This is a genomic window from Allobosea sp. FBZP-16 (assembly GCF_002831785.1).
Classification (GTDB): domain Bacteria; phylum Pseudomonadota; class Alphaproteobacteria; order Rhizobiales; family Beijerinckiaceae; genus Allobosea; species Allobosea lupini.
The window spans coordinates 274,291-330,654 of record NZ_LNCQ01000023.1; the positions used below are offsets into that span (position 1 = coordinate 274,291).

At 66.7% G+C, this 56,364-nt stretch carries 52 protein-coding genes and 1 pseudogene; 24 read left to right on the forward strand and 29 right to left on the reverse strand.

Translation table 11 applies throughout. The features are described from left to right. From CXY91_RS11110 to CXY91_RS11120, 3 genes and pseudogenes are all read left to right on the forward strand, one after another. Positions 1-481: pseudogene (locus CXY91_RS11110) on the forward strand (hypothetical protein); the annotation flags it as partial. Between the two features lie 20 nt (positions 482-501). Beyond that, on the forward strand, positions 502-987 hold the full coding sequence (locus CXY91_RS11115; protein ID WP_100961288.1) for a hypothetical protein: 486 nt from the start codon (positions 502-504) through the stop codon (positions 985-987). A 15-nt stretch (positions 988-1,002) separates the two neighbouring features. Then, the gene (locus tag CXY91_RS11120) at positions 1,003-1,485 is read left to right on the forward strand and encodes a YHS domain-containing (seleno)protein (RefSeq protein ID WP_100961290.1); all 483 of its coding nucleotides are present in this window, start codon (positions 1,003-1,005) and stop codon (positions 1,483-1,485) included. Between the two features lie 33 nt (positions 1,486-1,518). Here CXY91_RS11120 and CXY91_RS11125 read toward each other — a convergent pair whose 3' ends face one another. From CXY91_RS11125 to CXY91_RS11180, 13 genes are all read right to left on the reverse strand, one after another. Further along, on the reverse strand, positions 1,519-2,667 hold the full coding sequence (locus CXY91_RS11125; protein ID WP_100961292.1) for an iron-containing alcohol dehydrogenase: 1,149 nt from the start codon (positions 2,665-2,667) through the stop codon (positions 1,519-1,521). 12 nt (positions 2,668-2,679) lie between these two features. Further along, the gene (locus tag CXY91_RS11130) at positions 2,680-4,071 is read right to left on the reverse strand and encodes an aldehyde dehydrogenase family protein (RefSeq protein ID WP_100961294.1); all 1,392 of its coding nucleotides are present in this window, start codon (positions 4,069-4,071) and stop codon (positions 2,680-2,682) included. Positions 4,072-4,087: 16 nt separating this feature from the next. Further along, positions 4,088-5,461 (reverse strand): glutamine synthetase family protein, encoded by a 1,374-nt coding sequence (locus CXY91_RS11135; RefSeq protein WP_100961901.1) that lies wholly within the window; start codon positions 5,459-5,461, stop codon positions 4,088-4,090. Between the two features lie 587 nt (positions 5,462-6,048). Beyond that, the gene (locus CXY91_RS31115) at positions 6,049-6,180 is read right to left on the reverse strand and encodes a hypothetical protein (RefSeq protein WP_280141472.1); all 132 of its coding nucleotides are present in this window, start codon (positions 6,178-6,180) and stop codon (positions 6,049-6,051) included. 132 nt (positions 6,181-6,312) lie between these two features. Continuing rightward, entirely contained in the window at positions 6,313-6,522 is a 210-nt protein-coding gene (locus tag CXY91_RS11140) for a hypothetical protein (RefSeq protein WP_091832257.1), read from the reverse strand. 119 nt (positions 6,523-6,641) lie between these two features. After that, positions 6,642-7,625, reverse strand: a complete 984-nt coding sequence (locus CXY91_RS11145; protein ID WP_100961296.1) for a TAXI family TRAP transporter solute-binding subunit — start codon at positions 7,623-7,625, stop codon at positions 6,642-6,644. 33 nt (positions 7,626-7,658) lie between these two features. Beyond that, a complete protein-coding gene (locus CXY91_RS11150; protein ID WP_100961298.1) occupies positions 7,659-8,360 on the reverse strand; it encodes an RraA family protein in 702 nt (233 codons plus the stop codon). 8 nt (positions 8,361-8,368) lie between these two features. Beyond that, positions 8,369-8,764 (reverse strand): carboxymuconolactone decarboxylase family protein, encoded by a 396-nt coding sequence (locus CXY91_RS11155; protein ID WP_091832248.1) that lies wholly within the window; start codon positions 8,762-8,764, stop codon positions 8,369-8,371. Next, positions 8,761-10,155 (reverse strand): FAD/NAD(P)-dependent oxidoreductase, encoded by a 1,395-nt coding sequence (locus tag CXY91_RS11160; protein ID WP_100961300.1) that lies wholly within the window; start codon positions 10,153-10,155, stop codon positions 8,761-8,763. The genes CXY91_RS11155 and CXY91_RS11160 overlap by 4 nt, the downstream gene beginning before the upstream one ends. Next, on the reverse strand, positions 10,152-10,463 hold the full coding sequence (locus CXY91_RS11165) for a (2Fe-2S)-binding protein (RefSeq protein ID WP_100961302.1): 312 nt from the start codon (positions 10,461-10,463) through the stop codon (positions 10,152-10,154). The genes CXY91_RS11160 and CXY91_RS11165 overlap by 4 nt, the downstream gene beginning before the upstream one ends. Beyond that, positions 10,438-11,562 carry an NAD(P)/FAD-dependent oxidoreductase gene (locus tag CXY91_RS11170; protein WP_100961304.1) on the reverse strand — a complete coding sequence of 375 codons (1,125 nt, stop codon included), beginning with the start codon at positions 11,560-11,562 and terminating at the stop codon, positions 10,438-10,440. Before CXY91_RS11170 ends, CXY91_RS11165 begins: the two co-directional genes overlap by 26 nt. A gap of 9 nt (positions 11,563-11,571) precedes the next feature. After that, positions 11,572-12,294: an aspartate/glutamate racemase family protein gene (locus CXY91_RS11175; protein ID WP_100961306.1), complete on the reverse strand. Its 723-nt coding sequence runs from the start codon at positions 12,292-12,294 to the stop codon at positions 11,572-11,574. Next, positions 12,291-14,216, reverse strand: a complete 1,926-nt coding sequence (locus tag CXY91_RS11180) for a TRAP transporter permease (RefSeq protein ID WP_100961308.1) — start codon at positions 14,214-14,216, stop codon at positions 12,291-12,293. Before CXY91_RS11180 ends, CXY91_RS11175 begins: the two co-directional genes overlap by 4 nt. A 286-nt stretch (positions 14,217-14,502) precedes the next feature. Here CXY91_RS11180 and CXY91_RS11185 point away from each other — a divergent pair, with 286 nt between their 5' ends. The 3 genes from CXY91_RS11185 to CXY91_RS11195 are packed head-to-tail and all read left to right on the forward strand — an operon-like array spanning position 14,503 to position 17,944. Continuing rightward, complete coding sequence (locus CXY91_RS11185) at positions 14,503-15,228, forward strand: GntR family transcriptional regulator (protein WP_158673372.1); 726 nt, start codon at positions 14,503-14,505, stop codon at positions 15,226-15,228. Between the two features lie 14 nt (positions 15,229-15,242). Further along, a complete protein-coding gene (locus tag CXY91_RS11190; RefSeq protein ID WP_100961312.1) occupies positions 15,243-17,579 on the forward strand; it encodes a molybdopterin-dependent oxidoreductase in 2,337 nt (778 codons plus the stop codon). Between the two features lie 8 nt (positions 17,580-17,587). After that, positions 17,588-17,944 (forward strand): RidA family protein, encoded by a 357-nt coding sequence (locus CXY91_RS11195; RefSeq protein ID WP_248307437.1) that lies wholly within the window; start codon positions 17,588-17,590, stop codon positions 17,942-17,944. A gap of 69 nt (positions 17,945-18,013) precedes the next feature. Here the strand turns inward: CXY91_RS11195 and CXY91_RS11200 are convergent, their stop codons facing one another. The 7 genes from CXY91_RS11200 to CXY91_RS11230 form a co-directional block, all read right to left on the reverse strand. Further along, positions 18,014-18,589, reverse strand: a complete 576-nt coding sequence (locus tag CXY91_RS11200) for a LolA family protein (RefSeq protein ID WP_100961316.1) — start codon at positions 18,587-18,589, stop codon at positions 18,014-18,016. An 8-nt stretch (positions 18,590-18,597) separates the two neighbouring features. Then, positions 18,598-19,296: a C39 family peptidase gene (locus tag CXY91_RS11205; RefSeq protein ID WP_158673373.1), complete on the reverse strand. Its 699-nt coding sequence runs from the start codon at positions 19,294-19,296 to the stop codon at positions 18,598-18,600. An 11-nt stretch (positions 19,297-19,307) separates the two neighbouring features. Continuing rightward, positions 19,308-20,429: a hypothetical protein gene (locus CXY91_RS11210; RefSeq protein ID WP_158673374.1), complete on the reverse strand. Its 1,122-nt coding sequence runs from the start codon at positions 20,427-20,429 to the stop codon at positions 19,308-19,310. An 87-nt stretch (positions 20,430-20,516) separates the two neighbouring features. Continuing rightward, positions 20,517-20,834: a hypothetical protein gene (locus tag CXY91_RS11215; RefSeq protein ID WP_100961322.1), complete on the reverse strand. Its 318-nt coding sequence runs from the start codon at positions 20,832-20,834 to the stop codon at positions 20,517-20,519. Positions 20,835-21,463: 629 nt separating this feature from the next. After that, a complete protein-coding gene (locus tag CXY91_RS11220; RefSeq protein ID WP_100961324.1) occupies positions 21,464-22,321 on the reverse strand; it encodes a PCC domain-containing protein in 858 nt (285 codons plus the stop codon). Then, complete coding sequence (locus tag CXY91_RS11225; RefSeq protein ID WP_100961326.1) at positions 22,318-23,958, reverse strand: acyl-CoA synthetase; 1,641 nt, start codon at positions 23,956-23,958, stop codon at positions 22,318-22,320. Before CXY91_RS11225 ends, CXY91_RS11220 begins: the two co-directional genes overlap by 4 nt. Then, positions 23,955-24,830 (reverse strand): IclR family transcriptional regulator, encoded by an 876-nt coding sequence (locus CXY91_RS11230; RefSeq protein WP_248307438.1) that lies wholly within the window; start codon positions 24,828-24,830, stop codon positions 23,955-23,957. Before CXY91_RS11230 ends, CXY91_RS11225 begins: the two co-directional genes overlap by 4 nt. 152 nt (positions 24,831-24,982) lie before the next feature. On the opposite strand from CXY91_RS11230, the gene CXY91_RS11235 reads away from it, so the two are divergent. Further along, on the forward strand, positions 24,983-26,893 hold the full coding sequence (locus CXY91_RS11235) for a TRAP transporter large permease (RefSeq protein WP_100961328.1): 1,911 nt from the start codon (positions 24,983-24,985) through the stop codon (positions 26,891-26,893). Between the two features lie 145 nt (positions 26,894-27,038). After that, on the forward strand, positions 27,039-28,052 hold the full coding sequence (locus tag CXY91_RS11240) for a TRAP transporter substrate-binding protein (protein ID WP_091832197.1): 1,014 nt from the start codon (positions 27,039-27,041) through the stop codon (positions 28,050-28,052). Positions 28,053-28,196: 144 nt separating this feature from the next. Here the strand turns inward: CXY91_RS11240 and CXY91_RS11245 are convergent, their stop codons facing one another. Further along, positions 28,197-29,372 (reverse strand): hypothetical protein, encoded by a 1,176-nt coding sequence (locus CXY91_RS11245; protein ID WP_158673375.1) that lies wholly within the window; start codon positions 29,370-29,372, stop codon positions 28,197-28,199. Positions 29,373-29,629: 257 nt separating this feature from the next. Between CXY91_RS11245 and CXY91_RS11250 the strand changes: the two genes are divergently transcribed. The 5 genes from CXY91_RS11250 to CXY91_RS11270 all read left to right on the forward strand — a co-directional run bounded on the left by CXY91_RS11250 (position 29,630) and on the right by CXY91_RS11270 (position 35,310). Next, a complete protein-coding gene (locus tag CXY91_RS11250; RefSeq protein WP_100961332.1) occupies positions 29,630-29,902 on the forward strand; it encodes a hypothetical protein in 273 nt (90 codons plus the stop codon). Positions 29,903-30,036: 134 nt separating this feature from the next. Further along, the gene (locus CXY91_RS11255; RefSeq protein WP_248307439.1) at positions 30,037-31,224 is read left to right on the forward strand and encodes an acyl-CoA dehydrogenase family protein; all 1,188 of its coding nucleotides are present in this window, start codon (positions 30,037-30,039) and stop codon (positions 31,222-31,224) included. Further along, entirely contained in the window at positions 31,221-31,820 is a 600-nt protein-coding gene (locus CXY91_RS31120) for a TetR/AcrR family transcriptional regulator (protein ID WP_091832187.1), read from the forward strand. Before CXY91_RS11255 ends, CXY91_RS31120 begins: the two co-directional genes overlap by 4 nt. 59 nt (positions 31,821-31,879) lie before the next feature. After that, entirely contained in the window at positions 31,880-34,198 is a 2,319-nt protein-coding gene (locus CXY91_RS11265; RefSeq protein ID WP_100961334.1) for a putative bifunctional diguanylate cyclase/phosphodiesterase, read from the forward strand. 71 nt (positions 34,199-34,269) lie between these two features. Beyond that, entirely contained in the window at positions 34,270-35,310 is a 1,041-nt protein-coding gene (locus CXY91_RS11270) for a histone deacetylase family protein (protein WP_100961336.1), read from the forward strand. Between the two features lie 212 nt (positions 35,311-35,522). On the opposite strand, the gene msrA is transcribed toward CXY91_RS11270, so the two are convergent. After that, a complete protein-coding gene (msrA, locus tag CXY91_RS11275; protein WP_100961338.1) occupies positions 35,523-36,029 on the reverse strand; it encodes a peptide-methionine (S)-S-oxide reductase MsrA in 507 nt (168 codons plus the stop codon). Between the two features lie 76 nt (positions 36,030-36,105). Next, positions 36,106-37,662: an acetolactate synthase large subunit gene (locus tag CXY91_RS11280; RefSeq protein ID WP_100961340.1), complete on the reverse strand. Its 1,557-nt coding sequence runs from the start codon at positions 37,660-37,662 to the stop codon at positions 36,106-36,108. Positions 37,663-38,016: 354 nt separating this feature from the next. Between CXY91_RS11280 and CXY91_RS11285 the strand changes: the two genes are divergently transcribed. The 10 genes from CXY91_RS11285 to CXY91_RS11330 all read left to right on the forward strand — a co-directional run bounded on the left by CXY91_RS11285 (position 38,017) and on the right by CXY91_RS11330 (position 48,031). Continuing rightward, on the forward strand, positions 38,017-38,955 hold the full coding sequence (locus CXY91_RS11285) for an ABC transporter substrate-binding protein (protein ID WP_100961342.1): 939 nt from the start codon (positions 38,017-38,019) through the stop codon (positions 38,953-38,955). A gap of 26 nt (positions 38,956-38,981) precedes the next feature. Next, positions 38,982-39,473 carry a mismatch-specific DNA-glycosylase gene (locus CXY91_RS11290; RefSeq protein WP_100961904.1) on the forward strand — a complete coding sequence of 164 codons (492 nt, stop codon included), beginning with the start codon at positions 38,982-38,984 and terminating at the stop codon, positions 39,471-39,473. Further along, positions 39,470-40,243 (forward strand): ABC transporter permease, encoded by a 774-nt coding sequence (locus CXY91_RS11295; RefSeq protein WP_100961344.1) that lies wholly within the window; start codon positions 39,470-39,472, stop codon positions 40,241-40,243. Before CXY91_RS11290 ends, CXY91_RS11295 begins: the two co-directional genes overlap by 4 nt. Then, positions 40,240-41,025, forward strand: a complete 786-nt coding sequence (locus CXY91_RS11300; protein ID WP_199777408.1) for an ABC transporter ATP-binding protein — start codon at positions 40,240-40,242, stop codon at positions 41,023-41,025. The genes CXY91_RS11295 and CXY91_RS11300 overlap by 4 nt, the downstream gene beginning before the upstream one ends. Before the next feature lie 72 nt (positions 41,026-41,097). Further along, complete coding sequence (locus tag CXY91_RS11305) at positions 41,098-41,904, forward strand: FadR/GntR family transcriptional regulator (RefSeq protein ID WP_425285419.1); 807 nt, start codon at positions 41,098-41,100, stop codon at positions 41,902-41,904. A gap of 43 nt (positions 41,905-41,947) precedes the next feature. After that, positions 41,948-42,919: a sialic acid TRAP transporter substrate-binding protein SiaP gene (locus CXY91_RS11310; RefSeq protein WP_091832159.1), complete on the forward strand. Its 972-nt coding sequence runs from the start codon at positions 41,948-41,950 to the stop codon at positions 42,917-42,919. A gap of 152 nt (positions 42,920-43,071) precedes the next feature. Then, the gene (locus CXY91_RS11315) at positions 43,072-43,650 is read left to right on the forward strand and encodes a TRAP transporter small permease (RefSeq protein WP_100961348.1); all 579 of its coding nucleotides are present in this window, start codon (positions 43,072-43,074) and stop codon (positions 43,648-43,650) included. A 3-nt stretch (positions 43,651-43,653) separates the two neighbouring features. Continuing rightward, complete coding sequence (locus CXY91_RS11320) at positions 43,654-45,060, forward strand: TRAP transporter large permease (RefSeq protein WP_091832153.1); 1,407 nt, start codon at positions 43,654-43,656, stop codon at positions 45,058-45,060. Positions 45,061-45,254: 194 nt separating this feature from the next. Continuing rightward, positions 45,255-46,457, forward strand: coding sequence for an SAM-dependent methyltransferase (locus CXY91_RS11325; protein WP_100961905.1), 1,203 nt, complete (start codon positions 45,255-45,257; stop codon positions 46,455-46,457). A 110-nt stretch (positions 46,458-46,567) separates the two neighbouring features. Next, entirely contained in the window at positions 46,568-48,031 is a 1,464-nt protein-coding gene (locus tag CXY91_RS11330; protein ID WP_248307441.1) for a lyase family protein, read from the forward strand. An 8-nt stretch (positions 48,032-48,039) separates the two neighbouring features. Here CXY91_RS11330 and CXY91_RS11335 read toward each other — a convergent pair whose 3' ends face one another. Beyond that, positions 48,040-49,179 (reverse strand): citrate synthase family protein, encoded by a 1,140-nt coding sequence (locus tag CXY91_RS11335; RefSeq protein WP_100961352.1) that lies wholly within the window; start codon positions 49,177-49,179, stop codon positions 48,040-48,042. Positions 49,180-49,276: 97 nt separating this feature from the next. On the opposite strand from CXY91_RS11335, the gene CXY91_RS11340 reads away from it, so the two are divergent. Beyond that, positions 49,277-50,353 (forward strand): citrate synthase/methylcitrate synthase, encoded by a 1,077-nt coding sequence (locus tag CXY91_RS11340; RefSeq protein WP_100961354.1) that lies wholly within the window; start codon positions 49,277-49,279, stop codon positions 50,351-50,353. A gap of 163 nt (positions 50,354-50,516) precedes the next feature. Here CXY91_RS11340 and CXY91_RS11345 read toward each other — a convergent pair whose 3' ends face one another. From CXY91_RS11345 to hutI, 5 genes are read right to left on the reverse strand one after another with little or no spacing between them, the layout of a single operon-like run. Then, entirely contained in the window at positions 50,517-51,077 is a 561-nt protein-coding gene (locus tag CXY91_RS11345) for a HutD/Ves family protein (protein ID WP_100961356.1), read from the reverse strand. A gap of 11 nt (positions 51,078-51,088) precedes the next feature. Beyond that, positions 51,089-52,756, reverse strand: a complete 1,668-nt coding sequence (gene hutU / locus CXY91_RS11350) for a urocanate hydratase (RefSeq protein WP_100961358.1) — start codon at positions 52,754-52,756, stop codon at positions 51,089-51,091. After that, complete coding sequence (gene hutG / locus CXY91_RS11355; RefSeq protein WP_100961360.1) at positions 52,753-53,562, reverse strand: N-formylglutamate deformylase; 810 nt, start codon at positions 53,560-53,562, stop codon at positions 52,753-52,755. The genes hutU and hutG overlap by 4 nt, the downstream gene beginning before the upstream one ends. Next, on the reverse strand, positions 53,559-55,085 hold the full coding sequence (gene hutH / locus CXY91_RS11360; protein WP_100961362.1) for a histidine ammonia-lyase: 1,527 nt from the start codon (positions 55,083-55,085) through the stop codon (positions 53,559-53,561). Before hutH ends, hutG begins: the two co-directional genes overlap by 4 nt. Then, a complete protein-coding gene (gene hutI / locus CXY91_RS11365; RefSeq protein WP_100961906.1) occupies positions 55,082-56,248 on the reverse strand; it encodes an imidazolonepropionase in 1,167 nt (388 codons plus the stop codon). The genes hutH and hutI overlap by 4 nt, the downstream gene beginning before the upstream one ends. Positions 56,249-56,364: the final 116 nt, after the last annotated feature.

Genomic DNA, 56,364 nt, shown 5'->3' on the forward strand with positions numbered 1-56,364 from the left:
CGATGGCTGCCTCGTCTTCGCCGACCTGCATTACGCCCTGTCGTTGCTCGGCGCCGGCCATGCCGATGGCGCCGAAGCCATCGCCCGTGGCCTGATCGCGGATGCGCAGGCCCATCCCAGCGATGAGCGGCGGGACGCGGCCCGCAACGGCGCGCTCGCCGCCTTCGGGCTGATCGCCTTCCACGAGCGCGACTACCGCGAGGCGGCTCGCCTGCTCGGCGCCGCCCGTGACGGCTTGCTCGCCGTCGGCGGCAGCCACGCCCAGCGCGACCTGTTCGAGCAGGCCTATGCCGAGAGCCTGATCCGGTCCGGCGAGCACGATCGCGCCGCGATCGTCCTAGTCGAGCGCCTGGCGCGGCGCAAGGGCAACAACCGCTTCGCCAGCCGCCGGCTCGAAAAGCTCGGGCGGCTCGGAAAGACGGCGAGCGGCCTCGTCGCCGCGCTCGCCGTCGCATCCACCCCGCTCGCCATCGCCCACTGATCCCACGGAAAGGATCCGCCATGACCACCGCGACCATGACCCAGGCCTTCGCGCTGCCTTCCACCCGCACCGTGTTCAACCTCACCATCGGTGGCTTCGCTGGCCTCGGTTTCTGGGAGCTGTTCTCGGCCGTGCCGACCGCCTGGTTCGCCGAATATCCGCTGGAGCCGCCGGAGCTGGTGAAGTCGCTGTTCGCGCATCAGTTCGGCCTGACCCTGTCGACGCCGACCGCCAAGCTGCTGCATTTCGTCACCGGCTTCCTGTTCTACCCGCTCGGCTACTGGCTGCTGACCCGCTGGGTGAAGAGCTTCGGCATGCCGGTCGATGGCTGGATCTGGGGCGTGGTCACCTATTTCATCGCGCTCGCCTTCTTCGCCCCGCTCGCCGGGCAGCACTTCCTCCTGAACGACGTGCCGCGCCTGTCTGCCATGAGTCTCGTCGGGCATGCGATCTACGGCTGGCTCGCGGCCTATGTCTTCGAGGCGCTTGAAGCGCGCCGGTCCTGAGCAGGAGACGGTACCATGCTCGACAGACGCACATTCATCCATCTTGCGGCTGCGGCGCTCGCCGCCGCCGGCAGCGCCAAGGCCGAGGCGCAACCGGATACACCCCGCCTGGTCAACACGCTGGGTTCCCCGGAGGGCGTCGCGATCCGCGGCTACGATCCCGTCGCCTATTTTCGTGATGGCGGCCCGCGGCTCGGCAAGCCGGAGTTCTTGGTTCGGCATGGCGGCGCCATCTGGCGCTTCGCCAGTGCCGAGCACAAGGCACTGTTCGAAGCCGATCCGCAGCGCTATCTGCCGGCTTATGGCGGCTTTTGCGCCTATGGCACCTCGCGCGGCTATCTCGTCAAGATCGAGCCCGAGGCCTGGTCGATCGTCGATGGCAGGCTCTATCTCAACTACGATCTCGGCGTACGCGAGACCTGGGCGCGCCGGACCAAGACCTATATCGCCCGGGCCGACGGGAACTGGCCGAGGCTTACGCCAAAGGACATCCGCTGAGGGGCGAGCCCATGCGCGCGCTCCTGCCCGGAATCAGCCGGTCGCCTCTCTGAACAAGGCTTCGGCAGCGGCCTCGGTCAACGGCAGGGGGTTGCCGCCGGCGGTCGGGTCGACGATCGCCATCTTCGCGAGCCTGCCATAATCGAGCCCGGTGACGCCGAAGGATGTGAGCGTCTCGGGAACGCCGAGCTCGCGGCGCAAGGTCACGATCCAATCGTAGAAAGCCTCGAAGCTCGGCTCCAGCCCGATATAGGCGGCGAGCCGCGCGATCTTCTCCTCGATCGCCGCGCGGTTGAAGTTGAGGACATAGGGCATGAATACGGCGTTGGTCATGCCGTGATGGGTGTGGTGGACCGAACCGATCGGGTGCGACAGCGCGTGGATGGCGCCGAGCCCCTTCTGGAAGGCGGTCGCGCCCATGGCCGCTGCGGCCATCATCTGCGCTCGTGCCTCGATATCCGTGCCATCGGCGACCGCGCGCGGCAGGAAGACCTTGCAGAGCCGGATGCCCTCGACCGCGATCCCGTCGGCCAACGGGTGGAAGCCCGGCGCGCAATAGGCTTCGAGGCAATGGGCTAGAGCGTCCATGCCGGCGCCGACCGTGACCTTCGCCGGCAGGCCGACCGTCAGCTCGGGATCGCAGATCACGATCTGCGGCATCATCTTCGGGTGGAAGATCACCTTCTTGGTCTGCGTCGTCTCGTCGGTGATCACGCCGGCGCGGCCGACCTCCGAGCCGGTGCCCGCCGTCGTCGGGACGGCGATGATCGGGGCGATGCCGGCCGGGTCGGCGCGCGTCCACCAGTCGCCGATATCTTCGAAGTCCCACATCGGCCGGCTCTGCCCGGCCATGAAGGCGACGACCTTGCCGCAATCGAGCGCCGAGCCGCCGCCGAAGGCGATGACGCCGTCGCTGCCGCTGTCCCGGAGGACCTTCAGGCCGTCCTCGACGTTGGCTGCCACCGGATTGGCCTGGACGCGGTCGAACAGCGTGACCTTGAGCCCGTCGGCGCCGAGGCTAGCGATAGCATCCTTGATCATCGGCAGGCCGGACAGGCCGGAATCGGTGACCAGCAGCGGGCGTTCGATGCCGGCGGCGCGGCAGGCCTGCGTCAGTTCGCTGATCCGTCCCGGCCCGAAGCGGACGGCGGTCGGGTAATTCCAGTTGGCCTTCAGCGTCACGGGTCGCCTCTTTCAGAACGCAGTGCGGAGATGGAAGGATTTCGGCCGGGTCAGGGTCTCGTAGCCGATAGGGGAGAGCGTCGCCCCACGGCCGGTGTCCTTGACGCCGGTCCAGGCCAGAGCCGGGTCGAGATAGTCGCAGCGGTTCATGAAGACCGTGCCGGTCTCGAGTTCCGCACCGAGGCGCGCGGCGGCCTCTTGATCCTGCGTCCAGAGCGAGGCGGTGAGCCCATAGGGGCTGTCGTTCATCAGCGCGACCGCCTCGTCATCGTCCGCGACCGGCATAATGCCGACGGTCGGCGCGAAGCTCTCTTCGCGCATCAGGCCCATCTGGTGGTTCACGTCGACCACGACCTGCGGTGCCATATAGGGCGTGCCGATGCGGTCGCGCGGGAACAGGCCGGGATCGACGAGTGCTTTCGCCCCGGCACGCACGGCTTCGGTGACCTGCCCACGAGCGAACTCTGCCGCTTCGGCCTTCACCATCGGGCCGAGCGTCGTCGCTTCGTCGAGCGGATCGCCGAGGAGATAGGTCTTCGTCAGCGCGACGAAGCCGTCGACGAACTTCGGATAGAGGTCGCGATGGACATAGATGCGCTCGATACCGCAGCAGGATTGGCCGGAATTGAAGAAGGCGCCGTCGACGAGATTCTCGACCGCCAGGGCAAGGTCGGCATCGGCCCTGACATAGGCCGGGTCCTTGCCGCCGAGCTCGAGCCCGAGGCCGATGAACGTGCCGCTCGCCGCCGCCTCCATCGCCTTGCCGCCCGCGACCGAGCCGGTGAAGTTGACCTGATCGACCTTTCGGCCGGCGATTATCCGGGCGGTCTGGGCATGGTTGAGCGCAAGGTTCTGGAACAGCCCCGCCGGGAGCCCCGCGACCTCCGCGGCCTTCTGGAAGCGCTCGCCGACCAATAGCGTCTGGGCCGCGTGCTTGAGGATGACGGCATTGCCCGCCATCAGAGCAGGCACGACCGTGTTGACCCCGGTGAGATAGGGGTAGTTCCAGGGCGCGACGACCATGACCACGCCGAGCGGCTCACGCGCGATCCAGCGTTCGAACTTGACCTTGGGCTCGGGCCGCAGCGGCGCCAGTGCGCTCTCGGCGATCTCGATCATATGGCGGGCGCGCTCCTCGAAGCCGCGCAATTCGCCGGCGCCGTAACGGATCGGCCGGCCCATCTGCCAGGCGAGCTCGGGAACGATCTCATCCTTCATCGCCAGCATCGCATCGACGAAGGCGGAGGAGAATCGGGCACGGCGGGCGATATCGAGCCGGCGCCAGTCGCGCTGGGCGTCTCTGGCCGCGCTCAGCGCCGCAGTGATTGCGGCATCGCTGGCGACCTCCCTCTCGGCATAGATGCGCCCGTCCACGGGCGACACGCAGCGCACTACATCGGTCATTGCCTGGCTATCCGTCTCAGTAGCGTTCGAAGCCGCGCTTCAGTTCCCAGTCGGTGATGCGGCGGTCGTATTCGAGCTGCTCCCAGCGGGCGGTGTGGACGTAATGGTCGACCACGTCATTGCCGAGTGCGGCCCGCAGCATTGCCGAGCCATCGAGCGTCTGCGTCGCCTCGCGCAGCGTATTGGGGATCTGGCGCAATTCCGCCCCGCCATAGGCGTCGCCGACGAAGGCCGGCTCCAGCTCGAGCTTCTGCTCGATGCCGGAGAGGCCGGCGGCGATCAGCGCCGCAAAGGCGAGATAGGGGTTGAGGTCGGAACCTCCGATCCGGCACTCGATGCGGATTCCCTTGGTGCCGGACCCGCAAAGCCGGAAGCCGGCGGTGCGGTTGTCGTCGCTCCAGACGGCGCGCGTCGGCGCGAAGGTGCCGACCTGCTGGAAGCGCTTGTAGGAGTTGATGTAGGGCGCGAGGAAATAGGTGATCTCGCGGGCATGGGCGAGCTGGCCGGCCACGTATTGGCGCATCAGTTCCGACATGCCGTGCTCGTTATTGGGGTCGGCGAAGAGTGGCTTCACTCCCTTCGCATCCCAGAGCGAGGCGTGGACATGGCTCGAGGAGCCGGCGAGGTCGTAGCGCCATTTCGACATGAAGGTGACGGCCTTGCCTTGGGCGTGGGCGATCTCCTTGATGCCGTTCTTGATCAGCACGTGGCGGTCGGCCATGTCGAGGGCGTCGGCATAGCGGACATTGATCTCGGCCTGGCCCGGGCCCCATTCGCCCTTAGAGTTCTCGACCGGTATGCCGCTGTCGTGCAGCCCGTTGCGGATCGCCCGCATCACCGGCTCTTCCTTGGTGGTCTGGAAGATGTGGTAGTCCTCGATGTAGTAGCCGGCGGTCTTCGGATCGCGATAGCCTTTGGCGTGGATCGCCTCATAGCTCTCGTCGAACAGGTAGAATTCGAGCTCGGTGGCGAAATAGGCCTTGATGCCCATGGCATCCAGGCGAGCGAGCTGCTTCTTCAGCATCCCGCGCGGCGCATGCGGCACGTCCTCATGGCTGTGATGGTCGAGCACGTCGGCGATGACCAGCGCCGTGCCCGGCAGCCAGGCGATGCGCCGCAGCGTCGCCATGTCGGGCCTGAGGACGAAGTCGCCATAGCCTTTCGACCAGTTGGCGGCGGCGTAGCCGGGGACCGGCTCCATGTCGATGTCGTTCGCCAGCAGATAGTTGCAGGCATGGGTCTCGTCATGGGCGGTCGCGACGAAGTGCTCGGCGTGGAAGCGCTTGCCGATCAACTGCCCGGCCATGTCGACCATGGCGACGATCACGGTGTCGATCTCCCCGGCTGCGACCGCAGCCTTCAGGGCCTCGAAGGAAAACGCAGCGGGCATCGGCATCCCTGAAGGCTGGAGCGGCGGAAGCGCAATCGTCGAAGGACCAAGAGAAGCCCAGTTCGGCCAGCTCGTGCAACTGTTCTGCGGGGTGTTGGCAGCGATCGGGAACAGATTTGTTGCCGGCTATCCGATCGACGGTGCGCCGTCGGCCTCGCTGCGGCCAGGGCAGCCGGACCTGTGCTTGCGACCGAGCAAGGGAAGGCGCGATGCGGGAGGGATGCAATGCTGCCGCCCGCTCCACGGGGGGATTTTCAACTCGCCTCTCGTGAATCCGGCTGCAGCGAAGCCGAGCGCTGGACACCATCGCACGGCTCCGGCGCGCTACGCCGGATTCCGGAGCTGCGCGGCGTCGCCGCTGGCCAGGAATGCTGGCTCGGGTGCTCGTGAAATGTCCTGGCCGACACGCGAACTTCGCCAATTGCGCCCAAGCGCGCGGCACAATGTTTCGTATGGCCCGCAGGCGATCGACGGGGAGCAGGGGACGAATAACGCGGATTCGCGTCAGGCGGCGTCGTCCAATGGAAGTTTGGTAGGGCGAACCTGGCCGGCGGAGGGCACCGCGCCCTCCGCCTTGCCCTGTCTGGCTAGCTCCAGAAGCCTGCCTGGTGGTCGCGCGGAGAGAACGTTTCGCTGACGTCCTGCTGCTGCGCTTCGTGGTTCTCCTCGTGGTCGTGCTCGGTCTCGAGCACACACTCACAATCGTGCCGTTCCAGCATTGATCGCTCCTTTCGAAACGTGGGGAGGTTGCTTCGGCACGGGTTAGATATGAACTATTGCTGCATCGCACAAGCAATCTTAGCGGGTGCGGGACAACCGCCAGCGCATGGAACAAAATGAACACCGCGAAATCAGCTGCTGCCGGCATCCTTTGGGCCGGCGACGGTCGCCGATTGTTGCTCTGCCGCGCGGTCGAGGCAGGCGGCCATTTCCGCGGTGCCCCATTTGAATTTCGAGCATTGCTCGGTGCCGATGGTCAGATTCCTGGCTACGCCGCGCGAGCTGTCGCCTCCGCTGCAGCCGGCGAGAACGATGGCGATTGCCGCGAGTGCTATGCGCATGGTTGTCCCTCCTTCCGACCGGCCGAGTCGAGCAGGCGCATGGGGCGATAATTTGATCGGGCCCGCGCAGGGATGCGCGAGCCCGATTTTGGCGGCCTGACGCTGCGAGCGGCAAGCCCCTATTTCAGGAAGCCGGCCTCGCGGAAGGCCTTCTCGGCGCCCGGATGCAGCGGCACCGGCTGCGTCTTCCAGGCGGTGGCGGGGTCGTAGCGGCCCATCGCCTGGTAGATGTTCGCCAGTCGCGGCTTGTTGGCGATGATCGCCTTGGTCATCGCGTAGACGAAATCGTCGGGGAGTTCCGAGGAAACCAGGTAGATGTTGCCCATCGAGGAGACGGGGACATCCGCGCTCTGCAGCTCGGGGAAAGTGCCGGCCGGGATGGTGCCCTTGGAGTAGCCGAACTTCTCGGTCAGGACGTTCTGCAGGTCCGCCGGGAAGGCGGCGAACTTCACCTTGCGCCGGCCATCGACGATCTGGCTCGCCAGGCCCGAGGGGATTTCGCCCGCCGTCCACAGAACGCTGAACTGGTTATCGTTGAAGCCCTGGATCAATTCGCCATAGGCCGAGATCACGACCTTGCCGCCGCCCGCGCGGATCTTGGCGAAGGAATTGCCGTAGTGCTCGAGCGCCCGCTGCAATGTCAGGTGCTCGGAGGTCGCGGCCGAGGTCACGCCGATGGTGAGCTTGGGGTCGGCGAGGATTTCGGCGAGGGAGCGCTTCTCCTCCACCGGCACGTAGACCATGAAATAGACGTCGACGCCGGTCGAGCCGAGCGTGCGCAGCTTGTCGTGCTTCTGCTTGTAGGGCTCCTCGCCCCTCAGCGCCGCGGCGCTGAGGAAGTCGATGCCCATGCCGATCTGGCTGAGCCCGGCCTGGATGCGGCTGGGGTTATCCTTGCCGCCACCCGGCACGATGCGGATGTTCACCCCCGGCGTCGCCTCCATCACCAGGGTCGAGACGCCGGTGGTCTGGGTGAACCAGGCGCCGCCCGGCGAGCCGGAGGTCCATTCCAGGTTCTTGCTCTGGGCCGCGGCGGGCAGGGGCGCGGCAAGGGCAGCGCCGATGAGCGCAAGCAGCGAGAGACGTGGGAGGAAGCGTGACATCCTTCAGGTTCCGATCATGGTGAGGGTTGCGGTTCAGGCGGTTCGGGCGGCGTCGTCTGCGTCGAACTCGGCGAGCGTGGTCTCGTTGGCGGGGTAGAGTCCGACGAGCTGCGCGCCGGCGGCGACGCGCTTCTGCACCCAGAGCTCGAACCGGTTCTGCTTCTCGCCGCCGATGGCGACCGCTTCGGCGAGCTCGGGCGGGACGACGAGGACGCCGTCCTCGTCGGCGACGATCAGGTCTCCCGGCCAGATGGCGGCGTCGCCGCAGCCGATCGGCTCGCCCCAGCCGGCGAAGCTGAGCCCGCCGATCGAGGGTGGCGAGGCGGTGCCGCTGGCCCAGATCGGCAGGCCGGCCTGGCGCAGGCCGGGCAGGTCGCGCACGACGCCGTCGCTGATGATCGCCTTGACGCCCTTGAGCCGGAGGCGATCGGCGAAGATGTCGCCGACCGTGCCGGCAGCAGGATGGCCGCGTGCGTCGATGACGACGATGCTGCCGGGTGGCGCCGCGTCGATCGCGGCCGGCAGGGCGCCGGGCCAGCCATAGCTCGCCGGCACGGCCTTGTCGTCGCGCGCCGGCACGAAGCGCAAGGTAAAGGCCGAGCCGCAGACCGCGCTCTCGCCGACCAGCCGGCGTGGACCTGTCATATAGCTCTGGCGCAGGCCGTGCTTGATCAACTGGCTCGACAGGGTCGGCGTGCCGATCGCGGCGAGGCGGGCCTGGATGTCGTTTGCCATGGCTCGGCTCAGTCGAAGGCCGGATCGACCGGCACGCGATAGGCGGTAACCAGCCGGTTGGTCTCGTTGGCCATGCCGATCACCGCGACGAGCTCGGCGAACATCGCCTCGCTCATCCCGGCCTTGCGGGCGGCAGCCGTGTGGCTGGCGATGCAATAGGTGCAGTTGTTGGTGACGCTGACCGCGAGATAAATGAGTTCCTTCGTCAGCGGATCGAGCGCGCCCGGCGCCATCACCTCCTTGATGCTCTCCCAGGTCCGCTTCAGCGTCTTGGGATCGCGGGCGAGGTATTTCCAGAAGTCGTTGACATCGGGCACGTTGCGGCTGCGCTTGATGTCGTCGATCACCGCTTTCGCTTCGGGCGAGGCCTCCTCATAGGAGACCGGCTTCGGCCTGCTGCTCATGCTGCGTTACTCCCTTGCTCGATCGGCCCGGCGATGTCGCCGAGCGTCACCGGTTTCACCGGCATGCGGATGCGCAGGTAGCCGATCTCCGCCGGCGAGCGGCCGGTCAGGGATGCCATCGTTTCGGTGACGCTGTGGCCGCACATGCGTCCCTGGCAGGGCCCCATGCCAGCGCGCGTGAAGGCTTTGAGCTGGTTTGGCCCCTGGCACTGCTCGGCGACGGCGGCGGCAATCGCCCCGCGCGTCACCTCCTCGCAGCGGCAGAGAAGCGTGTCGTCGTCGCCGGGCGCGAGGAATTGCGGTGCCGGTCGGTAGAGCGCTTCGAGGAAGGGGCGGATCGCGCTTTCGCGGCGCAGCCCGGCGAAGGCTGGAGCGGCGGCGCGCTCCGCGGCTTCCTGCGACAGGCGGCCGAGATCGGCGCAAATCGCGAGCGCCGCGATCTCGCCGGTCAGCTCCGCGCAAGCCGCGCCGAGGATGCCGCCGGCATCGCCGGCGATCAGGATGTCGTCGCGGCTGGAGCGGCCCCAGCGATCGCGCTCCGGCCGCCAGCAGCGCTGGCTCTCGTCGAAGACATGGCGGCAGCCGAGCGCCATGGCGAGATTGACATTGGGGATGACGCCCTGGTGCAGGAAGACCGTCGCGGTCGCGATCTCGCCGCGTTCGCCGCCGGCCTGCCAGCTGATGCCGCGGACGGCGCTCTCGCCCTCGATCCGCAGAGCCTCGACATGCCTGACGACCTTGATGCCGGCCCGCCTGATCTCCGCCAGCAGACCGAGGCCCTTGCGCAGATAGGATGGCGCCGTCAGCGCGCCCGGCAGATGGCGCAGCGCCTTCAGGCGCGCTCCGCGTGGTGTCGTGTCGAGCAAAGCGGCGACTGGCACGCCGGCGCGGGCATATTGCGCCACGACGAGATAGATCAGAGGCCCGCTCCCGGCGAAGACGGCGCCGGGCGCGGCGCTGGCCGCGGTCTTGAGCAGGATCTGGGCGGCGCCTGCCGTCATCACCCCGGGCAGCGTCCAGCCGGGGACCGGGAAGGGGCGCTCCATCGCCCCGCCAGCGACGAGGATCCGCTGCGCCTGGAGGCTTCGCGGGCCGTCCTGCCCGGTGAGGTCGAGCGTGCCCGTCTCCTCCTGCCAGACCAGCGAGCCCGGCCGGTAGTCGGCGCCGCAGGCGAGGAAGCGCTCCGCCAGTGTTCGCCCGGCGTGGTAGTCGCGGCCAAGCACCGCAGCGGGTAGCGGCGCCGGCTCGGTGACGGCCCGGAAGATCTGCCCGCCTGGAGCTAGCTGTTCGTCGATCACCGCGACGCTGAGCCCATGCCGTCGCGCGGTGATGGCGGCGGCCATGCCGGCGGGCCCCGCGCCGATGATGGCGAGGTCCACGATTCCGCTCATGCCTTGCTCCCGATCGCAGGGAGGAGGGCAGCGCCCAGCTGCGGCTCGACGCATATGCCGGCGCGCACGCGCTCCTGGCAGGCCTGGCGGTTCGGACGGCCGTCGATGGTGACGAGGCAGTCGAAGCAGACGCCCATCATGCAATAGGCGGCGCGCTCGCGCCCGCCGGCCGGCGTGATGCGGAACGGCCCGAAGCCCTCGCGCAGCAGCACGGCGGCGAGCATCTCGCCTTCGGGCGCGCTGACCACGCGACCGGACAGGACGATGCCGACCAGGGGGCGGTCAGGCTGCGCGAGTTGCTTGAACATGGAAGCGGGCCGGGGAAAAGGGCATGGCGATATCGTCGGGTAGAGCGCCGGCGGCGATGGCGTCGGCGAGGGGGCCGGCATGGAAGGGGGCGAGCGTCACCCCGCTATGGACCGAGGTCAGGAAGGCTTGCGGGTAGTCAGTCGAGTGCTGGTAGATCGGCTGCCCGTCCGGGCTCATCACCCGGAGCGCCCCCCAGGCGCGTACGGCCCGGACATCGCGCAGGAAGGGGAAGACGGTGGTGGCGCGTCGGGCCGTGTCCTGCAGGACATTGCGAGTGGTGGCTTCCTCGAAGCCGGCTTCCTCGGAGGATTCCCCGCAGATCAGCCCGCCATCGGCTGTCTGCCGGATGAAGCTGATGCCGCGCGGCATGAACGGGCGCAGCTTCTCGGTGATCAGGATCTGGCCGCGCACCGGCCGCACCGGCGCCTCCAGCCCGAGCTGCGGCGCCAGCCTGGAATTGCCGAGCCCGGCGGCGAGCACGATGCGGTCGGCATGGCCCACGCCGGCGGCAGAGGCGATGCGGAAGCCGCCGGCGTCCGGCGCGATGCTTTCGACCCGTGCACGCGGCAGATAGCGCCCGCCGCGCTTCTGGAAGGCGGCGAGCAGGGCGCGCAGCAGGCGCAGCGGGTCGACCATGCCGTCGAGCTTGCAGAAGGTCGCGCCAGCGACGCCGTCGCCGAGCATCGGGAAATCGGCCCGCATGTCGGACAGGCCTACGCGCGCATAGCCGCTCGGGATCTGCGAGCGCGCCTCGGCCGACTCCAGCTGTCCGGCGCGCTTGTCGAGCTCCTCGGGCGAAAAGCAGCAGAAGAAGGCGCCGTCCTGCCGGAAACGCAAGTCGATCCCGGTTTCGTCCGTCAGTGCCGCGGCGAAGCCGCGCCAGGCCAGGGCGGCGCGGCGGGTGAGCTCGGCATAGGGTGGGCTCGTCAGCCCTTTGCCCTGCACCCAGACATTGCCGAGATTGCCGCGGGCGGCGCGGTGCGCGACGTCGCCCTCGTCATAGAGCGCGACGTTAGCCCCACCGCGCACGAGCCCGAGCCCGATCGCGGCGCCGACCAGCCCGCCTCCGACGATCGCGATCTCGGTTCCCGCCGCCATGCCAGCGCCTCAGCGCTCGTCCTGCCGGAAGCGGCGTGGCCGCAAGCCGGCATGGAACCAGTTCACCAGCGACACAGCGTCATAGACCGGCACGCCGAATTTATCGACGATGTCGGCGCTGTAAGGCGTGAGATTGGTGCACTCGGAGACGATCGCGCCGATATTCGGGTTCTCGCGCAACAGGCGGCCGGCCGCTTCCAGCACCTCGGCCCGCAAGGTGTCGAAAGGAACTCTGTTGTCGCCGTCACGGATCGAGCGGACAAACTCGCTGTCCTGGGGCATGCCGACGACCGGCGTGTCGGCGGCGACGCCGACGCCCTCGAAATAGCGCCCGCTCAGCGAGGCCGCGTTGTAGGTGAGGACGCCGACGCGCTTCGAGGCCGGGATCAGGCGCTCGACCATGGGTACCTGCAGCAAGGCGCTGGTCGCGACCGGCACGGAGCAGAACTCGGCGAGCTCGCGCTGGTAGATCGAGAGGAAGCCGCAGGTGGTGGTGATGCCGTCGACGCCGGCGTCGATCAACTCCTGCGCCGCCGCCTTGAACTTGTCGAGCAGGTCGACATTGTGCAGGTCGGTCATCCGCGCCGGAATCGCGTCATGGACGATGCGGTACTGCACCGGGAAGTTCCAGGTGCCGGCATGGCCGATATCGCCAAGGAAGCGCTCGAAATAGGAGCGCACCATCAGGATGCCGACGCTCACGCCATAATAAGTCTTCTTCCGCTCGTTCAACGCAGTTCTCCTTCGGCATGGCTGACCAGCGCCGGCTTGAGTTCGGGCGCAGTGCCGCGCGCGCTCGCGATGCGGCTCATCAGGATGGTGGCGCCGACCAAAGCGATGCCGGCGAGCCCGCGCTGCCAGACAGGCACGATGTAGGCGAGCGAACACAGGCTGCCGGCGGTGACATAGGCGAGGCGCAGCCATGCCGGCAGCGGCCCCCAGGTGTAGCCGACGAGCCCGGCCGAGATCAGCACCAGCCCGGTCGCGAGCGCGATCGCCGTCGAGACGATGCCGAACAGCGAACCCTCCAGGATCAGTCCGGGCTCGTAGATATAGGCCATGCCGGTGACGAAGCCGCCGAGCGCGAAGCGACAGGCATACCAGCCGGTCGTCATCGGCGGGGCGCCGGCGATGGTCGCGGCCGCATCGGCGACGGGCGCGACCGGCGGCGAGGCGTCGGCGAGGACGGCGAAGTAGAAGATGAAGAGATGGATCGCGATCAGCGGCACGCCGTGCTCGGCGATCAGCGGCGCGCCGATCGCGGCGGTGATGATGTAGGCCGGCGTGGTCGGGATGCCGACGCCCAGGAACAGGCAGGTGCCGGCGATCAGCAGCGCCAGGAGCAGGAGGGAGCCGCCGGCCGCCGCCTTGATCATGCCGGTGAAGGCGAGCAGCAGCCCGGTCGCGGTCAGCGCCGCGGTGATGATGCCGGCGGAGGTCACGGCGACCGCGATCATCGAGATCAGGAAGCCGCCGTCACGTAGGGCGATGAAGAGCGCGCGGGGCCCCATGCGGGTATGGCTCCGGAGCGCCGCGACCACGACCGTCGCGATCGTTCCCCAGAAGGCGGCGAGATAGGGCGAGAACCTCATCATCATCATCGTCACCAGCAGCGCCAGCGGCAGGACGAGATGGGCGTCGCGCCCAAGGTCGGACAGGCTGGGCAGCATGTGGCGCGGGATCGCGCCGATGCCGAGCTTCTTCGATTCGTAGTGAACGGCGGCGAGGATGTTGACGTAATAGAGCGCTGCGCCCATCGCCGCCGCGACGATGATCGCCGAATAGGGCACGGCGATCATCTCCGACATGATGAAGGCCGCCGCGCCCATCACAGGCGGCACCAGCGGCCCGCCGACGCTCGCTGCCGCCTCTATGCCGGCAGCGAACACCGGGCGGAAGCCGAGCCGCTTCATCAGCGGGATCGACATCGAGCCGGTGACCACGACATTGGCGACCGACGAGCCGCTCATCGTGCCGAACAATGCCGATGAGATCACCGCGACCTTGGCCGGCCCGCCGGTGAAGCGTCCGCCGGTGAGTGCACCGAAATTGCCGAAGAGCCGGCTCATGCCGCTTGCCTGCATCAGCGAGCCGAAGATGAGGAAGGAGGCGACGATCGTCGCGCTCATCACCGTCAGCGAGCCATAAAGGCCGCTGCCGACCGAGAGGAAGTTGATCTCGGTGATGTGGGCGAAGGTGAGCTCGCGGTAATACCACGCGCCCGGCAGGAGATGGCAGATCGCCATATAGCCGATCACCGCAACGACGAGGCCGGCCAGCGTGTAGGAGATCGAGCGGCGCGTCGCCTCGACCACGGTCGCCACCATCGCCGTGCCGAGCACGTACTGCACCGGCGTCAGCGGGTCGATGAAGCTGGTGCGCTCGTAGATCTGCTCCTGGTTCAGGTAGATGTAGACATTCGGCGCGAAGGCGCAGACCGCCAGCACGAGGTCGAGAAGGCTCGGCCGGTTCTTCGGCGAATGCTCGGTCGCCGGAAACAGCAGGAAGACCGGCGGCACGAACAGCGCCAGATGGATCGCAGCGAGCTCCAAGGGCTCGGGATAGCCCGTGCCGGCGAACCAGATATGGACCAGCACTGCGGCCACCGACCAGAGGCCGAGAAGGACGCCTGGAATTCCGTCTATCCGCCGCATCGTTCGTTGCCCCCGAGCGCAGCCGCCATGCCGGACATGCACCGACCGAAACCTGAGGAATAACGTCGAGCTTGACGGGTTCCCGTTTTTGTCGATTGCATGCAATAATCAAGACAGCTAAGTTCCATGTCGTCAATTCTCTTTGACGCGCCATTTTCGGAAAAAATTTCTCCACACCGAACGGATCGTTCGTTGAGGCGGACAACTCCCGGTTGCCTGGCGAGCGGGTATGATCTTGCAGGGAATCGCGGATGCCGGGAGCGGCGCAAGGAATGGAGGCGGGAACGTGACGGTGCCGTTCAGCATGCCGATGCTGGAAGCCTCAGTGCGACGGGTCGCGGCCCAGCCGCTGCCCCAGCAGATCGCCGCCCATCTGCGCGAGCTGATCATCCATGACGAGCTGAAGCCGGGCGAGCGGATCCGCGAGCAGCCGCTGTCGCTGGAGCTCGCCGTGTCGCGCACGCCCTTGCGCGACGCCCTCAAGATCCTTGCGGTCGAGCGGCTGGTCGACCTGCACCCGAACCGCGGGGCGACGGTCGCGAATCCCAGCGTGGATGAGCTGCGCGACCTGCTGCGGGTCTACTCGACCATGGAGGGCCTTGGCGGGCAGATGGCCTGCGAACGCGCAGTTCAGGGCGATATCGACGCCGCCCACCGCTGGCACCAGGAGATGGTCGGGGCCTTCGAACGGCGTGACAAGCTCAGCTATTTCCGTGCCAACCAGGCCTTTCACCTCGGCATCATCGCGGCCTCGCGAAACGCCTCCCTGATCGAGGTTCACGGCCAGCTCAATCTGCGTCTGCACCGCGTGCGCTATCTCGCGATCATGCAGCAGAAGGACTGGACCTTCGTCAGCAACCAGCACGAGGCGATCATCGAGGCGCTCGACAAGCGCGACGGCGCGCTGCTCGGGCGGCTGCTGGTCGAGCATTTCTCCAGCGCCTGGCGGGCGCTCGACCTGCTCGAAGCTCAGCAGACGAGTGCTGCCCCGCCCGCTGTGGCCGGGCTCTAGCGCGGGAGGACGAGATGCTGCCGCAGCCGGAACGACAGACGCTGGCGACACATTGGGGCACCTACCGTGTCAGGATGGAGGGGGGCCGCCCCATCGCGCTCGATCCATTCGAGGCCGATCCCGATCCTTCGCCGATCGCCTCCGCGATGCTGGAGGCGCGCACCGCCCCGGCCCGCATCCTGCGGCCGGCGGTGCGACGCTCCTTCCTGGAGCGCGGTCATGCCGCCGGCGGGCAGGGTCGCGGCGGCGAGCCCTTCGTCGAGATCGGATGGGACGAGGCGCTGGCGCTGGTCGCAGGCGAACTCGACCGGGTGCGCAGCCATCATGGCAATGGCGCGATCTATGGCGGCTCCTATGGCTGGGCCAGCGCCGGGCGCTTCCACCATGCGCAGAGCCAGCTCCACCGCTTCCTCAACACGATCGGCGGTTATACGCGCTCGGTCCAGAACTACTCCTTCGCCGCCGCCGACACGATCCTGCCGCATGTGATCGGCGATCGCAGGGGCCTCGCCAGCGGCCATACGCCCTGGCGGCTGCTGGCCGGCCATGCCGAGCTGATCGTGATGTTCGGCGGTGCCTCGCCGAAGAACGCACAGGTCTCCTCCGGCGGGCTCAGCCGCCACGCCTTGCGCGAGGGCATCCTCGCCTGTCGCGATAAGGGGGCGGAGCTGGTCTCGATCAGCCCGATCCGCGACGACACCGCGCTGGAGGCCGGCGCGCAATGGTGGGCGCCGCGGCCGCAATCCGACGTCGCGCTGATGCTCGGCCTCTGCCACACGCTGTTGAGCGAAGGCCTGCACGATCGCGACTTTCTGGGGCGCTGCACGACCGGCTTCGACAATGTCGAGGCCTATCTCACCGGCGCCGCCGACGGTACGCCCAAGACGGCGGACTGGGCTGCGGCGCTCTGCGAGATCCCGGCCGAAGAGATCCGTGCACTCGCCCGCAGGATGGCGGCGAACCGGACCTTCATCATGATGTCCTGGTCGCTGCAGCGGGCCGACCATGGCGAGCAGCCCTACTGGATGGCGATCACCCTTGCTGCCATGCTCGGCCAGATCGGCTTGCCCGGCGGAGGCTTCGGCTTCGGCTACGGCTCGGTCAACGGCGTCGGCAATGCCGCACAGGAGATCACCTGGCCGTCGCTGCCGCAGGGAGAGAATCCGGTCGCCGACTCTATCCCTGTTGCGCGCATCGCCGACATGTTGCTCGATCCCGGCGGCGCCTATGACTTCAACGGCGAGCGCCGGAACTATCCCGACATCAAGCTGATCTACTGGGCCGGCGGCAACCCGTTCCACCACCATCAGGACATCAACCGCCTGGTCCAGGCCTGGCAGCGGCCGCAGACGATCATCGTGCATGAGCCCTGGTGGACCGCGACCGCCCGCCATGCCGACATCGTCCTGCCCGTTACCACCCAGCTCGAGCGCAACGACATCGTCTGCGCCAATCGCGACCTGATGCTCGCGGCATCGCACAAGGCGATCGAGCCGGCTGGCGAAGTGCGCGACGACTATGCGATCTTCTCCGGCCTCGCTGCGCGGCTCGGCGTCGAGGAGGCTTTCACCGAGGGGCGCGACGAGGAGAGCTGGCTGCGCCAGCTCTATGGGCTGGCGCGCCAGCGCATTGCCGCGGCCAATCTCGATATTCCCGATTTCGACAGCTTCTGGCGCCAGGGCGTGACGCTGCTGCCGGAGCCGGAAACGGTGAAGCCGCTGCTGGCCAATTTCCGCAACGACCCGCAGGCTCACCGGCTCGCGACGCCATCCGGGCTGATCGAGCTCTTCTCCGAGCGCATCGCCGGCTTCGGCTACGCGGATTGCCTCGGCCACGCCGCCTGGCTGCCTTCTCAGGAATGGCTGGGGGCGCCCGCAGCGGAACGTTTCCCGCTGCATCTGATCTCGAACCAGCCGGTGACCAAGCTGCACAGCCAGTACGACCACGGCAGCCATGCCCGCGACAGCAAGATCGCCGGGCGAGAGCCGGTCCGCATGAACCCACGGGACGCTGCGAATCGCGGCCTGAAGGATGGCGACATCGTCAGGATCTTCAACGATCGTGGCGCCTGTCTCGCCGGTCTGCGCATCTCGGATGCGCTGCGGCCCGCCGTGGTTCAGCTCTCGACCGGTGCCTGGTTCGACCCGCTCGAGCCGGGTCGGCCGGGCACGCTCGACAAGCATGGCAATCCGAACGTGCTGACGCCCGATCGCGGCACGTCGCGCCTGGGGCAGGGGCCGAGCGCCCATTCCTGCCTCGTCGAGATCGAAGCCTATCGCGGGCGGCTGCCCGAGATCACCAGTCATGCGCCGCCGGCAATCGTGCCAACGAGCGTCGAAAAGCCTGAATGAGGATTGCCGTGTCGACCAACCAGATCCGCCGCATCGATTCCAATGGTCGCCGCAGCCGCGTCGTCGTCCATAACGGCACGCTGCATTTCGCCGGCCAGGTCGCCGACGATCTCAGCGGCGACATCGGCCAGCAGACGCAGGAAGCGCTCGCTCGCATCGACAAGCTGCTGGCCGAGGGCGGCAGCGAGCGCAGCAAAGTGCTGAGCGCCACGATCTGGCTCAAGGACATGGCCGATTATGCCGGGATGAACGCGGTCTGGGATCGCTGGATCGACCCCGACCATGCCCCGGCCCGCTGCTGCGGCGTGGTCGAGATGGCCGATCCGGGCATCAGGGTCGAGATCATCATGACGGCCGCACAGTAACTGGGCCTCGCGCGGCGCCGGATAGCCCTGAGCCGCGCGCTCATGCGAGCGATCAGCACTGGCCGTCTGTCAGCGGACGAACTTGACTCCGCCCGGCACGGCAAAGAGCGAGGCCGGCTGCGGCCCGACGACGACATTGCTGTCGCGGATGACCAGCGTGCCTTTCGAATTGCCTTGTTCGTCCGGGATGGTGTGCCTGGCTTCGATCAGGACACCGTCCTTGCGGCAGGTCAGCTGCGAGATCTGCTGGAGCTGTCCGTTGACGTCCGCGGTGATGGTGACGACGACAGTCCCGTCGCCGCGATCCTGGGAGTTTACCTTGATGTCGCGGCGCCGAGTATTGGGCGGCGCAGGAAGCCGCGAGCCGACCTTGGTCTCGGGGTTGAACAATGTGACTCCCTGGCCCGGGCCGTTCATGATCTTGACCTCGGGGCCGGCCTGGCCGGAGCTTTCCTCGCGGAGCTTGCCGCCGGAGACAAACACCTTGACCCGCAACGATGCGTCAGGGCCGGATATGCTGCGATCGGCACTGTAGGAGCCGGGCGCGACCTTGATGCATTCATTGGCGGCCGCCGTATGGGCGAAAGCGAGCGTGCCGCACAGCGCGAGGAGGGCCAGGCGGACGGGAAGGGGGCTTGGGGTCATGACTGTCCTCATCGCAGGGCCGGGGGCAGGAGCTCGGAGCCCCGCAGCATGACGTCGCCGACGAGTCGCGAGACAGAGGTGCCGTCCCGGACGGCCGACAAGGCGGCACCCGTCGGCAGGTCGGCCTTTCGTTTCGCGATCGCGAGTGCCTTACCTGTATATTGCGACCGAAGATCGGGCAGTGTCAGCACTGTCTGGCCAACGATCGAATCGGCCATGTAATAGACCTCGGAGACCGCCCGGCGCAGCACGCTGAAATGCTGGAACTTGCCCTTGTCGAGATGCAGGATCACTGGCGCCGCCAGCTTCGGCAAATCCTCCAGCGCGATCTCCGCGCCGGCGGCCTGAAAGCCAAGTTTCTTGGCCGCGAAGATCAGATCGTCGAAAGAGACGCCGTTGCCTTCGCGATTCTTCCACTGCTCGGCGGTGTAGCGCGAGCGGATGATCTCGAGCACCTCGATCTCGGTCGTCGGTCGATTCCAGTAGTAGGTCAGGATCGTGGCGACCGACGCGGCGCCGCAGGTGAAGTCGGCGGTCTGGCCGACGACGCCGTCGAATCTGCGCTCCAAAAAGGATTTCGGCCTGCGCACCGAGCTCTCCTGGGCCGGAGTCTCCTCGGCCCGCGCTGGCAGGCCGCTAGCTAGCGAAGCGGACAAAGCCACACCGTAGCCCATGAAGCGGCGTCGTGTCGGTGCGGGTCGCAGCATGGCTGCCATCCTCAAAAGCGTTTGCGCAAGGACAGCGAGAAGGCGGCGTCTGCCGCATCGTCAGTCAGGCCAAGCGTCACGGCCGGCTCAAGCCAGAAATCTTGGCCGACCCGCTGGATCAACGTGAAGCGGGCGTTCAGGTTCTCGTTGACCGAATTGGCTACGGGAACGCCGCCAACCTTCAATCGCTCCGACAGTGAACCGTTGAAGGACACGCCCAGCGTCGTGCGTTCCGAGACGGCAAAGCCGAAGCCCATATTATAGGTAATGCGGTAGCCCGGCTCGACCTTGGTGCCGTTGAAGGTTCGCGGCAGGGCGTAATCGGTGCCGACACCAAAGAACAGGATCAGCGGGTCGACTGTCTTGAAGAATTGAATCGAACCGCGCGGCACCCAATGGCCGCTCGACTGGTTGAGCGCCAGCGGATCGGTCGGAATCACGCCTGCGCGCAGGTTCTGGATATCATAAGGTGCATCGCCGGTCGGAATCGACAGGCCTAGCGTGAGCGCGGCACCAGGGTACCACTCACTCTCGCGCCATAGATTGGCGGAGGCCTGGACCGATATGTCGCTGAGCCCGGAGCGATTGCGCACGATGGTCTGGTTGAAGGCGTTGGTCCGGCGCTGCGAAGCGAAATAGGGCACGGAGAGAGCGAGTTCGACATCGTTGGCGATGCCGTAGCGCATGGTCGTGGTGGCGCGGAAGCTGCGATCATTCTGGACGAAGCTGGTGCCACGCCCATAGTCGAAGCTCTGCGAGACCTCGAACTTGTTGCTCTGTAGTGTTGGAATGTTGTCGCGCGCCAGGAATGCCTCTTGGGCGACAGTACTCTTCTGCTGGGCCGCAGCTTGCTGCGCACCGCCTTGCGGAGTCTGGGCAGTCTGGTCGCCCGTGGCGGCAGCTTGCTTCTGTTCTCCGGCTCGGCCTGGCGATGACACAGGCTTGGCCTTCTCGCGCTTGCTGACTTCGCCTTCAAGCAGCTTCAATCGCGCTTCGAGTTGCTGAATCCGGCGCTCGAGCAGCTCTTCCTTCGACTGGGCAAAGGCAGAAACGCTGGCGGTCACTAAAACCGCCAGCGACACTCCGGCCGAGCGCGCCGCGAGACGCGCGATGTTAATAGAAGTTTTACGCAACAATCCTAATCCCTATCCACCGGGCAGGCCGGAACCGATTGCAACAAGCCCGATCAGCCGAAGCGATCCGACCTGTCGGTGGAGTGATCAGGCATTATAGTACTGATAGTAGTAGGCATTGTACAGGTACTGAGTCGCGTAATAGGAATAGTAATACGCGGTGTAGTAGTAGCTCGCATTCGAGTAGACATAGCCGTAATATGCGTAGTAGTTCGCATAGTACGAATAATAATACCCGTAGTAGCCGTAGTAGTCGGCGTAATAGCCCTTGCCGACGACCTTCTTGTTGGCGTCAGGCGTCAGCACCTTGGCGCTGGCATTGCCGAAAATCTGCGCGGTGTCGGCAGCGGCCGGAACCGCACCGAGCGCAAGCACTGCGACGGAGGCGAGCAACAACTTCTTCATCGAGAGTCCCCTTGCTGTCACGACAGGCGAGAATGGTTCCACCTTGCAATAACTGGGTACACTGCTGACGTTGCGGCGTCAAGCAATGAATCTGACCTGAGAAAGATTTCAGTGAGTTTACCGTTCTTGTGGAAAAAGAATGAGCTATAAAAATTGAATTCACTGAAGTCTTATGATTTAAAAATTAAACTAACAATAATTCCTTTTGCAAAAATGATATTAAATCAAGGTCAATTCGCTTTTTTTGTTACTAAATTAGATAAACATGCCCTTAGGTCATGGAATTATAAACCTAGGCATATTCTTATTTTAGGGTGCCGCTCGTGTTTTGAGCTGAAACGTTGTGTATCGGGCCTTGCCAATCATGCGGGCCACGACGCGACGCGGCGAGCGGCGTGCCTCTTACCCCTCTTCCGGCTCAATCTCGGCGATGGTCGGTCCGCTTGTCCGCTCATGCAAAAGATTCTCGGCAGCCTCTGGGATTCGACAAGGTGCTGGCGGACGGAATTGTACGGTTCGGCCGGAGCACCAACTGCGAGCCTCCCCGAGCCGCTCGGGGAGAGCTGCTGCCCTCGCCGACAGTCCATACTCCCCCGTGACGGGCGACCATGTCCAGGGGGTAGGGGGTGCTACTGCGCCTCCAGCACTAGCTCCAGCGTCATCAGCACCGGATTGTCGCCGCGCTTGAGTGTGCCTTGCGCCATGCCGCCGGTATAGTCGACCAGCGCGATCGCGAGCGCCGCTTCCGGCTTGCCGTCAATGCCGGGGGCGACATGGCCTGCGGTGATCGCGATCTCGGTGGCAAAAGGTTCGATCGAGCGGCCATCACTGAAGCGCGCGCCGATCGTCGAACCGACGCCGCCATGGATGACGCCGTGGGCGATCCCGCGTTCGGCGCAGAACGTTTCCAGCGCGGTGAAGACATCGCGGTTCGGCCGCAGCCGCAGCACGAAGAAGCGGCTTTCCGCTTTCGTGTCGCGACTTGGCTGTACCGCCGGCATGAACAGCTTGAAGTTGGTTTCAGGATCATGGCTGGCGACGAAGCCGGCGCCATCGAGCCCGACCGCATCGACGGTGACCGGCTGGGCCAGTACGCTCTGGTCCGGCAGGATGTGTCCGCCATTGTGCCGGCCGTCGGCCTCGCGCCAAAGCGCGTGCCCGTGGAAGAACGGGGCGCCGTCGCGCTCGCCGAAAGTCAGTGCGCCCGTCTCGATCCGGGTCACGCCCTCCGGCCGGAAGGTCTCGCTATAGGAGGCGGCATGCTCCGGCGTCGCCGAGAGCGCCGGCATGACATAGGCGAAGGGCGCGAGCGGAAGGCCGGCAGGAAGGCGCAGCACGCCGCTGAAGAAACCCTGAGCTGTGAAGGCCTCTGCGATCGCGTCGAGCAGCAGGCCGGGTTTCAGCTTCAGGGTCAGCTTGCGACCCCGGGCCTCGGCCCACTGGACACGCTCGGCCTCGGCGGGCCCCGGCTGCTCAATCGTCCTCACACTGAGCCTCCCGGCGTGCGGACGAAGTCGAGCAGGCCGCGCCTCTCCAATTCGTCGCGCACCAGGCGCTTGGGCACCTTGCCATAGCCGGATTTCGGCAGTTCCTCAAAGAAGAAGAAGCGCTTGGGCATCTTGTAGCGCGGGATCTTCTCGGCGAGGTAGCCCGCCAGCTCATTCTCGTCGACAGGGCGGCGCGCGACGCAGACGGCGACGCCGATCTCGCCCCAGACCGCATCGGGCACGCCGAGGACCGCTGCTTCCGCGATCGCCGGATGGGTGAGGATCTTCTCCTCAATCTCGCGCGGATAGATGTTCGAGCCGCCGGAGATGTACATGTCCGAGGCGCGGCCGGTGATGTAGACGAAGCCCTCCTCGTCCATATGGCCAAGGTCGCCGGTGCGGAACCAGCCATTGCGGAAGGATTTCGCATTGGCCTCCGGGTTCTCGTAATAGCCGGCGAAGACCGCCGGGCCGATCACGCAGATCTCGCCGGTCTCGAACGGCTTCAGCTCCTCGCCTGCGTCGTTCTGGATCGCGACCTGGATGCCGGTTCGCTCGACGCCGCAGCTGCCGATGCGCGCCTGTGGCCCATCCTCGTCCTCGTGCAGATAAGTCGGCAGGACGGTGATGTTGCCGGTGACTTCGCCGAGGCCGAAATACTGCACCAGCACCTTGCCGAGCTTGGCCAGCGCCGTCTTCTGGTCCTCGCGGTACATCGGCGCGCCGGCATAGATGACATGGCGCAGCGAGGAGTGATCGTGCTGGTCGACCGCCGGATGCTCGACCAGCATCTTCAGGATGGTCGGCACGGTGAAGATGTTGGTCACGCGGTGCTTTTCGATCAGCCGAAAGGCTTCGTCGATGTCGAAGCGCTCGGTCGGAAGCAGGATCGTCGGCGCGCCGCGCGCCGTCAGCACGAGCTGGTGCACGCCCGCGCCGTGCGAGAGCGGCGCGACGACCAGCGAGGCGTCTGCTTCCGTCGAGCCTGGCACGAGGTCGGCGAGGTGGTTGGTGACGACGAAGCCCATCTGGCCATGGGTCAGCACCGCGGCCTTGGAGCGGCCGGTGGTGCCGGAGGTGAAGAAGAACCAGCAGGGATCGTCGCGGTCGACGACGGCGTCCGGTACGCGCTGGCCCCGATGAGCGGCGATCGCTTCCGTAAGCGTCGTCTCGCCGAACGAGCCGGCGCCGATCCGCCAGGTAAACTGCAGCGTCTTGCTCTCTTTGGCGACAGCCGCGGCATGATCGGGAAAATCGCCATGACAGAGAAAGCCCTTGGCACCGGAGGAGGTGGCAAGATAGGCGACCTCGTCCGGCATCAGCCGGAAATTGGTCGGCACCCAGACCGCGCCGAGCCGGAAGGCGGCGAACATCGAGACGAACATCTCGTCGCAATTCTTCGAGTGGACGAGGATGCGATCGCCCTTGCCGATGCCGCGCGCGGCCAGCGCCGCGCAGAGCGCATGCGTGGCCGCATCGAGTTCGCGCCAGCTCCATTGCCGCTCGCCCCAGATCAGCCCGGGGCGGTCGCCGAAGCGGCGGGCATTGCGCGTCAGGAAATGCGCGAGGTTCATCACTCGCGTGGTAACGGGTTTCAGCCCGCCCGCCGGCTCGGCGCCCGCTGCGCTCGTCGTCATGGCGTCGTCTCCACTATTCTGATCTCGGCTGTTGCCGGCTGGGCCTGTCGCCGGCCGAGCATGTCGACAATCCGCGTCTCGACCTGCCGCGCCTCGTGGCGCAGCAGCGCCCCGAGTTCCTCCTGCCGCTGCGGCTGCATGCGCGAATCGATCGCGGCGATGCTGAGCGCCCCGGCGATGCGCCCGTCAGGATAGCGTACGCCGACGCCGATGCCCCAGGAATTGGTGACGATGCGGCCGGGGTTGAGGGCGAAGCCCCGCTGCCTGGCAAGGGAGATATCGGTGATCAGTTGCGCCGGCGAATAGGCCGGGTAGCGCGCTATGAGCACGGCGCAATTGGCCTCGATCATCGCGGTCGACTCGGCGTCCGGCATCAGCGCCAGCATGGCGAGCGAGCCGGCGCCGACACCGAGCGGGTGCTGATCGCCGGCTTGCAAGGCATGGGTACGCACCGGCCAGGTGCCTTCCTCGCGATGCAGGCAGATGGCGAAGCGGTCGCGCCGGATTGAAAAGAAGCTGGTGTCCTGCGTCGTGTCCGAGAGCGCCCGCAGGCTGGGCATGGCGAGGTCGAGCAGTCCGTGGCGCTGGCCGCAGAGCAGTCCGAGCACGAAGGCCTCCTCGCCGAGATGGTAGCGCCGCGTGCGGGCCTCCTGCTCGACGAGGCCGGCCCGCATCAGAGCCAGCAGCAGGCGCCGTACGGTCGGCTTGTTCAGGCCGCTCTCCTCGACGATCTCGCTGAGGGGCAGGCCGGATGCACTCTCGCGACCGACGAGCGCCAGCAATCGCAAGGCGCGATCGACGCTTTGCGAGCCTGACAGATCGGGCGTCGGCATGGCCTCGGACTGCATTTCCTCGATCACGTTGGGGTCCATGATGCGGACCTCTCATCTGCCTTAAAGGTGTAGATGGCCGTGTCTGCGATTGCAACAGCAGTCGATCCGTGTATGTTCCAGCCGGAACGAGCGAGTTAATTCGCCATAATGTGGACCCGTCGGATCGGCGGGCGATGGGAGGAGCGGCCCTTATGGCCGAGACAAGCACAGGCGTGGCCGCCGGCGCGCATGTCAGCGCAAACTCCAGCGACGGCGTTGCCGCGGTCCTGGAGAGCCTCGACCATACCCCCAAGCGTGTCGGCTCGGCGCTGGTGCGTCCGCTCGAGGTGATCGCCGCGTGCCTGCTCGTCGCCATCGTCACGCTGCTGCTGGCTGGGGTGACCTCGCGCTATGTCCTCTCGATCCCGGTGGTCTGGATCGACGAGGCCGCCTCGATCTGCTTCCTCTGGCTCGCCATGCTCGGCGCTGCCATCGCGATCGACCGCAACGAGCACCTGCGCCTGACCCTGTTCGTCGGCATGCTGCCGGAGCGCCTGCGCGGTCTCGCCCATGCCTTCGGCCTGCTCGCGGTCGCGACTTTCCTCGCGGTGATGACCTGGCCGGCGATCGACTATGTCATCGAGGAATCCTACGTCACCTCGGCGGCGCTCAACATTCCCTCGAGCTACCGTGTCTCGGCGATCGCCTTCGGCATCATCGCCATGCTGGCGCTGGTGCTGACCTATGCGGTCCGGACCTGCACGCTGCGCGACCTCCTGATCTCCGCCGTGGTGATCGGCCTCGTTGCGGCAGCCTTCTTTCTGCTGACGCCGGTGTTCAAGACGCTGGGCTACGTCAACATCGCCATCTTCCTGCTCGGTGTCGTCGGCCTCTGCCTCGTCGCCGGCGTGCCGATCGCATTCTGCTTCGGGCTGGGGGCGCTCTGCTTCCTGTCGTTCAGCACCAGTGTGCCGATCTTCGTGATGATCGGGCGCATGGACGAGGGCATGTCGAGCTTGATCCTGCTTTCGGTGCCGATCTTCGTGCTGCTCGGCTGCGTGCTCGACTCGACCGGCATGGGCAAGGCGATCGTCGACTTCCTCGCTTCATTGCTCGGGCATGTCCGCGCCGGCATGTCCTATGTGCTGCTTGGCTCGCTCTTTCTGGTCTCCGGCATTTCCGGCTCCAAGGTCTCCGACATGGCGACGGTGGCGCCGGCCCTGTTCCCGGAGATGAAGCGGCGCGGCTATCAGCCCAAGGAACTGATCGCGCTGCTCTCGACCGGCGCCGCTATGGCCGAGACGGTGCCGCCCTCGATCGTGCTGATCGTGCTCGGCTCGGTCGCCGGCGTCTCGATCGCCGGGCTCTTCACCAACGGCTTGGTCGTCGCGACCGTGCTGCTGCTCGTGCTCGCGATCCTGGCGCGCTGGAAGGCGCGCGGCGAAATGCTGAAGGGCGTGCGCCGCGCGCCGTTCGCGACGATCTGGAAGACGGCGCTGGTCGCGGCACCTGCCCTCGTCCTGCCCTTCCTGATCCGCAGCGCCGTCGGCGGCGGCGTCGCCACCGCGACCGAGGTCTCGACCATCGCTGTGCTCTATGCGCTGATCGTCGGCATCGTCCTCTATGGCGGCATCAGCTGGCGCACCTTCTACGGCATGCTGGTCGAGACCGCGGCGCTCTCCGGTGCGATCCTGATGATCCTCGGCACCGCCTCGGCCATGGCCTGGGCGCTGACCCAGACCGGCTTTGCCCGCGACCTTGCAACCGCGATGTCGCATCTGCCCGGCGGCTGGATCAGCTTCATGGCGGTGACGATCGTCGTCTTCATGATCCTCGGCTGCGTGCTCGAGGGCCTGCCGGCGATCGTGCTGATGGCGCCCCTGATGTTCCCGATCGCCAAGAGCCTGGGGATCAACGACATCCACTATTCGATGGTCGTCGTCACCGCGATGAACATCGGCCTGATGACGCCGCCGGTCGGCATCGGCTTCTATATCGCCTGCAAGATCGGCAATGTCGAACCGGACGAGGCGATGGGCGCGATCTGGCCCTATCTGCTCGCGCTGCTCGCCGGCCTGGCCATCATCGCCTACGTCCCGTCCTTCTCGACGATGTTCCTGTGATGGGCGCCATGTCGCTCCATCATGGCCACCCGTCGCGCCCGTCGATTGCCGGATGGCGGAAACCCGCACCAGCATGACGAAAACGCCTTGGCGTGCCCAAATGAGGGCGCGCTGACCAATGAAGAACCTTCAGGGAGGAAAGACCATGTCGATCTCACGCCGCACGATCCTGCAGGGCGCCACTGCCGCCGCCACGATCGGGACCTTCTCGGTCGCCCGTGCCCAGACGCCGGAATTCACCTACAAATACGCCAACAACCTGCCGCTGGCGCATCCGATGAACGTGCGTGCCGCCGAGGCGATGGAGAAGATCAAGGCCGAGACCAATGGCAAGGTCGTCATCCAGATCTTCCCGAACAACCAACTCGGCTCCGACACCGACATGCTGAACCAGGTCCGCTCCGGCGGCGTCGAGTTCTTCACGCTGTCGCCGCTGATCCTGTCGACCCTGGTACCAAACGCCTCGGTCAGCGGCATCGGCTTCGCCTTCCCGGACTATGACGCGGTCTGGAAGGCAATGGATGGCGAGCTCGGCGCCTATGTGCGCGGCCAGATCGCAAAGGCGAACCTGCATGTCCTCGACAAGATCTGGGACAATGGCTTCCGCCAGATGACCTCGTCGAAGGGGCCGATCAATTCTCCGGCCGATCTCAAGGGCTTCAAGATCCGGGTGCCGGTCTCGCCGCTCTGGACCTCGATGTTCAAGGCCTTCGACTCGGCTCCGGCCAGCATCAACTTCGCCGAGGTCTATACCGCGCTGCAGACCAAGATCGTCGACGGCCAGGAGAACCCGCTGGCGATCATCGCAACCGCCAAGCTGTTCGAGGTGCAGAAGTACCTCTCGCTCACCAACCACATGTGGGACGGCTTCTGGTTCCTGGCCAATCGCCGTGCCTGGGAGCGCCTGCCGCAGGACCTGCGCACGATCGTCGCCAAGAACATCGATGCTGCCGCTCTGCTGGAACGCGACGACGTCGCCAAGCTCAATGCCGGCCTGCAGGCCGAGCTGACCTCGAAGGGCATGGTGATCAACCAGACCAAGGCCGACGAATTCCGGGCCGCACTGCAGAAGGCCGGCTTCTACGGCGAATGGAAGGGCAAGTACGGCGACGAGGCCTGGGCGATTCTGGAGAAGGCAGTCGGCGGCAAGCTGGCCTGAGGTCTTCGGACGACCGAAACACAGCCGTCATGGTCGGGCTTGTCCCGACCATCCACGCCTTCGGAGGTCGAGGGCTGTGGTCGAGGCGTGGATGCTCGGCACAAGGCCGAGCATGACTTTAGCGGTTGGCCGTAGCGCGACCGTTCACCCGCCCTTCTTCGCGCCCTTGCCCGGCTCGCTGAAGTCGAGCTGCTTCTGCAGGCCGAGCTGGACCATAAAGGCCGGCACCGCTTCCAGTCCCGTGTCCTTGGTCTTGCGCCAGGCGGCCGAGGCGGTTGCCGTCATGCCGTTGCCGAGGCCGCGCGCATAGTCGAGGCCGATGCTGGCCGTGCGCGTGGTCGAGTCGAGTCCGAGATAATCCTCGAGCTTCTGCCGGACGGTGAACGAAAGCGCGTTCGTGTCGTTGAAGCGCGCAGTGAGCTTGCCTTCGTGCTGGGTCACGAGGTTGACCACCGCGAAGGGCAGGGTGGTGTCCTCGATGGTGCGGCCCGACGACAGGTCGAGCGTCAGCCATTCATGGGGGATGCGCAGCTTGGCCGTGTAGAGCAGCGACTTCTGGTTCTCGAACTCCTTGTCCGGAAAGATGATTTGCAGCGGCGACAGCGAGGCCTCGAACGTCGCTCCCTTGAGTGCTGTCGAGACGAACAGATTGGGCTGCAGCCGGTAGTTGTCCCGGCGCATGCCGAGATAATCGATGCCATTGGTGAAGCGCGTGCTCGACGTCGTGAACGAGACGCCGATCTCGGTCCCGCTCTGGCGCCAGGCGATGCCCGGCGTGATGCCGAGCGTGGCAAGGTTCTCGTCCTGCGGCAGGAAATCGCCGTCGGCGAAGACGTTGCGCTCGTTCAGCGCGGCAAGCCGCGCCTCGGCATTGGCGAAGAGCCTGAAGGAACCGAGGCTGAGGTTGAGCCGCTCGCGCCAGGTCAGGGTATTGCGGCGGCGCGACCAGCTCTGCTCGTTCTCGATCGCGAGCGAGGACTGCAGAGAGAGCTTTTCGCCGATCCCAGTCGCATGCTTCAGCGTCAGCGCATGGGAGCGGCTGGCGGCGAGCTGGCGCGGATCGTACTGGGTGTCGACCAGCAGGACGTCGAGTCCGTAGCCGTCCTGCAGCGTGCCGCGCAGAAAATTCCAGCTTGCGAAGCCCGTCAGTGTCGGGCTGCCCTTCTCGCCCTTGCTGTTGGTCGGGCTGGAGTCGAAGCCGCCGCGCAGGCCGACCACGGCTGTCGAGGTCAGGGTCTCCGTCGTGTCCTCCCCAGCAGTGGCAGGAAAGGCACTGGCCGCAATGCAAAAGAGCGCGAAGACTGACCTGATCGGACGCATGAACATCACCTCTCTCAGTCGAGGGTAGGTGATAATGCCTAATTGTCAGTTAATATTATCAATATTTCGGCTGTATAGCTAAGAAGTGATCTAATAGAATATATGTCATACTATGAGTTGCTTCAGATCGTATTCGGACGCGCGGCGGTTAACGCTAGCAAGTATGGTTAACAATGTGTTCAGGTTGCGATTAAGATAAAATACAACCAAAACGTGCATATCGCTTCGACACCCGAAGCGAGTGCAGGGAGAGAAAGATGAAATACGCATTTGTTCTTGCCTCGATCGCCGCCTTCTCGGTCAGCCCCGCCTTCGCCGGCGGTCATGGCGGCTCCGGCAGCCGCGGCGGCGGGCTCCTCGGCAACGTCGTGGCGTCGGTTGCTTCGGTCACGACCGCCGTCTCCAACGTCAAGGTCCTCAACAACGTCTCGGTGCTGAGCGGCAACGGCATCCTGAACGGCAACAAGGTCAGCGTCGGCCGCGGCGGCATCGGCATTGGCAATGGCGGGCACGGCTGCGGCTGCAACTGATCCTGCGATGTGACGACCGGGGATCGTACCGGCATGGAGGAAGAGGGGCCTCGCAGCCCCTCTTTTCATGTGCGAGTTCGGATGGTTGCCTACCTGCCGGGCGGTAGGTTAGGCTTATGCAGGAACAGCGGAGCATGATGGCGGCGATGGACGGTTTCGATGCGGTCGGCGGTGGAACGCTCCGCTCGCCCTATTTCGGCGAGGAGCACGAGGCGCTGCGCGATCAGTTGCGCCGCTTCGTCACGAACGAGGTCAAGCCGCACGGGCTCGCCTGGGAAGAGGCCGGCATGGTGCCGCGCCAGGTGCTGGCCCGCATGGGCGAGCTCGGCTTCCTCGGCATCCGCTATCCCGCCGAGTATGGCGGCTCCGAGCTCGACACGCTCGCGACCGTGGTGCTTGCCGAGGAGCTCGGCCGCTCGACCTTCTCGGGCTTCGCCATCACCGCGCTCGTACATACCGACATGGCCTCGGTCCATGTCTTCAATGCCGGCAGCAAGGCGCAGCGCGACCGCTGGATGCCCGATATCGTCGCCGGCAAGGTGATCTGCGCCATCGCCGTCACCGAGCCCGACGCCGGCTCCGACGTGAAGGGCATCCGCACCACGGCGCGGCGCGACGGCGATTCCTACGTGCTGAACGGCGCCAAGATGTTCATCACCAACGGCGTCCATGCCGATCTCTACTGCGTCGCCGCCAAGACCGATGCCTCGGCCAGGCCCTCGCAGTCGGTCTCGATGTTCCTGATCGAGAAGGACACGCCCGGCTTCCGCGTCAGCCGCGCTCTCGACAAGCATGGCTGGCGCTCCTCCGACACGGCCGAGCTGGTCTTCGAGGATTGCCGGATTCCGGCGGAGAACCTGCTCGGCGGCGAGGGGCGTGGCTTCTACGCGATCATGCGCAATTTCCAGAACGAGCGCACCGTGATCGGCGCTATGGCGATGGGCGAGGCGCAGGCCGCGATCGAACTGACGGTCGACTATGTCCGCACCCGCACCGCCTTCGGCGCGCCGCTCTGGGACAAGCAGGCGATCCGCCAGAAGCTCGCTATGCTCGCAGGCAAGGTCGAGGCCGGGCGCCAGCTCGTCCATCACGCCGCCTGGCTCGACGCCAAGGGCTTCGACGCGACGCGCGAGGTCTCGATGGTCAAGGCCTATTGCGGCGAGCTGGTCAACGAAGTCATGTACGCCTGCGTCCAGTTCCATGGCGGCATGGGCTTCATGCGCGAGAGCGCGATCGAGCGCATGGCCCGCGACGCGCGCGTCCAGGCGATCGGTGGCGGCGCCACCGAGGTCATGCTCGAAGAGGTGGCGAAGCGGCTGTGACGGTCGTGACCGGACGCGCCGAACGGGCAGTGCTCGAAGGCGGCGCGCGCCGCCTGATCCTCGACCATGCGGCGCGCCTCCTGCGCAGCAATGGCTACCACCAGACCAGCCTGCGCGAGATCGCCGAGGCGGTCGGGATCCGAAAGGCCAGCCTCTATCATCATTTCCGTTCGAAGGAGGAGATCGTCGAGGCGGTGGTCAATGACGGTGTCGGCTTCGTCCATGACGCTGTGCGCGCCGCCCTGGACGCGACCGGCAAGGCCGATATGCGCCGCCGGCTCGAAGCGGCGATCGCGGCGCATCTCGCCGCCCTGCACGGCCATTCCGACTACACCTGCGCCAGCATCAAGGTCTTCAGCTTCGGCGATAATCCGACGCCGGAGAGCGTGCGGGGCATCCGCCGCGCCTACGACGATCTCTGGCGGGCGCTGATCGAAGAGCTTGCCGGTGCCGGTGTCCTCGCGCCCGGCATCGCACCGGAGCGGCTGCGGCTTTTCCTGCTCGGGGCGATGAACGGCTCGGTCGATTGGTATCGCGAGGGGCGTTTCGACATCGCACAACTTGCCGGCGAGCTCGCAGCGCTCGTCGCGCCTTAGGATGCTGATCGCCGGTGCGCTTTAACCTGGCCTTGACCGCTGCCGAACGAGTGTACGGCATGACACGCGACGGCCTGTTTCGATTTGGTGGCGAGTTCCGGGATTCCGTCCGCGAGGCGGCGTTCCGCGATGCGCGCTTCGGCGAGACGCTGCGGCAATGCCGGCTGATCTTCCTGATCTCGGCGGTCCTCAACACGCTCTTCCTCGCCAGCGACTGGCGCTTCCACGGCACACCGCATTTCTTCGTCGCCGTGCCGGCGCGGCTCGCGATCGTCTTCGTCTCGCTGCTCTGCTTCGCGCTGGTGCGCAAGGCGGCACGCATCTCGCAGGCGCAAGGCGTGCTGATCGGCTGGGAGGTGTCGACCGCGCTGATGGTCGCGCTGCTGGTGTCGTCGCGCAGCGATCTCGCCCTCTTCGTCGTGCTGATGCTGCCCTCGATCTTCTATCTGGTCGCGCCGACGGCCTTCCGCTGGACGCTTGTCCTGGGGGTCGGCTGCAGCGCTCTCATGCTCGCAGGCTATCTCGGTAACGGGCCGCTGCCCTCGACGCTGCCCGGCCTGATCCTGGTCCTCGTCATGCTCAACTTCGCGCTCGGGCTGGTCGTCGTCCACGGCAACCGGCTGCGCCGGCTCGAATGGGCGGCGACGCAGGCCGAGCGCCAGGCCAAGGACGAGCTCGGCGCCAGCCAGGCGATGATCGAGCGCATCTTCATGGCTGTGCCGATCCCGCTCGTCGTCACCTCGCGGGGCGAGGGCCGCTTCCTGCGCGGCAATGATGCAGCCAAGCGCTATTTCGGCGACGCGGTCACGCAGGCGCAGGTCCAGGACGTCCTGCTCGATGGCGGCAATCGCCGCGTCATCGCCCGCCTGCTCAAGGACCACGATCAGATCGAGGGCCATGAGGCGCAGGTCCGCGATGGCAGCGGCGCCGTCCGCGACGTGCTTATTACCGCTACGACATTGCCGATCGGCGAGAACCCGGCCGTCGTCGCCGGCATCGTCGACATCACCGATCGCAAGGCGGCCGAGGCCCGCACCCGCCGCCAGGCGACGCATGACGCGTTGACCGGCCTGCCCAATCGTCTGCTGTTCCACGAGCGGATGCAGCAGGCCCTGGCGCGAATGGCGAGCAAGGGCGGGGCGGTCGCGCTCTTCCTGATCGATCTCGACGATTTCAAGTCGATCAACGACACGCTCGGCCATGACGCCGGCGACGCGCTGCTGATCGAAGCGGCGAAGCGGCTCGCCGCCGCGATCGGCCCGGACGAGTTGGTCGCTCGGCTCGGCGGCGACGAGTTCGTCGTGCTCTCGACGCAGCGGATGACGGGGTTCGAGGCGTTGGTGCGAGGCGAGGCGCTGATCGAGGTGCTGCGCCAGCCCTGCGAGCATGCCGGCCAGATGATTGCGACGCGGGCGAGCCTCGGCATTGCGCTCGCGCCCGAGCATGATCGCGACGGCGTAGAATTGATGAAGGACGCCGACCTCGCGCTCTACCGGGCCAAGGCGAACGGCCGCAACATGGCGATCGTCTACGAGCCGGCGATGCGGGCGGCGATGGCGCGCCGCGTCGCGGTCTGCCAGGGGCTGGCCGGCGCGCTGAAGGACGAGCGGATTCTGCCTTACTACCAGCCGCAGGTCGCGGTCGACACCGGCCGGATCGCCGGCTTCGAGGCTCTGGCGCGCTGGCGTCATTCCGAGCGCGGGATCATCCCGGCCGCCGCCTTCCAGGAAGGCTTCCAGGATCCCGAGATCGCCAACGGGATCAGCGACGCGATCATCGCGGCCGTGGTGAGCGATCTGCGCCGCTGGCTCGATGCCGGGCTCGATGTCGGCCATGTCTGCGTCAACCTCGCGGCCAGCGTCTTCCGCGACCCGGCGCTGCCGGAGCGCCTGCTCGGCCAGCTTGCCGCAGCCGGCGTGCCGGCCAGCCATTTCGGCGTCGAGGTCACCGAGACCGTGCTGCTCACCCGCAATGCCGACGAGGCCGAGCGCACGCTGAAGACCCTGCGCGCTGCGGGCCTGCGCGTCGCGCTCGACGATTTCGGCACCGGCTACGCCTCGCTCACCCATCTCAAGCGCTTCCAGGTCGATGCGCTCAAGATCGATCGCGGCTTCGTCAGTCACGTCACCGAGAACGGCGGCGATGCGGCGATCGTGCGGGCGCTGCTCCGGCTCGCAGACGATCTGCGTCTCGATGTCATCGCCGAGGGCGTGGAGACCGCCGAGCAGGAAGCTTTCCTGAAGGAGCAGGGCTGCCGTTTCGCGCAGGGCTATCGCTATGCCAGGCCCACCCCCGCTGGCCGCGTGCCCTGGCTGCTGCAGCTGCCGGACCTGCTGCCCAAGGGCGACGCCATGCACGGGGATAGTGCCGCCGCCTGATCCGGCGCACTGGTCGCAGCACAATTTTCGTGGCGCTATGCCGCTCTCAATGTCGATGCCGAGAGCCCTACATGCGCGCCTTCTATCATCCCGACCAGTCCAAGCACGATCCGCAGCAATATATGCGCTTCGGCAAGATCGTGGCGCCGAAGGACCTGCCGGAACGGACCGAACGGCTGCTCGATGCGCTCGCCAAGCACGGCGTCACGCCCGAGCGCCCGGCCGAGCATGGCACGGCGCCGATCCTTGCGGTTCATGACGAAGGCTTCGTCCGCTTTCTGGAGGGGCTCTGGCAGCGCTGGCTCGCTCTGCCCGAGCACGGGCCGGAGGCCTGGCCCAATACCTTCCCTTATTGGAGCGGCCGCACCGACGAGGATGTCCGCCCGCCTTGCCGGCCGACCGGGATCATGGGCCAGCTCGGCTGGTATCTCGGCGATCTCTCGGTGCCGGTCGGCGAGCATTGCTGGCTCTCGACCCTGCGCTCGGCCGAGACCGCGGTCTCCGGCGCCGATGCAGTCATTGCCGGTGAGCGCGCGGTCTATTCGCTCTGCCGTCCCTCGGGCCACCATGCCCGCGCCGACCGCGCCACCGGCTTCTGCTATCTCAACAACAGCGCGATCGCCGCGCAGCGCCTGCGCAGCAAATTCGGCAAGATCGCGATCCTCGATGTCGATGCCCATCACGGCGACGGCACGCAGCAGATCTTCTATCGCCGCGACGACGTGCTGACGATCTCGGTCCATGCCGATCCGGCGGATTATTACCCCTTCTTCACCGGCTATGAGGACGAGCGCGGGAACGGACCGGGCGAGGGCTTCAACCTCAACCTGCCGCTCGCCCATGGTGCCGGTGGCGCCGAGATGGAAGCGGCGGTCGACCGTGCCGGCCGCGCCATCCGCGAGTTCGGTGCGGAAGCCTTGGTGATCGCGCTCGGCTACGACGCCCACAAGCATGACCCGATCGGCGTGCTCAAGCTGGAAGCAGCCGATTTCGGCACGATCGGCGAGCGGGTGAAGGCGCTAGGACTGCCGACGCTGGTGGTGCAGGAGGGCGGCTACGCGATCGAGGCGATCGGCGATTGCCTCGATGCGTTTTTGGGTGGGTTCAAGTAGAGCTTCCTTCTCCCACCCATCTCGGGCCTGCCCGAGATGGGCACTCTGGATGGTGCATGTCGGAAATATCCGACATGCACGGGGAGAAGGTCCCGGCAGGGGGATGAGGGCGCTTTGACCGGGTGAAACGAAAAAGGGCCGCATGCGCGACCCTTCCCTCATCCGTCAGCGCTTCGCGCTGCCACCTTCTCCCCCGTGGGGAGAAGGCTCCACTACTCCGCCGCCTCGCGCCGCGGCAGCACCCAGTCCGGGCGGACCCAGTGGCAGGTATAGCCGGCCGGGTAGCGCTCCAGATAATCCTGGTGCTCCGGCTCGGCCTCCCAGAAGTCGCCTGCGGGCTTCACCTCGGTGGTCACGCGGCCCGGCCAGCGGCCCGAGGCATTCACCTCGGCGATCACCTCCTCGGCGATCTTCTTCTGGGTGTCGTCGACATAATAGATGCCCGAGCGATAGCTGGTGCCGATGTCGTTGCCCTGGCGGTTCAGCGTGGTCGGGTCGTGGATCTGGAAGAAGAACTCGACCAGTTGCCGATAACCGATCTTGGCGGGGTCGAAGACGATCTCGATCCCCTCGGCATGGGTCCCGTGATTGCGATAGGTCGCGTTCTTCACGTCGCCGCCGGTGTAGCCGACCCTTGTCGTCTCGACGCCGGGGAGCTTGCGGATCAGGTCCTGCATGCCCCAGAAGCAACCGCCTGCGAGTACAGCTCGTTCCGTCATGTCAAACCTCCTTGCTGCTGCCCAGATAAGTATCGGCAGCTGAATTCGCCATGTCGGGGCATCCGGTTACAGATCCTCAGATCACCGCCTCGATCAGGAATGGCCCCTTGCGGCCGAGCGCGCCCTTGAACAGCCTGGTGAACTCCTCCGCCGTCGTGGCGCGGCCGGCCTCGACGCCCATGCCCTTGGCCATCGACACCCAGTCCAGTGCCGGCTCGTCGAGATTGAGCATCAGCTTGGCGTTGCGGCCGAAATCGTTGACGCCGACATTGCGCATCTCGCCGTGCAGGATCGCATAGGTGCGGTTGGCGAAGACGACGGTGACGACGTCGAGGTTCTCGCGCGCCTGCGTCCACAGGCCCTGGACCGTGTACATGCCGGAGCCGTCGGCCTGCATGCCGATCACCTTGCGGTCGGGGCAGGCGACCGCCGCGCCGACACACAGAGGAATGCCTTCGCCGATCGAGCCGCCGGTGAGCTGGATGTAGTCGTGCTGGGGCGCGCCGTGGCAGTCATAGTAGAAGCTGCGGCCCGAGGAGACCGACTCGTCGCAGATGATCGCGTTCTCCGGCAGCAGCCGCGCGACGATGGCGCAGACCTTGTCGGCGTCGAGCGTGCCGGTCGGCAGTGCGCCGTCGGCTGCCTGCGGCGTGGCGATGAAGGCCGGCGGCGTCGCCCGCGCCGAGAGCTCCTCGGCCAGCGCCTCGATCGTTCCCGGCAGGTCGTCCCCGGGCACGGCCAGTTGCTCGACCTGGCAGTTCTCGTGCACCAGCCGGCCGGGCTTGCCCGGATAGGCGAAGAAGCCGACCGGCACCTGGGCGCCGATCAGCACGAGCAGGTCGATGTCCTTGAGCTGCTGCAGCGCCATGTCGATCGGATAGAACACCTTCGGGATGGCGACGCGGCCGGCGCCGCGCTCGATCCGCCCGTTCGACATCTGCGCGAAGATCTGCGCGCCGGTCGCAGCGCAGACCCGCGCCGCCATCGCCATCGGTCCCTCGCGCAGCGCCGAGCCGGTCAGCATGATCGCGGCGCGCGAGCCGTGCTTGCGCAGCAGGCCGGCGACCGCGCGGATCTGGGCCGCATCGACCTGCCTGGGCGCCGGCACCGGCGTGCGCGTCAGCTCCGCCGGCTCGACGCTGCCCCAGGCGCAGTCGGCCGGCAGGATCACGGTGGTGACGCCGGGCAAGGAGAGCGAGGCGGCGTAGGCTTCGCCGATCGCCGGGCCGACATCCTCAGGCGAGGCGATGCGGCGCACGAATTGCGACATCGGCCGGGCGAGGCTCTCGATGTCGCTGGTCAACGGTGCATCGTGCTGGAGATGGTAGGTCGCATGGTCGCCGACCACGTTGATCATCGGGGTCCAGGCGCGCCTGGCGTTGTGCATGTTGGCGAGGGCGTTGGCCATGCCGGGCCCGCAATGCAGCAGCGTCGCCGCCGGTTTGTCGGCCATGCGGGCGTAGCCGTCGGCCGCGCCGGTGACCACGCCCTCGAACAGGCCGAGCACGCAGCGCATCTGCGGTTTGCGGTCGAGCGCCGCGACGAAATGCATTTCGGACGTGCCGGGATTGGCGAAGCAGACATCGACATCGTTGACCAGCAGCGTGTCGCACAGGCGGTCGGCGCCATTCATCCGGGAAAACCTCTTTCATAGCCAAAGGCGCGTGGCGCCTGTCACGCCGAGGGGAGGGGATCGCCGCGGGAGTGTCAAACAAGAGAATGTCATTGCTTTCCCAAGCGGGGGTGATCGGCGGCTCATTCGCCGGCTCGCATCGAGCCCTTATCCTTCGAGACGCGATCTGCGATCGCTCCTCAGGATGACGGCTGATTGGGTGATCGCCGCCTTGACCGGTTTGCATATGCATTTAACGTGATTTGGAACGAAGCTTGCTTTATGGGCGCGATCGGGCTGCGTTGGCCGAGGTATCCGCCGCAGGCGGGAACAAGTGGGGAAGGGTTCGTCATGACAGGTTTGAAGCGTATCGGGATGCTGGCCGCGACCGGCCTGGCGGCTCTCATCGCCGCTGGCGGCGCGCAGGCGCAGACCAAGGTGAATATCGGCATTTCCGGCTGGACCGGCTTCGCGCCGCTGACTCTCGCCAAGGAAGCCGGCATCTTCGCCAAGAACGGCCTCGACGTCTCGATCAAGAAGATCCCGCAGAAGGATCGCCACCTCGCCATCGCCTCGGGCGACATCCAATGCGCCGCGACCACGGTCGAAACCTGGATCGTCTGGGACGCTGCCGGCATCAAGACCAAGCAGATCTTCCAGCTCGACAAGAGCTATGGCGCCGACGGCATGGCCGTGCGCGGCTCGACCGCTTCCATCAAGGACCTCAAGGGCAAGACGGTCGCGGCCTCTGCGCCCGGCACCTCGCCCTATTTCGCCCTCGCCTGGATCCTCAAGGAAAACGGCATGTCGGTGAAGGACGTCAACGTCGTCAACATGGAGCCCGGCCCGGCGGCGCAGGCCTTCATCGCCGGCCAGAACGACGCGGCGATGACCTATGAGCCCTATCTCTCGGCCGTGCGCGAGAAGCCGGAGGCTGGCAAGATCATCGCCACCACCCTTGACTATCCGATGGTGATGGACACCTTCGGCTGCACGCCGAAATTCCTGGCCGAGAACGATGCGGCCGCCGTCGCTCTGACCAAGAGCTATTTCGAGGCGCTGGAGCTGATCAAGGCCGACCAGGCCAAGGCCTATGGCATCATGGGCGCCGACGTGAAGCAGACCGGCGAGCAGTTCGGCAAGTCGGCCGGCTATCTGCGCTGGTCGGACTCTGCCGGCAACAAGGCCTTCTTCTCCGGCGAGTGGCAGGCCTTCACCAACAAGGCGGCCGACCTCCTGCTCGAGATCGGCCTGATCAAGGCCAAGCCCGACGTCGCCACGCTGGTCGAGACCAAGTACGTCGCCGGCAAGTGAGCGGCGACGTCCTGCCGGACGTTCTGATGTCCGGCCTGCGTGTCGTCTTCTGCGGCACGCAGGCCGGAGCGGCCTCCGCCCGGCGGGGCGCCTACTATGCCGGACCCGGCAATAAGTTCTGGAAGACCCTGTTCGAGACCGGGCTGATTCCTGAGCCCCTCGGCCCGGCGGATTTCCAGGAGCTGCCGCGATACGGCATCGGCTTCACCGATGTCGCGAAGTGGACGTCCGGCCCCGACACGGCGTTGCTGCGACAGCACTTCGATATCGTCGGCTTCCAGGCCAAGATTCATCGGCACGCTCCGGCGATCGTCGCGTTCAACGGCAAGCGTGCCGCCCAGGCTGCACTGGGGGAGGAGAGGGGACTGAAGCTCGCCTATGGCCTCCAGCCCTCCCTCCTCGCAGGAAGCCGCGTCTTCATCCTGCCCTCCACCTCCGGGGCGGCCTCCGGCTACTGGTCCATCGAGCCCTGGCGTGAACTCGCCGCCCTCGTGAAGGAAACAAGTTCTAGACGATGAAACCCCTCCAGCCGGTCTCCGCCAGCGCCCGTGTCGGCTATGGTGTCGCCTTCTTCGCGCTCTTCGTCGTGGTCTGGTCGGTCGCGACCTTCGGCGGCTATGTCCAGAAGCTCTTCCTCGCCGATCCGCTGACCATGGTCGGCGAAGGCTGGAACCTGCTCGTCAACCACGGCTTCATTGTCGATATCGGCATGACGATCTGGCGGGTCGTCGGCGGCTTCATCCTGGCCGTCATCTTCGCGCTGCCGCTCGGCATCCTGATGGGCGCCTACAAGCCCATCGAGGCCTTCCTCGAGCCCTTCGTCTCCTTCGCACGCTATCTGCCGGCCTCGGCCTTCATCCCGCTCTTGATCCTCTGGGCCGGCATCGGCGAGACGCAGAAGCTGCTGGTCATCTTCATCGGCTCGTTCTTCCAGCTCGTGCTGATGATCGCGGTCGCGGTCGGCGGCATCCGGCGCGACCTGGTCGACGCCGCCTATACGCTGGGCGCGAGCGATTCCTCCGTGGTGCGCCGCGTGCTCCTGCCTAATGCCGCGCCGGAGATCGCCGAGATCTTCCGTCTCGTGCTCGGCTGGGCCTGGACCTATGTCATCGTCGCCGAGCTGATCGGCTCGTCCTCCGGCATCGGCCACATGATCACCGACAGCCAGGCGCTGCTGAATACAGGACAGATCATCTTCGGCATCATCGTCATCGGCCTGATCGGGCTGATCTCCGATTTCCTCTTCAAGGCGGTCAACCAGCGCCTGTTTCCGTGGGCGCAGGCATGAGCAAGCTTCTGATCGAGCAGGTCGGCAAGGTCTTCCCAGCCCGCGGCAAGGGGCAGCCGACGCGCGCCCTGATGCCGACTTCGCTCACCGTCGCCGACAACGACTTCATCACCATCCTCGGCCCCTCCGGCTGTGGGAAGTCGACGCTGCTGCGTATCATCGGCGGGCTGGAGACCGCGAGCGAAGGCAAGATCCTGCTCGACGGTACGCCGGTCACCGGGCCGGGCGCCGATCGCGGCTTCGTCTTCCAGAGCTACACGCTCTTCCCCTGGCTGAGCGTGGTGCAGAATATCGCCTTCGGCCTGCGCGAGAAGGGCGTGCCTGAGCGCGAGCGGCTCGGCATCGCCCGCAAATGGGCCGAGCGTGTCGGGCTTTCCGGCTTCGTCGACCACTTCCCCAAGCAGCTCTCCGGCGGCATGCAGCAGCGCACCGCGATCGCTCGCGCGCTCGCCAACGACCCCAAGATCCTGCTGCTCGACGAGCCCTTCGGCGCGCTCGACAACCAGACCCGCGCGCTGATGCAGGAAATGCTGCTCGGCATCTGGGAGCGTGAGCAGAAGACCGTGCTCTTCGTCACCCACGACATCGAGGAGGCGATCTTCGTCGGCTCACGCGTGGTGGTGATGAGCGCTCGCCCCGGGCGGATCAAGGCCGACATCCCGGTCGAGCTGCCGCATCCCAGGCCCTACACCATCAAGACCACGCCCGAATTCGTCGCGCTGAAGGAACGCCTCGTGGAGGAGATCCGGATCGAAGCTGTGCTCGCGGCCGAAGGGCACTAGCAACCAAGCCACCATACCGGTTGACTCGGGTCCGGTATGGTGGTTCCTTCCTCGCGAAATTGGCCTGACCACATGGCCAAATCGATGCCGCATGACCAGGCGGTGCAGGGAAGGGTCCAGGGTCTGATGCCGCTCGCAGTCGTCGAGTCGCCGCGCCTGTATCGGCAGATCGCCGATCAATTGCGCCATCTCATCGACCAGCATGAATTCCCGGTCGGCAGCCGCCTGCCGCCCGAACGCGAACTTGCGGAGAAACTCGGCGTTTCCCGCCCCTCGGTGCGCGAGGCGCTGATCGCGCTGGAGGTCGAGGGCCGCGTGCGCATTCGCATGGGCTCGGGCGTCTACGTCGTCGATCCCGCTCAGGCTGCTGCACAGCTCGCCGGCGCCGGCTTTCCCGTCGAGGGTCCGTTCGAGGTGCTCGCGGCGCGCCGGCTGGTCGAGGGCGCCGTCGCGGCCGATGCGGCAGGGCAGGCGACGCCCACCCAGCTGGCCGGGCTCGCCGGCATCCTCGACCAGATGGAGCAGCCCGGTTTGCCGGCGGAGCACCTGATCGCGCTCGACCGCGCCTTCCATGTCGAGATCGCGGCGATACTGGGAAACACCGTGCTGGTGCGCTGCGTCGGCGAGCTCTTCGACCAGCGCATGAGCCCGTATTTCCGCCAGCTCGCGCAGTATTTCGAGAACGAGGGCTCGTGGTGCTCGGCGGCGCGCGAGCATCGTGCCATCCATGCTGCACTCGCCAGCGGCGATCGCGAAGCCGCCCGCGCGGCGATGTGCGCCCATCTCCAGGCTTCGCAGGAGCGCTTTTCGCAGAGCTTCGGCGACGTCGACTTCAAGCGGGCAGGCGAGCGTCAGCGCCGGCCACGCCCGATCAAATGACGCAAGGCCAGACCTTATTCGTGACCTTCAGGGAGGACAGACGATGAAACTGCACTACGCTCTTGCCGCGCTCGCCGCCGGCGCTCTCTTCGCCGGCGCCCCGGCGCAGGCTCAGACCAAGCTGAAGTGGGCCCATGTCTACGAGACCTCCGAGCCCTTCCACACCGAGTCGGTCTGGGCGGCCGAGGAGATCAAGAAGCGCTCCAACGGCAAATACGATATCACGGTCTACCCGGCCTCGCAGCTGGGCAAGGAGACCGATATCAACCAGGGCCTGACGCTCGGCACGGTCGACATGATCATCTCGGGCTCGAGCTTTGCGGCGCGCGCCTATCCGCCCATCGGCGTGACCTACTACCCCTTCATCTTCCGTGGCCCCGACCATCTGCTCGCCTATGTGAAGAGCGACGTCTTCAAGGAGATGGCCAAGGGCTATGAGGAGAAGAGCGGCCACCAGATCCTGGCCGTGACCTATTACGGCACCCGCCACACTACCTCGAACAAGCCGATCAAGACCTGCGCCGACATGAAGGGCCTGAAGATCCGCGTGCCCGACGTGCCGGCCTATCTCGCCATGCCGCGCGCCTGCGGCGCCAACACCACGCCGATCGCCTTTGCCGAGGTCTATCTCGCCTTGCAGAACGGCACCGTCGAGGCGCAGGAGAACCCGCTCAACACCATCGACGCCAAGAAGTTCTACGAGGTGCAGAAGCACATCGTGCTGACCGGCCACATCGTCGACCACCTCAACACGGTCGTCTCGAAGCAGCTCTGGGCCAAGCTCTCGCCCGAGGACAGGAAGATCTTCACCGACGTCGCCCAGGAAGCGGCCGAGCGCGCCACCAAGAAGATCCAGGCCGACGAGGTGAAGCTCGTCCAGGTCTTCAAGGACAAGGGCCTCTCGGTCACCGAGATCGACAAGGCCGACTTCCTTGCCGCCGTCGAGAAGAACGTGACCTTCGAGCAGTACGGCTATCGCAAGGCCGACTGGGAGCGCATCCAGGCGATCAAGTGATCGCCCGCCTCTTGCAGTGACGGTTTGTCGTCATTGCGAGGAGCGACAGCGACGAAGCAATCCAGGGGCCGCCGAGCGGGTCCCGCTGGATTGCTTCGCTACGCTCGCAATGACGCCAAGCGCCGCGACCCAGACATGACCGGATCCAGCCCATGACCACGACGCCGGAAGTCCACACCCAAGTCACCAGCGAGGAGATCGCCCACGTCTTCGACGAGGCGCCGCCGCCGGCGGATCTCTCCGGCTACGGCCTCGAGGACTGGGTGACGCTCGCCGCCTTCTGGCTGATGGTCGCCTGCGTCGTGGCGCAGTTCTTCACCCGCTATGTCCTCAACGACAGCTTCGCCTGGACCGAGGAGATCGCGATCTACGCGCTGATCGTCGTCGTCTTCCTGGGTTCCTCGCTGTGCGTGCGTGCCTCCAGGCACATCCAGGTCGACTTCCTGTATCGGTATCTGTCGCCCGGCGCCGGACGGGCGCTCTCGACCGCGGTCGATCTCATCCGCATCGGCTTCTTCGCCTATGGCACGGTGCTGGTGCATCGTTATGCCGAGCTCATTCCCGACGAGACGATGACGACGATCCAGTTCCCGAAGTCGCCGGTGTTCTACGCCGTCGTCGTCGCCTTCGCGCTGATGACGCTGCGCTCGATCCAGGTCGCCTGGCAGAACTGGCGCCGCGGCTACTCCGTGCTGGAGCGTCCCTCGGCCTTCGACGGCTCGGAGGCCTGACCCATGCTGATCCTGCTCGGAACCTTCCTTTGCCTGATGGTGCTCGGCGTTCCCGTCGCCATCTCGATGGCCGTCGCCTCGCTTGCCTTCATCCTCGTCTCCGGCACCGTGCCGGACGTGATCCTGGCCCAGCGCATGATCGCCGGCGTCGAGAGCTTCCCGTTGCTGGCAGTGCCGTTCTTCATCCTCGCCGGCAACCTGATGAACATCGCCGGCGTCACCGGCCGCATTTACTCCTTCGCCGTCGCGCTCGTCGGCTGGATGCGGGGCGGCCTCGCCCAGGTCAACATCATCGGCTCGGTGATCTTCTCCGGCATGTCGGGCACCGCGATCGCCGACGCCGCCGGCATCGGCACGATCGAGATCAAGGCGATGAAGGACCATGGCTATTCGGCCGAGGTCGCGGTCGGCGTCACCGCGGCTTCCGCCACGCTCGGCCCGATCATCCCGCCATCCTTGCCCTTCGTCATCTACGGCATGATGTCGAACACCTCGATCGGTGCGCTGTTCCTCGGCGGCGTCATCCCCGGCGTGATCATGACGCTGTTCATGATGCTTACGGTCGCGATCTTCGCCCGCATCTACAAATGGGGTTCCGACACCAAGTTCTCGCTGCGCGAGCTCGGCTCTGCCGGCATCGAGGTGCTCGTCGTCCTCGGCTTCCCGGTCCTGGCCTATGGGCTGGTCTTCGCCGGACTCGATCCCAATCTCGCAATCGGCATCGCGCTCGCCGTGCTGCTGGCGGTCGATTACTATTTCGACTTCTCGGCGGTGATGGCGCTGATGACGCCGGTCATCCTGATCGGCGGCATGACCATGGGCTGGTTCACGCCGACGGAAGCCGCTGCCGCCGCGGTGATCTGGTCGCTCTTCCTCGGGCTGGTGCGCTATCGCTCGATGACCATGCGCAGCCTGACCAAGGCGACCTTCGACACCATCGAGACCACGGCCTCGGTGCTGTTCATCGTCACCGCCGCCTCGATCTTCGCCTGGTTGCTCACGGTGTCGCAGACGGCCCAGCTGCTCTCCGACCTGATCCTCGGCTTCACCCAGAACAAGTGGGTGTTCCTGATCCTGGTCAACCTGCTGCTGCTCTTCATCGGCTGCTTCCTCGACACCATCGCCGCGATCACCATCGTCGTGCCGATCCTGTTGCCGATCGCGCTCAAGCTCGGCGTCGACCCGATCCATTTCGGCCTGATCCTGACGCTGAACCTGATGATCGGGCTCTTGCATCCGCCGCTCGGCATGGTGCTGTTCGTGCTCTCGCGCGTCGCCAAGCTTTCGGTCGAGCGCACCACCATGGCGATTCTGCCCTGGCTGATCCCGCTCTTTGCCGCACTGTTCGCGATCACCTTCATCCCTGAGCTGACGCTCTGGCTGCCGCGTACAATGGGCATGATCCGGTAAGGCTTTGCGGGGGGCGGACTGGCGAAAATGAAGCGCCGCCCCCATTTTTTCTGTCAGGAGGCTGACAGCTGCATGCGGCGGGCGTGGATCAGCTTTGCGCCGAACCCACTGTTACGCTGCCGCGGGTGATTGCCATCTTTGATGGCGAAGGGGCACTGCCGTGAGGTGGCGCCATGCGCAGTCTGATTATGAATATGTTGTCTCGGCTCATTTGCGAGCCGCGGGTGGATGTGGTGTTCGCCGATGGATCGCTCCATTCGGCCGGGCGGGGTTCGGCGCCCGCGATCAAGTTGCGTATCGCCGACCGTGAAACCGAGTTCAAGCTGGCCCTCGATCCCGAGCTCGCGCTCGGCGAGGCCGTGATGGACGGCCGTATCATCGTCGAGCGCGGTACCATCTACCAATTGCTCGAAACCCTGATCCGTGGCCTGTCGCGACAGCCGCCTTCCGCCTTCGCGGGAACGCTGACGCGGCTGCGTACGGCAGTGCGGCGGCTGAAGCAGCACAACACCCCCGCTTGGGCGAGGCGCAACGTCCACCACCATTACGATCTGAAGAGCGAGTTCTTCCGCCTCTTCCTCGATGCCGACCGGCAATATTCCTGCGCCTTCTTCGAGCATCCGGGTGCGACGCTCGAAGAAGCGCAGGCCGCCAAGAAGCGCCGCATCGCGGCGAAGCTGGCGCTGAAGCCGGGCCAGCGGGTGCTCGACATCGGCTCCGGCTGGGGCGGGCTCGGACTTTCGATCGCGCGTGAGAGCGGCGCGAAGGTCACCGGCATCACCCTCTCCGAGGAACAACTCGCCGCTTCGAACAAGCGGGCCGAGGAATCGGGGCTGCCGGTCGCGTTCCGCCTGCAGGACTACCGGGCCGTGACCGAGCGTTTCGACCGCATCGTCTCGGTCGGCATGTTCGAGCATGTCGGGGTCGGCTACTATCGCGACTATTTCCGCAAGATCAGGGAGCTGCTCGAGGATGACGGCGTCGCGCTGATCCACACGATCGGCCGCAGCACGCCGCCCGGCGCGACCAACCCGTTCATCGCCAAGTACATCTTTCCCGGCGGCTATATCCCCGCTTTGTCGGAAGTCACGGCGGCGGTGGAGAAGGAGGGGCTGATTGTCACCGATGTCGAGGTGCTGCGCCTGCATTATGCCGAGACGCTGAAGGCCTGGCGCGAGCGTTTCCTCGCTCATCGCCAGGAGGCGGTCGCGATGTATGACGAGCGCTTCGCACGGATGTGGGAGTTCTATCTCGCCGCATCCGAGGCGAGCTTCCGTCATGACGGCCTCGTCGTCTTCCAGCTCCAGCTCGCCAAGCGTCTCGGCACGTTGCCGATGACCCGGGACTACATGAGCGAGAAGGCGCGGGTCGCGGGCGCGATCGACCGGGCCGCCTGAAACGTACGCGATTGAGCTAACGCAATGTCCCAGCTAGGCTTCGCCCGGCGGGGGCATTGCGGAGGTCGATCGTGCGATCATCGATGATTGCGCTCGCGGTAGCGGCGCAGATGTCAGCTCTTCCAGCCCTCGCCCAGGAGCGCCAGGCCCGCGACGAGTTCTTTTGGCTCGGCGAGATCAACAAGGCCACGGCCGTGATCAACACGGATGAGGGCCTGCTCGACAAGGCGCTGGCGCCGCGCATTGCGGCCGGTCTGTCCAAGGTTCTGAGCGAGGGCGCCAAGTCGGGAGGCAAGCGGCCTTCGACCGTGATCAGCTTCGAGCCGCTGCTGATCGCGGCTGGCGGGCAGGAGGTCACGCTGCTGCATGCCGGCCGTTCGAGCCAGGACATGCATGCGACCTACCGTGCCGCGATCCTGCGCGACGACATGCTGGCGCTCGCCGAGCAGCTCAACCGCACCACGGCGACGCTGGTCGGGCTGGCCGAGAAGCACGCCGCGACCATCGTTCCGAACTACACCAATGGCGTCGCCGCCCAGCCGAACAGCCTCGGCCACACCCTGCTCGGCCATGCCGCCGGCCTCGAGCGCGACGCTCAGCGCATCCGCGAGGCCTATGCCCGGATCGACCGCTCCGCGATGGGCACGACCGTGCTCAATGGCACGAGCTGGCCGCTGAACCGCAAGCGCATGGCCGATTATCTCGGCTTCGCGGCGATCGTCGACAACGCCTATGACGCCGGCCAGATCTCCTCGGTCGAGCATCCGGTCGAGGCCGGCGCGATCGTCACCAGCATCGCGCTGCATGCCGGCGCCTTCGTCGAGGATGTGATGACGCAATACGCCTTCGCGCGGCCCTGGATGCTGCTGCAGGAAGGCGACGGGAACACCTATGTCTCCAGCGCCATGCCGCAGAAGCGCAATCCCGGCCTGCTCAACACCACGCGCCAGCAGGCCTCGACCGCGCTCTCGCTCGCCATGGGAGCCGCGATCCAGGCCCACAACATCACGCCGGGGATGAGCGACCCCAAGGATGTCAGGCCCAACAGCGCGATGGTGAAGAGCGCGGTTACGGTGCTCGCCAATTGGGACCGCATCCTGAAGGGGCTGGTGATCAGCCCCGAGCGGGCGCTTGAGGAATTGAACAGCGACTGGACGGCCTCACAGGAACTCGCCGACCTGCTGATGCGCAAATACAGGCTGCCCTTCCGCGTCGGCCACCACTTCGCCTCCGAGGTCGTGACCCACGCCAAGGACCACGACATCAGGCCGCTCGACTTTCCTTATGCGGAGGCGAAGCGGATCTATGCCGCGGCGGTCAAGGGCACGGAGTATCCGGCCGAGCTGCCGATCAGCGAAGCCGAGTTCCGCGCTGCGCTCGACCCCGTCGCGATCGTACGCAGCCGCGCAACCGCAGGCGGCCCGCAGCCGGCCGAGATGGAGCGGATGCTGGCGGCGGCGAAGGGCAAGATCGCGGAGCAGGGTACCTGGATCAAGGAGCGGCGCGAGCGGATCGCCGGCTCGCTCGGCAGGCTCGACAGGGATTTCGAGGCGCTGCGCGCCCAGGCGCAATAGCGGGAGTTTCAGCCAGGCGCCGGCCCGACATAGCGGGCTCGCGGGCGGATCAGCCGGCCGGTCTCGTTCTGCTCCAGCGCATGCGCGAGCCAGCCGGTGCAGCGCGCCGCGGCGAAGATCTGGAACGGCGCGGTCTCCGGCAATGCCAGTTTCGCCGCCAGCGCCGACAGCGCGAAGTCGATGTTCGGTTCCTCGCCCGTCAAGGTGGCGATGGCGGCCTGGGCCTGCGCATAGGCCGGCGGCGGCTCGAACGCTGCGAACAGGGCTCGCGCTCGCGGGTCGCCATCGGGATAGAGCGGATGGCCGAAGCCGGGCAGCTTGGCGCCGGCCTCCAGCCTTGCCGCCAGCGCAGCCTCCAGCCCGTCCCGCTCGATGTCCCGCATCAGTACCAGCACGCGCGGCGCGACGCCACCATGCGAGGGCCCTGAAAGCGCCGCGAGCCCCGCCAGCGCGCAGGCGGCGAGCGACGCGCCGGTCGAGGCGGTGACGCGGGCGGCGAAGGTCGAGGCGTTGAGCTCATGGTCCGCGAGCAGGACGAGCGCCCGTCGGATCGGCTCGGCGCCTTTTGTTTCGCAGCCCCAGGCCCGGGCCAGCCGGGCATGGATCGGCCCTTCGCCCGGCCCACCGGCGATCGCGTCGACCAGCGTGTCGAGCACGGCGGCGGCTTCGAGATAGAGCGCCTTCTTGGCGCGCCCGACCATTGGGCGGTCGGTCGCGGTCCGCGCTGCGATCGTCTCGAAGACGCGCGCCAGTGGCTCGCCCGGGGGCACGATCGTCGCCAGAGGCGGGAAGCGCTGCGTGCCGCAATCCCAGAGCAGGCGCGCGACGTCTTCCAGCTTGGCGCTCTCGGCGAGGCGGGCCGCATCCTGCCCGCGATACCAGAGGCCGCCGCGCTCGATCGTGGTGATGCTCGAAGACAGGACAGGCTCGCCATAGGCGATGGCATCCTCGGCGATCGCGGCCGGACGCCGGCCGCGCGCCTTGCGATGCTCCAGCCGGGCGATGTCCTCGGCCCGGTACAGGCTGCGCCTGGAATCGCCTTCGTCGCCGCGCGCTTCGATCAGCCCGCGGCTGACATAGGCGTAAAGCGTCTGCGGCTTCAGCCCGAGCCGTGTCATCGCCTCCTGAGCCGTCAGCCACTCCTGCATCGCCCCTCCTTAAATATATTGATTATATTGTTCAAGATTGATCGTTGCAATGCGGGAGCTGATTTTCGCGACGAATGCTTTTTGAGGAGTTCCTGACATGTCCGATGGTCTCGATGACGTCGTCGCCGCCCATACCGTGCTTTCGGAAGTCGACGGCGCTGCCGGCCGCCTGGTGATCCGTGGTCGCAGCCTCGCCGAGCTCGCCGGCCGCACCAGCTTCGAGGAGATGGTGGCGCTGATGTTCGACGGGCTGCTGCCCGATCTGCCGCAGGGTCACGAACTCCCGGCCGCGCTCGGCAAGGCCCGCACCGATCTCTTCGGCATCGTCGAGCGCACTGCGCTCTCGGACGATCTCGGGCCGGTCGAGGCAATCCGCGCCTGGACGGCGCAGATTGCTGACGGGGAGGAGGCTGATACGGCGCTGAGGCTGCTCGCCGCGCCGGCCGTCTTCACTGCCGCCGCAGTCCGCAAGCAGCGTGGCCTGACCCCGATCGCGCCCGATGCGACATTGTCGCAAGCGGCGGACACGCTGCGCATGCTGCGCGGCGAGGCGCCGACCGCTGCCCAGGCCGCGGCGCTCGATACCTATCTCGTCACCGTCGCCGATCACGGCCTCAACGCCTCGACCTTCGCGGCGCGCGTCGTCGCCTCGACGCGGGCCGGGCTGGTCTCGGCGGTGCTGGCGGGGATCAGCGCGCTCAAGGGCCCGCTGCATGGCGGTGCGCCGGGGCCGGTGATCGAGATGCTCGATGCGATTGGCGAGCCGGCCAATGCCCGCGCCTGGTTGGAAGACGCGCTCGATCGCGGCGAGCGGCTGATGGGCTTCGGCCATCGCATCTATCGCGTCCGCGATCCGCGAGCCGATGCGCTGAAGCAGGCGATCGCCAGGCTCGGCGCCGATGCGGGGCGCCTGCGCCATGCCGAGGCGGTCGAGCAGGCGGCGCTCGCCATCCTGCGCGAGCGCAAGCCCGGCCGCTCGCTGGAAACCAATGTCGAGTTCTATACCGCGTTGCTGCTTGAGGCTCTCGGCTTCCCGCCCGAGGCTTTCACCTGCGTCTTCGCGCTCGGCCGCACAACCGGCTGGCTCGCCCATGCCCGCGAGCAGATCGAGACCGGCCGCCTGATCCGGCCGCAATCGGTCTATGTCGGCCCGCAGCCGAGGCAGGCGGCGTAGTCGCCGTAGGGCGCGGGGAACCCTTCTCCCGGATGGGAGAAGGGCAGGGATGAGGGCCTGCCCTAACCGCAGAAGACACAACGGCGCCGCAGCACCTCAATAATCAGCGGCGGTCCCTCACCCCTACCCCTCTCCCATCCGGGAGAGGGGATCCCGCGCATGCCTATATTGCTGTCAGCCAAACCGCATAGAGCTCAGCCTCACTACCGCTTGCGGCCAGCTCAGCCCGCCCCGGGGCATCCAGCACCGCACTGTCGCCGGCGGCAAGCGTCGCGCCGTTCACCTGCCAGTCGCCCTTGCGGGCGACCAAGACCAGCAGGCCTTCGGTCGCGTCGAGCGAGCCTGCGCCGGAGAGACGCTCGACCCGGTGCCGCCAGCGCCCACGCCGGCTCATCACATTGAGATCGTCGATCGGCCCGTCCACCAGCAGCCCGTCGACCGCCCGGTCGGCGGCGAAAGCGTAGGGCGCGCTGCTGCGATCGAGCTGGGTGCGCTCACCATCGCCGAAGGCCAGCGTGATGCCGGCCCCGGTCAGCACCGACAATGTCCGGTCGATGCCGGGGAAGGACGAGAACGGTCCGTCCTGCCCGACATGGGCCATGCTGATGCGCCAGTCGAAATCATCAAGCGAGGCGCCTTCGGGCGCCACCGCGATCTCGGTGGTTGTCCCGCCGCCGTTCTTCCACGGCATGGAGAGGCAGTCGGCGGCGCGGATTATGCGCATGATGCCGATCCTCAGCCCAGGATGCCGGGCAGCTTCAGACCCTTCTCCCGGGCGCAGTCGAGCGCGATGTCGTAGCCGGCATCGGCATGGCGCATCACGCCGGTGGCTGGGTCGTTCCAGAGCACGCGCGACAGGCGGGCGGCGGCGTCATCCGTACCGTCGGCGCAGATCACGACGCCCGAATGCTGCGAGAAGCCCATGCCGACGCCGCCGCCATGGTGCAGCGAGACCCAGGTCGCGCCTGACGCCGTGTTGAGCAGGGCGTTGAGCAGCGGCCAGTCGGAGACCGCGTCCGAGCCGTCCTTCATCGCTTCCGTCTCGCGGTTCGGCGACGCGACCGAACCGGAATCGAGATGGTCGCGGCCGATCACGACCGGCGCCTTGAGCTCGCCGGTCCTGACCATCTCGTTGAAGGCGAGGCCGAGCCTGTGGCGATCGCCGAGGCCGACCCAGCAGATCCGCGCCGGCAGACCCTGGAACGCGATGCGCTCGCGCGCCATGTCGAGCCAGTTGTGCAGGTGCTTGTTGTCGGGCAGCAGTTCCTTCACCTTGGCGTCGGTCTTGTAGATGTCCTCCGGGTCGCCGGAGAGCGCGGCCCAGCGGAACGGGCCGATGCCGCGGCAGAACAGCGGGCGGATATAGGCCGGCACGAAGCCGGGGAAGGCGAAGGCGTTCTCCAGCCCCTCGTCCTTGGCGACCTGGCGGATGTTGTTGCCGTAGTCGAAGGTCGGGATGCCCATGTCCTGGAAGGCGATCATCGCCTCGACATGCTCGCGCATCGAGGCGCGCGCCGCCTTCTCGACGGACTTCGGATTGGCTTCGCGCGCCTGCCGCCACTCGCCCATGGTCCAGCCCTTAGGCAGGTAGCCGTTGACCGGGTCGTGGGCCGAGGTCTGGTCGGTGACCATGTCCGGCCGGATGCCGCGGCGGACCATCTCGGGCAGGATCTCGGCGCAGTTGCCGAGCAGACCGACCGATTTTGCTTCGCCGTTACTGGTCCAGCGCTCGATCATCGCCAGGGCTTCGTCGAGCGTCTCGGCCTTCTCGTCGAGATAGCGGGTGCGCAGGCGGAAATCGATCGAGTCCGGGTTGCACTCGACCGCGAGGCAGGAGGCGCCGGCCATCACCGCGGCGAGAGGCTGGGCGCCGCCCATGCCGCCGAGGCCGCCGGTCAGCACCCATTTGCCCTTGAGATTGCCGCCATAGTGCTGGCGCCCGGCCTCGACGAAGGTCTCGTAGGTGCCCTGCACGATGCCTTGCGTGCCGATATAGATCCAGGAGCCGGCCGTCATCTGGCCGTACATCGCGAGCCCCTTTTTATCGAGCTCGTTGAAATGGTCCCAGTTGGCCCAATGCGGCACGAGATTGGAATTGGCGATCAGGACGCGCGGCGCATCCTTGTGCGTGCGGAACACGCCGACCGGCTTGCCGGATTGGACCAGCAGGGTCTCGTCGGCCTCGAGCTGGCGGAGCGCCGCGACGATGCGGTCGAAATCCTCCCAGGAGCGGGCCGCGCGGCCGATGCCGCCATAGACCACGAGCTCCTGCGGGTTCTCGGCGACGTCCGGATGCAGGTTGTTCATCAGCATCCGCAGCGGCGCTTCGGTCAGCCAGCTCTTGGCGCTGAGCTCGGTGCCGGTGGCGGGGCGGATGACGCGGGTGTTGTCCAGGCGGGTCATGGCTTGCTCCGTTCGAGCTGGGTCGCAGCGGCGAGCGCGGCGTCGATCATGGCGGAAAGAGTGGCTTGCAGGCTGGCGGCCTTGGCCGGAGCGAAGGTCCAGGGCGCGGCTTCGTCTTCGAGATAGGCCGAAAGCGCGATCTCCATCTGGAGCGCGTGCACGTGTTCGGCCGGCTGGCCGTAATGCCGGGTGATCCAGCCGCCCTTGAAGCGGCCGTTGACCACCTGCGTGACGGTGCTGCCGGCCATCGCCTGCGCCGCCGCGGCTTCCACGGCGGGCGCAGCGCTCTGGCCGGAGTTGGTGCCGAGATTGAGCGTCGGCAGCGTGCCCGGGAACAGGCGCGGGATCACCGACTTGATCGAATGGCAGTCCCAGAGCAGGCAGAAGCCGTGCTGCGCCTTGGCGTGTGCGATCTCGTTGGCGAGGGCGTCGTGATAGGGCTGAAAGTAGGCCTCGCGCCGGCGTGCGATCTCGGCCTCGTCCGGCGCCGTGTTCCAGATCGGCGCGCCGTCGAAGGTGGTGGTCGGCACCAGCTCGGTCGTCGCCTGGCCCGGATAGAGCGAGACGCCCGCCGGGTCGCGGTTGAGGTCGATGACAAAGCGCGACAGCCCGGCCTCGACGATGCTCGGCTGGAAGCGCTCGGCGAAGCCGTAGAGCTGGCGCATATGCCAGTCGGTGTCCTCGACCAGTTTTCCGCGCGCATTGAGCTGCGCCGCGACCTCGGCCGGCAGGCCGGTGCCGGGATGCGGCATCGACAGGACCAGCGGCGAGGAGCCGCGCGTGACGGAGACGATGTCGGCGCTCATGCCGAGAGCTCCGCGAAGCTGTCGACGCCGGCCGCCTTGCCGAGCGCGCCCGAGAGCACGAGCTCCGTCGCGGCGGCGAGATCGGGAGCGAGATAGCGGTCTTCGGTCAGCGGCGCGACTCTTGCGCGGATCAGCGCCAGCACCGGCTCGAGGCGCGGCGAAGTCTTCAGCGGGCGGTGATGTTCGATCGCCTCGGCCGCGGCCATCAATTCGACCGCGATGATGCTCGCCGCGTTCTTCGCCATCTCGATCAGGCGGAAGGCGCCATGCGTCGCCATCGAGACGTGGTCTTCCTGGTTGGCCGAGGTCGGGATGGTGTCGACCGAGGCGGGATAGGCCCGTTGCTTGTTCTCGGAGGCCAGCGCCGCGGCAGTCACCTGCGCGATCATGAAACCGGAGTTGAGGCCGGCGTCACGGGCGAGGAAGGGCGGCAGGCCGCTCATGACGGGGTCGACCAGCAGCGCGATCCGCCGTTCGGCGAGGTTGCCGATCTCGCAGACCGCCATCGCCAGCATGTCAGCGGCGAAGGCGACCGGCTCGGCGTGGAAATTGCCGCCTGAGACGATCTCGCCCGGCCCCAGCACCAGCGGGTTGTCGGTGACGGCGTTGGCCTCGATCGAAAGCGTCGTCGCGGCATTGCCGAGGAGGTCGCGCACCGCGCCCATCACCTGCGGCTGGCAGCGCAGCGAATAGGGGTCCTGCACCTTGCTGTCGCCAAAGCGGTGGCTCTCGCGAATCTCGCTGTTGGCGATCAGGTCGAGCAGCAGAGCCGCGACCTTTATCTGGCCGGGCTGGCCGCGCAGCGTCTGGATGCGCGGGTCGAACGGGGTGTCCGAGCCTTTCAGGGCATCGACCGAGAGCGCGCCGGCGATCAGCGCCGCATCGAAGACGCGGGCGACGCTGGCAAGGCCGGCGACCGCCAGAGAGGCCGAGACCTGCGTGCCGTTGATCAGCGCCAAGCCTTCCTTGGCGCCGAGCGCGAGAGGCGCCTGACCGATCCGTGTCAGCGCCTCGGCGGCGGGCAGGACTTCGCCCTTCAGCCTGATCTCGCCAACGCCCATCAGCGCCGCGGTCAGGTGGGCGAGCGGGGCGAGATCGCCGGAGGCGCCGACCGAGCCCTTGGCCGGCACGACCGGCAGGGCGCCGGCCTTGAGCGCGCCGACCAGCGCATCGACCACGACGGGACGCACGCCCGAGGCGCCGCGCGCCAGGCTTGCCGCCTTCATCGCCAGGATCAGCGCGACCACGGAATCGGGGAGAGCAGGGCCGGTGCCGACCGCATGCGACAGGATGAGATTGCGCTGCAGCGTGGCGAGATCGCTGTCGGCGATGCGCACGCTGGCGAGCTTGCCGAAGCCGGTATTGACGCCATAGGTCACGGTGCCGGCGGCGACGATGTCGTCGACGATCGCCTGGGCGCCGGCGATCGCGCTGGTATCAGCGAGAGCGACGGTGGCGCCGTCGATGACGTGGCGCCAGTCGGCGAGGCGGGCCTTGCCGGGGGTGAGCGAGAGCGTGGTCATAGTCCGTTCCGAATGCGGGTGTGAAGCGGGTTGAAGCCGATGCGGTAGGCGAGCTCGGCCGGGCGCTCGATCTCCCAGATGGCGAGATCGCAGGCCTTGCCGGCCTCCAGCGTGCCGATCTCGTCCTGAAGGCCGAGGGCGAGCGCCGCGTTGCGGGTCATGCCGGCGAGCGCCTCCTCCGGCGTCAGCCGGAACAGGGTGCAGCCCATGTTCATGGTCATGAGCGGCGAGGTCAGCGGCGAAGTGCCGGGATTGGCGTCGGTGGCGAGCGCGATCGGCACGCCATGCTGGCGCATCAGGTCGATCGGCGGCTTCATCGTCTCGCGCAGGAAATAGAACGCGCCGGGCAGCACGACGGCGACCGTTCCGGCCTTGGCCATGGCGATGACCCCGGCCTCGTCGAGATGTTCGAGATGGTCGGCCGAGAGCGCGCCGAAGCCGGCCGCCAGCGCCGCGCCGCCGAGATTCGAGAGCTGCTCGGCATGGATCTTGACGGGCAAGCCCCTGGCCTTGGCCGCAGTGAAGACACGCGCCGTCTCCTCGGGCGAGAAGGCGATGCCCTCGCAGAAGACGTCGACGGCGTCGGCGAGGTTCTGCTCCGCGATGGCGTCGAGCATTGGGCCGCAGACGAGGTCGACATAGTCGCCCGAACGTCCCTTGAACTCGGCGGGAACCGCATGGGCGCCGAGGAAGGTGGTCTGCACGCCGACCGGACGCTCGCGCCCGAGCCGGCGGGCGACGGCGAGCACCTTGGTCTCGCTGTCGGTATCGAGCCCGTAGCCCGACTTGATCTCGACGGTGGTGACGCCTTCGGCGATCAGTGCGGCCAGGCGCTTGTCGGCGCTGGCGAAGAGCTCGTCCTCGCTCGCCGCGCGCGTCGCCTTGACCGATGAGACGATGCCGCCACCGGCGCGGGCGATCTCCTCATAGCTCGCGCCCTTGAGGCGCAGTTCGAACTCGTGCGCGCGGTCACCGCCATAGACGAGATGGGTATGGCAATCGATCAGCCCGGGGGTGATCCAGCGGCCCTCGCAGTCGATGACCTCGGCCTGGCCGATGCTGGAGACCTCGCTGCTCGGTCCGGCGAAGACGATGCGGCCGTTGCGGGCGATGACGATGCCGTCCTCGATCGCGCCATAGGGTGTGCCCGTATCGGCCACCATGGTCGCGAGCCGGGCATTGGTCCACACTCGGTGGCTGGGGGAAGGGGTGGTCGCCACGTCGCTTCCTCTCGACTTCGTCCGCTTTCAGATTATGCTAGACAATTGCATATGCAAAT

Excerpts from the sequence above, each read along its gene's own strand:
- CXY91_RS11165 (WP_100961302.1), bottom strand. The coding sequence starts at position 10,463 with ATGTTCAAGCAACTCGCGCAGCCTGACCGCCCCCTGGTCGGCATCGTC.
- CXY91_RS11170 (WP_100961304.1), bottom strand. The coding sequence starts at position 11,562 with ATGGCGGCGGGAACCGAGATCGCGATCGTCGGAGGCGGGCTGGTCGGC.
- CXY91_RS11295 (WP_100961344.1), top strand. The coding sequence starts at position 39,470 with ATGAAACCCCTCCAGCCGGTCTCCGCCAGCGCCCGTGTCGGCTATGGT.
- CXY91_RS11340 (WP_100961354.1), top strand. The coding sequence starts at position 49,277 with ATGTCCGATGGTCTCGATGACGTCGTCGCCGCCCATACCGTGCTTTCG.
- CXY91_RS11200 (WP_100961316.1), bottom strand. The coding sequence starts at position 18,589 with ATGACCCCAAGCCCCCTTCCCGTCCGCCTGGCCCTCCTCGCGCTGTGC.
- CXY91_RS11215 (WP_100961322.1), bottom strand. The coding sequence starts at position 20,834 with ATGAAGAAGTTGTTGCTCGCCTCCGTCGCAGTGCTTGCGCTCGGTGCG.
- CXY91_RS11315 (WP_100961348.1), top strand. The coding sequence starts at position 43,072 with ATGACCACGACGCCGGAAGTCCACACCCAAGTCACCAGCGAGGAGATC.
- CXY91_RS11255 (WP_248307439.1), top strand. The coding sequence starts at position 30,037 with ATGATGGCGGCGATGGACGGTTTCGATGCGGTCGGCGGTGGAACGCTC.
- CXY91_RS11345 (WP_100961356.1), bottom strand. The coding sequence starts at position 51,077 with ATGCGCATAATCCGCGCCGCCGACTGCCTCTCCATGCCGTGGAAGAAC.
- CXY91_RS11205 (WP_158673373.1), bottom strand. The coding sequence starts at position 19,296 with ATGCTGCGACCCGCACCGACACGACGCCGCTTCATGGGCTACGGTGTG.
- CXY91_RS31115 (WP_280141472.1), bottom strand. The coding sequence starts at position 6,180 with ATGCTGGAACGGCACGATTGTGAGTGTGTGCTCGAGACCGAGCACGAC.
- CXY91_RS11235 (WP_100961328.1), top strand. The coding sequence starts at position 24,983 with ATGGCCGAGACAAGCACAGGCGTGGCCGCCGGCGCGCATGTCAGCGCA.
- CXY91_RS11190 (WP_100961312.1), top strand. The coding sequence starts at position 15,243 with ATGCTGCCGCAGCCGGAACGACAGACGCTGGCGACACATTGGGGCACC.
- CXY91_RS11140 (WP_091832257.1), bottom strand. The coding sequence starts at position 6,522 with ATGCGCATAGCACTCGCGGCAATCGCCATCGTTCTCGCCGGCTGCAGC.
- CXY91_RS11305 (WP_425285419.1), top strand. The coding sequence starts at position 41,098 with ATGGCCAAATCGATGCCGCATGACCAGGCGGTGCAGGGAAGGGTCCAG.
- CXY91_RS11155 (WP_091832248.1), bottom strand. The coding sequence starts at position 8,764 with ATGAGCAGCAGGCCGAAGCCGGTCTCCTATGAGGAGGCCTCGCCCGAA.
- CXY91_RS11320 (WP_091832153.1), top strand. The coding sequence starts at position 43,654 with ATGCTGATCCTGCTCGGAACCTTCCTTTGCCTGATGGTGCTCGGCGTT.
- msrA (WP_100961338.1), bottom strand. The coding sequence starts at position 36,029 with ATGACGGAACGAGCTGTACTCGCAGGCGGTTGCTTCTGGGGCATGCAG.
- CXY91_RS11120 (WP_100961290.1), top strand. The coding sequence starts at position 1,003 with ATGCTCGACAGACGCACATTCATCCATCTTGCGGCTGCGGCGCTCGCC.
- CXY91_RS11250 (WP_100961332.1), top strand. The coding sequence starts at position 29,630 with ATGAAATACGCATTTGTTCTTGCCTCGATCGCCGCCTTCTCGGTCAGC.
- CXY91_RS11265 (WP_100961334.1), top strand. The coding sequence starts at position 31,880 with ATGACACGCGACGGCCTGTTTCGATTTGGTGGCGAGTTCCGGGATTCC.
- CXY91_RS11240 (WP_091832197.1), top strand. The coding sequence starts at position 27,039 with ATGTCGATCTCACGCCGCACGATCCTGCAGGGCGCCACTGCCGCCGCC.
- CXY91_RS11245 (WP_158673375.1), bottom strand. The coding sequence starts at position 29,372 with ATGCGTCCGATCAGGTCAGTCTTCGCGCTCTTTTGCATTGCGGCCAGT.
- CXY91_RS11285 (WP_100961342.1), top strand. The coding sequence starts at position 38,017 with ATGCTGGCCGCGACCGGCCTGGCGGCTCTCATCGCCGCTGGCGGCGCG.
- CXY91_RS11225 (WP_100961326.1), bottom strand. The coding sequence starts at position 23,958 with ATGACGACGAGCGCAGCGGGCGCCGAGCCGGCGGGCGGGCTGAAACCC.
- CXY91_RS11270 (WP_100961336.1), top strand. The coding sequence starts at position 34,270 with ATGCGCGCCTTCTATCATCCCGACCAGTCCAAGCACGATCCGCAGCAA.
- CXY91_RS11160 (WP_100961300.1), bottom strand. The coding sequence starts at position 10,155 with ATGAGCGGAATCGTGGACCTCGCCATCATCGGCGCGGGGCCCGCCGGC.
- CXY91_RS11150 (WP_100961298.1), bottom strand. The coding sequence starts at position 8,360 with ATGGCAAACGACATCCAGGCCCGCCTCGCCGCGATCGGCACGCCGACC.
- CXY91_RS11280 (WP_100961340.1), bottom strand. The coding sequence starts at position 37,662 with ATGAATGGCGCCGACCGCCTGTGCGACACGCTGCTGGTCAACGATGTC.
- CXY91_RS11180 (WP_100961308.1), bottom strand. The coding sequence starts at position 14,216 with ATGCGGCGGATAGACGGAATTCCAGGCGTCCTTCTCGGCCTCTGGTCG.
- CXY91_RS11325 (WP_100961905.1), top strand. The coding sequence starts at position 45,255 with ATGTTGTCTCGGCTCATTTGCGAGCCGCGGGTGGATGTGGTGTTCGCC.
- hutH (WP_100961362.1), bottom strand. The coding sequence starts at position 55,085 with ATGACCACGCTCTCGCTCACCCCCGGCAAGGCCCGCCTCGCCGACTGG.
- CXY91_RS11290 (WP_100961904.1), top strand. The coding sequence starts at position 38,982 with ATGTCCGGCCTGCGTGTCGTCTTCTGCGGCACGCAGGCCGGAGCGGCC.
- CXY91_RS11335 (WP_100961352.1), bottom strand. The coding sequence starts at position 49,179 with ATGCAGGAGTGGCTGACGGCTCAGGAGGCGATGACACGGCTCGGGCTG.
- CXY91_RS11135 (WP_100961901.1), bottom strand. The coding sequence starts at position 5,461 with ATGCCCGCTGCGTTTTCCTTCGAGGCCCTGAAGGCTGCGGTCGCAGCC.
- hutG (WP_100961360.1), bottom strand. The coding sequence starts at position 53,562 with ATGAGCGCCGACATCGTCTCCGTCACGCGCGGCTCCTCGCCGCTGGTC.
- CXY91_RS11115 (WP_100961288.1), top strand. The coding sequence starts at position 502 with ATGACCACCGCGACCATGACCCAGGCCTTCGCGCTGCCTTCCACCCGC.
- hutU (WP_100961358.1), bottom strand. The coding sequence starts at position 52,756 with ATGACCCGCCTGGACAACACCCGCGTCATCCGCCCCGCCACCGGCACC.
- hutI (WP_100961906.1), bottom strand. The coding sequence starts at position 56,248 with ATGGTGGCCGATACGGGCACACCCTATGGCGCGATCGAGGACGGCATC.
- CXY91_RS11230 (WP_248307438.1), bottom strand. The coding sequence starts at position 24,830 with ATGGACCCCAACGTGATCGAGGAAATGCAGTCCGAGGCCATGCCGACG.
- CXY91_RS11145 (WP_100961296.1), bottom strand. The coding sequence starts at position 7,625 with ATGTCACGCTTCCTCCCACGTCTCTCGCTGCTTGCGCTCATCGGCGCT.
- CXY91_RS11300 (WP_199777408.1), top strand. The coding sequence starts at position 40,240 with ATGAGCAAGCTTCTGATCGAGCAGGTCGGCAAGGTCTTCCCAGCCCGC.
- CXY91_RS11330 (WP_248307441.1), top strand. The coding sequence starts at position 46,568 with ATGTCAGCTCTTCCAGCCCTCGCCCAGGAGCGCCAGGCCCGCGACGAG.
- CXY91_RS11310 (WP_091832159.1), top strand. The coding sequence starts at position 41,948 with ATGAAACTGCACTACGCTCTTGCCGCGCTCGCCGCCGGCGCTCTCTTC.
- CXY91_RS11130 (WP_100961294.1), bottom strand. The coding sequence starts at position 4,071 with ATGACCGATGTAGTGCGCTGCGTGTCGCCCGTGGACGGGCGCATCTAT.